Origin of the sequence: Vibrio sp. S457-15 (genome assembly GCF_000960545.1) — a bacterium.
Lineage (GTDB): Bacteria > Pseudomonadota > Gammaproteobacteria > Enterobacterales > Vibrionaceae > Vibrio > Vibrio parahaemolyticus.
Window position 1 is genome coordinate 115343 of the sequence record NZ_JYOQ01000045.1, and the last position, 57671, is coordinate 173013.

A 57671-nucleotide genomic window follows, 5' to 3' on the forward strand; every position below is an offset into this window, starting at 1 on the left:
GGGAGACTCATTGGAGGTATGCCAAAACCTATGACTGAAAGAAGTAAATTTGAGTCTATCGCGGCGGCTGTGGTTATGTATTCTCTTCTGGCCTTAACTGTGGTGTTGCCTTTGTCTGGCATCGCGGTTTCTGTAGGAGAAGGGTACGGCCTGAGCCTGTTTGGTTTTGAATTAGTGAGTTCTGGCAGAGAAATACACATGCTGAAAGAGCTGGGCGAGGGGATCCACGAGTTTAGTGGTGAAGCGTTGTTGCCATTCCTATTGGTTTTGCACCTTGGTGCCAGCTTTATGCATCACTTTATTAAGCAGGACGGAACGTTGCTGAGAATGTTGGGCAAAGCTTGATAAGACAAAACAAGAATGTGCTTCGAAGGTTTCTGAGCAACAAAATGGCAGGTAAGTGATACCTGCCATTTTAATATAAGCGAAAGGATGCCTAATTGTTAAATTAGGCTTCGCTTTGGATGACATCAAAATCGGTCGGCGTTCATCACTTTGGTCCACGCGGCGACAAAGTCTTCAACGAATTTTCCTGCGTTGTCATCTTGTGCATACAGCTCGGCATAGGCTCTGAGTATTGAGTTTGAGCCGAAGACAAGATCGACGCGGGTCGCTGTCCATTTTACATCTTTGGAGCGACGGCTGCGGATTTCGTAAAGGTTTTCGCCAACGGGTTCCCACGTGTAGTTCATGTCGGTTAGGTTAACGAAAAAATCGTTGGTAAGTTGGCCGACTCGGTCTGTGAACACACCGTGTTTGCTACCGCCATGATTTGTGCCAAGAACGCGCATCCCTCCGACGAGCACCGTCATTTCAGCGGCAGTTAACCCCATCAACTGGGTGCGATCCAACAGCATTTCTTCCGGTGTTACAACGTAGTTTTGTTTGAGCCAGTTTCGATATCCATCGTGCAACGGTTCTAACACCTCGAAAGACTCAACATCCGTCATATCCTGTGTTGCGTCGCCACGTCCTGGAAGGAACGGCACAGTGACGTTAACACCCGCCGCGCTGGCGGCTTGCTCAATACCGACGTTACCTGCTAATACGATCACATCAGCGACGCTGGCTCCCGTATCTTTCGCGATGCTTTCCAACACCGGTAATACTCGGGCTAGCCGCTCTGGCTCGTTACCTTGCCAGTCTTTTTGTGGTGCTAAGCGAATACGAGCGCCGTTTGCGCCACCACGTTTGTCAGACTGACGGAACGTGCGTGCACTGTCCCAAGCGGTTGTGACCATGTCACTAACCGATAACCCACTGGCGGCGATTTTGGCTTTTACCGCGTCTACATCGTAGTTTGCATTGCCGTGAGGAACCGGATCTTGCCAGATGAGGTCTTCTTGCGGGACATCAGGGCCGATGTAGCGAGCCTTAGGCCCCATGTCTCTGTGCGTTAATTTAAACCAAGCCCGAGCAAAGGTGTCGGCGAAATAGGCCGGGTCGCTATGGAAGCGTTCTGAGATTTTGCGATACTCCGGATCCATCTTCATCGCCATATCGGCGTCGGTCATGATTGGGTTATGCCGAACGTTAGGGTTTTCAGGATCGACCGGTTTGTCTTCCTCTTTAATGTCGATAGGTTCCCATTGCCATGCGCCGGCTGGGCTTTTTTTCAGTTCCCAATCGTAATTTAACAGCAGATGAAAATAGCCGTTATCCCATTGCGTTGGCTGGCTTGTCCATGCGCCTTCAATCCCACTGGTGACCGCGTTGTTGCCTACGCCGCGGGTTGTCTTGTTTAACCAACCTAATCCTTGGTCGTGAATGTCGGCACCTTCTGGCTCTGGGCCTAAATTGGCTGCATCACCGTTACCATGCGCTTTACCTACGGTGTGGCCACCAGCGGTTAGGGCAACGGTTTCTTCATCATTCATTGCCATTCGAGCGAACGTAACTCGTACGTCGTGCGCGGTTTTGAGTGGATCCGGCTGTCCATCGACGCCTTCTGGGTTGACATAAATTAAGCCCATCATCACAGCGGCGAGTGGATTCTCTAAATCCCGTTCACCTGAATAGCGGCTGTTAGGGTTGTTGGTAGGTGCCAGCCATTCTTTTTCTGAGCCCCAATAAATGTCCTTTTCTGGGTGCCAGATGTCTTCGCGCCCGAATCCGAAGCCGAACGTTTTCAACCCCATGGATTCATAAGCCATCGTACCGGCATACGCAATGAGATCGGCCCAGCTCAATTGGTTACCATATTTTTTCTTAATCGGCCAAAGGATACGTCTTGCTTTGTCGAGATTAGCGTTATCTGGCCATGAATTTAGCGGGGCGAAACGTAAATTACCGGTGCCCGCACCGCCGCGACCATCTGCGATTCGATAAGTCCCTGCCGCATGCCATGACATACGAATCATCAAGCCGCCATAATGTCCCCAGTCAGCAGGCCACCATTCTTGGCTATCGGTCATTAGTGCGATGAGGTCTTGTTTGAGTGCAGCGAAATCGAGTTTTTTGACTTCTTCTTGGTAATCAAAATCACTCGGCATTGGATTCGTTTTAGCGTCGTGTTGATGCAAAATATCGAGGTTGAGCGACTTCGGCCACCAGTTCTTTTCTGTTCTGTCATTGGTGGTCATGGAGCCATGCATTACGGGGCATTTGCCTTCGGAATGCGCATTTTGTTGTGTCATGTTAATTCTCCCATTCTTGCGTTTTGCGAGTGCTAGTCGTTACAACTGGTGAACAAACACGGGCATCCGTTATTAATTACTGATGTTTTAATACAGAGCATTATCCTTAGGTCGTTTCGCTCGGCGTTATTTCTGCAGCGATCGTAACATCCATGCTGTTTTTTCATGGATGCGCATTCTGTCCGACACCAACGCCACGCTAGATTCGTCATCCGCTTGTTGGGCTAGCTTTAACACTTTACGCGCGGTCTTTACGACTTGTTCGTGATTGTGTGTGAGTATGTCGACCATTTCCGTCGCGCTTGGAACGCCTTCAACCTCTTCAATTACACTGAGTTTGGCGAACTCTTTAAACGTGCCGGGAGCGGGAAAGTCCATTGTGCGTATGCGCTCGGCAATCTCGTCTACAGCCGTCGCAAGTTCGGTGTAGTGTTCTTCGAACATGAGATGCAGTTCTCTAAAGTTTGGGCCTTCCACATTCCAGTGGAAGTTGTGCGTTTGCAGATAGAGCGTGTAAGAATCTGCCAAGAGCTGCTTCAAGCCCTCTGCGGTGCTTAATCGGTGCTCTCTATCAATGCCGATATCGATGTGCGTCATGCTAGCTTCCTTCATTCCATCTGGTTTCACGACTTTTTGTAAGCCGTCAGCAAACAACTAAAAAAAGTATTGGATAGATGTTCTGATTTGTAAAAATGATAAAAATGAATGTAACGTTCGGAAATTTTGATTACTGAATGGAAGGCGTTGTCTATAGCAAATACCAACGCCCACAAAGCACACCGAGGTAACGGCGCGCTGCTGGGTTTAAACGATTTTGATTTCGAGACTATTTGAGAGATTGCTTCGCGATACGGGAAAGTGCTTCGAGACTGGAAACGTCCACATAGTTTGGGCGAAACGCGAGGGCTATTCTGCGGTGGGGGCCGGGCTCGTTTAAATGCACTGCTGATAATACTGGGTAATGCGTGACGAGTTGTTCCAGTGCCATTTCCGGGATCAAGGTTGTGCCCATTCCACTCATTACCATTTGAATTAACGTGTTTAGGCTGGTGGCACGGTATTCCTGATTGGCGGTTTGTTCAGAGAGGCGGCAGGCATCCAAAATATGATCTTTGAGGCAGTGGCCTTCTTTAAGCAGCATGAGGTTGGTTTTTTGGAGTTCTTCGGACGTAATGCTGCTTTTGTCTGTGTGCATTTGCCCATCGAGCGCGACCCAGTAAAAGTCTTCTTGCCAAAACTCTAACGTTAACAAGCCGTCACAAGGATAGGGGATGGCAAGCACGGCCGCGTCAATCTCACCGCTGTGAACCATGTCGACAAGGACATGCGACTGTTCTTCGACGATGTCTATTTTCGCGTTCGGGTACTGCTCTTTTAAGGTGAGTAACAACTTTGGCAGAAGATAAGGTGCAATGGTCGGGATCATGCCAATGGACAACGGAAAGCAAAAAGGTTCGCCGCAACTGTGGTCGAGGTGTGCCATGTCTTCCAGTTGAAGCATAATGTTGCTGGCTTTGTCTAAAACCTCACGACCAAGTGGCGTGACGAGCACTTTTTTATTGTCCCGCTCAAAAATCTTAATGCCTAGTTGACGCTCCAGTTCACTGACGCCTGTGCTCAACGTTGATTGGCGAACATGACACAAATCTGCTGCTTTACGAAAATGCAGCGTTTTTGAGACAGCCAAGGCATAAGATAATTGTTTTATCGATAGCATAGCGTTTATCCATCCGTTGAGTATTCTCGCCGTTCAAACTTCTCGTTCTAATGATCAAGCTTAGAAGATGGTTTTTTGTTGTTCGAATTTCCCTAACGCTGTACCTGCCTTTATTTACCATCCTTTCGCTCGGCATTGCCGTTCGATTCTGAGCGCGACTTGCTGTACTTGGTGATCAAGATAATCGGTCGAGCTCACCATTTGTCGCATGTCTTCAACAAAATGAGCGGGGCGAATCATCCGCAAAGTGTTTTCGTTTTTGCAAATAAAGTCGACACGTGGAATGCCAAACTCGTCCTCATATTCAACGATGTAAGTGGCGGCGGTTTGGTGATTAAGTTGTGTGTTGAGCTCGAACATCCAATTTAGATATTGCTCTTCAATCCAACTTGAATAGTGCTGCTGGAAATAGTTTTTAAGTGATTGATAGTTAGCACTATTGAAATGGTGATATGTACTTCGTACTGCCGATTGCGGCTCACTTGTCGTTGGTATGTACAGTTCTATGGGTAATTGATAGGGGTAGCGATCGTGGCTCCAATCTTCGATCACCGATTTAACGTGATTCAAAATGTAGTGCAGGGCGCTGAACAATCTCGCATAAACGAGGCGAGACCCGTAGAACAGGCGTAAATGTTCACCATTGTATTGATTGATGTAATTGAGCGGAATTTTATAATTCACGCTCAAGTCGTCTTCGTTAGTTGGAGTGACTGGGTCATTACTTTGCAATAACCAGTGTTGGTGCTTGCGCCAAAAGGCAATGTCGGCCGATAGCATGTCCGGCCAAGCGGTGATCGGGAGGTGCGAACGATTGGGGTCACTAAACGATATGAGGTCGTTCCCCTCACCGTGCAGTTTTTGTAATTCGCTATTGAGCTGATAAATCGTGTTAGGGTCAGCTTGCTGCCATAGGCGCTGCTTTTCTTCTTCACTATTACTTTCTAAGTACCCAGGCAGATAACGTTCATAAAGTCGTTCTTCTAACATAACTACTCTCTGAAAAGGCATCTGTTGATAGAAAGTATATACGCAGAAATGGGAAGCACAGTTCTTTACGATGTCTCATGAAGCCGATGAAAGCTCTGGATGAGATCGTGACGAATGCGCCTCCTAAGTGCTTGATGAGCAACGTTATGCTTATCTCGATTATGATAAATGAGCTTGTAGTCAATAAGTTGGTTGTTTATCGGGCAGAGCAATGTTTTCAGCTTGAGGGCGTCTAGTAATCAACGCGTAAAGTCGTTCAAGCTGCCGTTGTTACCACCACAAACCGCTCATCTTGTCCCCATCTTGGTTCCGCATTCATTAAATTGAGCTCCAACGCCGTTTGGTATGGGTCAACGTCAAAATGGTTGCTTATTAAACCCCAGAGCATCCAGTTGATTGCGGTTTCATTCTCGGTAAGCTCTTCGAGTGGCGCTCGGAGGAAAAAGTATTCATCCAAGCCATCGTCACCAAGCCTGTCATAGATAATGTTACGTAGCTCTCGATCCAAATCATGTTGGAGATTGATTGAGTCGTACAGTTGTTCTTCTGTTGGGCCATTCTCATGGCGATAAACATTGCGTTTTGACTCTTTGCATAAAGTACCAGAGCCTTTTTCAATACTTACGTTTTTTTGCGAGTGTTGTTCCAGTGCTTGGATAATTTCATTCTCTAATTGGGCGAGTTTACTCAGCAAAATTTGATCATCGGTGTTGTGCTCGTGAGTAGTCATTTTTTGAAAAGCCTTTACTCTCTCATAGACTGAATTCCCGTGAGTAAGCGCTGCAAAGCACTGCTCTCTGAGTGTTTCATTGGCTTGCCAAATGCCTGAGTAGAGCCCGTAGTCATATCGATACGGTGGAAGATCTTCAGTATCTTCGCCTAATATTTCTCTCCAGTGCCTTTGCCACTTTTCATTTTTTTCTTGTTTTACACTTGCGTATTGGCTAACCCAATGGTTACGAAGTGTTATGCCTACAATGGCAAGAGGCCATGGAGCGAGCAAGTAAAAATAATAGTGAGAAGAGTTATCCCAAAAGTAACCGTAAATATAAATACTAAATGCAATCACCCAAGTTCCCATAGTGCAAACAATAATCCCTGACATTATCGATGATTGGCGTTTTGTTTCTCTTAATGTATTACCTTCCGCACATAACCAAAAAATGCCGCCAAAAACAAAGGCAAACGTCATTAATAAGTAAGCAAGCCCCGCTCCTAAAAATCCCCAAAGTGACATGGTTTCTGATCCTTTTAAGTCCCACTTCTTTCTGGTGTGATGGAAGGGGATATGTAGTCCTAGTTCAGTGCCGTGATTTGCTCGATGCAGGTTTTACTCTCATTGATATTACGTTTCGACAAAAAAGGATGATGTCATTATGCAATAGAGTATTAGGCACGACGTGTGGCGAGAATTTACCATCATCTATTGCTTTCAGATATGTGTTTTGATGCTTATTTGGTTCATGTCTCATAATGAAAACTCGTTTTCAATGGTTCTCAGTTGAGCTAATAACTAACTTTTTGGTCTGGTGCGATAAATTTCATTTTATGAGTCACTTTTGACTCATATTGACTTATTTAGAAAAAGGTAAATTAATGTTTTTATTAATAATTATTGAATCTTCCTGTGTGGGATTGGTCCCATTAAATTAGAGTAATAAGTCTATTTTTGGGATCGATTTCATAAATTTTATGATACTGATTTCACTGTTTGAGCTGTAAGGAATATAAACCCCACTCAATTTATTTTTATAATCAATGAGTGTTGTTATGTCTCATATCCGTTTTTTCCCGCGTCATCGTTTGGCGCTTGCTTGCATGCTAGCGAGTGTTTCTAGCTTCTCTTTTGCCCAAAATCAGTGTGCTGTTGCTGATTTACAACAATCGCGTGATTTGGCCGCTGCCGTTTCTGGCGCTGAATATGATTGCTACCACGCTTGGTTCTCTGCGCCTTCAGCAACGCTGAATGATATTTATAGCGAAGCAAGTTTAAGCCGTATTCAAGTCGCGTTGGATCAAGAAATTGCACGCTATCGTGGTGAAGCAGAACAAGCTCGTGTTCTAGAAAATCTAGGCGAATTTATTCGTGCGGCGTATTACGTTCGTTACAACGCTGGTACTGGTACGCCTGAGTTTTCAGAAGCATTGAGTCAGCGTTTTGCTCAGTCAACGAACCTGTTCCTCAACAACCCTCATGCTTTGGAGCAAGGTCGCGAGCAAGTTGGCGCAATGAAGAGCCTGACTTTGATGGTTGATAACGTGAAGCAGTTGCCGCTGACCATGGATAGCATGATGGCCGCGTTGATGCACTTTAACCGTGACACCGCGAAAGACACCCAATGGGTTGATGGCCTGAACAACTTGTTCCGCTCTATGGCAGGTCACGCGGCGAACGATGTGTTCTACCGCTACATGGCAAACAACACTCACCATATTGATACGTTAGCGCGATTCGCTTCTGACAATGCATGGGCGTTAGATACAGATGCAAACTTTATCGTTTTCAATGCATTACGTGAAACTGGTCGTCTACTTGCGAGCCCAGATCAAGAAACCAAACGCAAAGCATTGGCTGTTATGCAGCAAGTGATGCAGCGTTACCCATTGGGTAGTGAGCACGACAAACTGTGGCTTGCCGCCGTTGAGATGATGAGTTACTACGCGCCTGAGGGTTTGAATGGTCTAAACCTAGAGCAAGCGAAGCAAGATCTAGCAGCACGCGTGATGCCAAATCGTTTCGAATGTCAGGGACCTGCCATCATTCGCTCTGAAGATCTCACCGATGCTCAAGCTGCGAAAGCGTGTGAAGTGCTTGCTGCGAAAGAAGCAGACTTCCATCAAGTTGCGAATACTGGCAATCAACCAGTGGCGGATGACTTGAACGATCGTGTTGAAGTCGCGGTGTTTGCAAGCAACGACAGCTACGTTGATTACTCTTCATTCCTGTTTGGCAATACAACGGATAACGGTGGTCAGTACTTAGAGGGGACCCCGTCAAGAGCCGATAATACGGCGCGTTTCGTGGCTTATCGCTACGCGAGTGGCGAAGATCTATCTATTTTGAACCTTGAGCACGAGTACACTCACTACTTGGATGCACGTTTCAACCAATACGGTTCATTCAGCGACAACTTAGCTCATGGTCATATTGTTTGGTGGCTGGAAGGTTTTGCGGAATACATGCATTACAAACAAGGTTACAAGGCCGCGATCGATCTGATCCCAAGTGGCAAACTGAGCCTTTCAACCGTGTTTGACACCACATACTCGCACGATAGCAACCGCATTTACCGTTGGGGCTACTTGGCGGTTCGCTTCATGCTAGAAAACCACCCTCAAGATGTAGAGAGCTTGTTGGCGTTGTCTCGTTCAGGTCAGTTTGCACAATGGGCGCAGCAGGTTACTGTGCTTGGTCAACAATACGATGCGGAATTTGAGCGTTGGTTGGATACGTTAGAAGCGGTAGTTGAACCGGAGCAACCAGGAACGGACCCAGAAGAGCCAAGCGAACCAACAGAACCTGAAGTGCAAGTGACGGAGCTGGCGGCGAACCAAAGCCTTCAACTGAGTGGCGAAGCATATAGCGAAAAACTGTTCTACGTTGACGTGCCTGCTAACACCGTTCGCTTTAGTGTCTCTATTGAAGGGGCGGGTGATGCCGACCTTTACATGAGCTACAACAAAGTGGCGCATTACTACGACTTCGAAATGAGCCAATACGCGGACGGTAGCAATGAAGAGATTCAATTTGCGCCAGAGCAAAATGGTTACGTTAAAGCTGGCCGTTACTACATCAGTTTAACAGGGCGTGATAGCTACGACTCAGTAAACCTTGTGGCAGCTTTAGAAGTTGAAGCGCAAACGCCACCAACACAAGTGCAAGACGATTTAGCTCCTGTGGTTTTGGAATCAGGAGAAGCGAAAGTGCTAACGGTTCATCAGCAGCGTTATGCCGCTGTTTATGTGCCTGAAGGCGTGAAAGAAGTACGCGTTTGGATGTCGAGCCAATCAAATGTGAACGACCCTTACGGCGCAGGTAATGTGGACTTGTACGCAAGCCGCGAACACTGGCCGACAGCAGAGCAACACGAGTACGCGTCCAACTACGCGGGTAGCAACGAATATCTTGCTATCCCAGTGACTGAAGCGGGCTATGTGCACTTTTCTCTTCAAGCCCCTCAACAAGGTGATGATGTAGAAATGCTGGTTTATTTCTTCTAATCGACGTTAAGTTAGTTTCGTAACACAAAAAAACACGCCGCCATTTTTGGCGGCGTGTTCGTTTTTCCTGCTTTTGGTTGTATTCAAACAGTGTTAAATGCCAAACGTTTGCATGATTTCGAGATGTATCTGTCAATTTTTGTCGAAAGCGTCTCAATTTTGTGTTGGCATATCCTTCTCACATAATCTTTTTTAGCGCCGCGTTCTGTGACCTAGCTTCTGATTTGTGGTTTCTAAACGGATACAATATATATGCACCCCGTGCAATAAAATTAAAGGGAATGACATGAAAACGCTTATTTATGACACGTTGATTAGCCTTGCAAGCCAAGAACCAGAACAACATGCACGTATCCGACAAAACCTATATGAACAGTTGGATCTGCCGTTCGATAAGCAACTGGCTTTGTACTCTTGTGCCCTTGGGCCTGCGAGTTCAGGTAAGCTTGAGAGCAGTCAAGGTATCAACAACGCTGTGGATTGCGCCGTTAAACTTCTGGAAACACCAGAGCGCTAATCTACTTCGTTGTCTTTATCACGGCCCAATACCCCAAGGGCCGTTTTTGTTTCTGCGTTTCCTCAACACACTTTTCGACGCTAATTCCTTCTCACCAAACGTGATCTAGTTGCCAGTTTGCTTTTCTTAACTATTTGTTACGTCAACGCATTTTATAACCTACTCATTTACAGCGAGTGGGTTAGGGCGTACATAAGGATTTGTTGCTTGGAATTTGTTTTTGGATTTTATGTAAATAAAAACAATGGCTTAGTTGTATTTAGTTTGCGGATGGCAAGAGCTGTCATCGACTGGAGGTGATTCACAGACTCTCATTGTGCTAGGCAGGGCGTATCTACGCCTCGATTTTCAGCCTTGAGTTAAGCGCAAAAGGGTGAGGGCGTATCGCGAATAGCTTTTATAATTTCGACTATTGAGTTCATTCACACAAAACAACCAAACAAGTAATCGTGAGTGGAAACGAGTAGGAGAACAACATGAGTGGCTTACAGGAAACGCAATCAGCAGGTGCAAACGTGATTTTGCACGCCTTTGATTGGAAGTACGCTGACATTGCCCAACGAGCAAATGAAATCCACGAGCTAGGTTATGGCTCGGTGTTGGTTTCGCCACCAATGAAAAGCGCCCACGATGAACGTTGGTGGCAGCGCTATCAACCACAAGATTACCGTGTTATCGACAACGCGCTCGGTGACACCCAAGACTTCATCTACATGGTTCGCGAGCTCGAACGCGTAGGCGTTTTGGTGTACGCCGATGTGGTGTTTAACCACATGGCTAACGAAGCACATTTACGCCGTGATCTGCAATATCCTCGTCAGGACGTGTTAGATCAATACCGACAAGATGAACAGAAATACCTGCCTCTAAAGCTTTTCGGCGATTTATCCAAACCGCTATTTAGCGAAGAAGATTTTGTTGAAGCGTTTGGTATCAAAGACTGGAAAGATAAATGGCAGGTCCAAAATGGCCGAATTACAGGTGGGCCAACCGATCCTGGTTTACCAACCCTTCGCGTTTGTGAACATGTTGTCGAGCAGCAGCGAGCTTACCTAAAAGCATTGAAAGCGATAGGTGTGAAAGGCTTCCGTATTGATGCCGCGAAGCACATGACGCTTGAACACCTAAAACGCGTATGGACAGACGACATAACCCAAGATGTGCATATTTTTGGGGAAATCATTACCGATGGCGGTGCAACAGAGGAAGAGTATCAACTGTTTCTTGAGCCGTATTTACAAGAAACCCGTTTAGGTGCGTATGATTTCCCGCTGTTTTCGACCATCTTTAAAGCATTTTCAAAAAAAGGCAGTTTCAAGTCTCTGATTGACCCTTACTGTTTTGGCCAAGCGCTTTCAAACGGTCGAGCCATTACTTTTGTGGTGACGCATGATATTCCCAACAACGACGTCTTTCTCGACTTGATAATGGATGAAGAGGACGAGTGGATCGCTTATGCCTACATTCTTGGTCGCGATGGCGGCGTGCCTTTGGTTTATACCGATTTGGATACCAGCGGCATTAAGAACAAAAACGGAAAGCCAAGATGGAAAGACGCTTGGAATGATCCTCGTATGGCGAAGATGATCGCGTTCCACAATGTGACTCATGGTGAGTCAATGACGGTACTGGAAGGGAATGACGATATGCTAGTGCTAAAACGCGGAGAGAAAGGCATTGTAGTGCTAAACAAATCCACGCGCGCACAATCGCTATCGCTAAAGACAGAGTGTGATTGGTTCGATTTGATGTCAGATCAAAGCGTTAAAGCCGGGATAGAACTGAAGGTTCCGGCAAAGTCGTTCATGTTATTGGTGCAAAAATAAAAGCGGCGGCAGAAGACAATAAAAATGAGCTCAATAGGAGCTCGTTTTTATTTGAATCGTCAAAGCCGTTATTGGCATTCATTCACGCAACATTCGGCACGAAGAAAGTCGATGACATCGTCCAAACATTCGTATTCAGCAACACAAAAAAGAATACGGCCTTCACGGCGCTGAGTAATGAGTCCTGCAGAGGCTAAACTGGAAATATGATGAGAAAGTGTGGATGCAGGAATACCGAGTTTTTCTTGCACACCGCCTACCGCAATGCCTTTGTAGCCCGCTTTAACGACTTCTTTATAAATGCATAGACGGGTAGGGTGCCCTAATTCTTTTAATGCTTTAGCGACGGCTTCTAGCTCCATACTGACCTCTAAACTGACCAACGTTAAATGTGTTTCGATAATAGGGAAACTCGCCTTGAATGCCAACTTTTCTGGTTTGACTCTGTGTGATTTCAGGCGAGTTTCATACCGACTCATACTGTGATGACAAAAATTGTCTCCTCCAATGAGACAGATCAATCTTCATTATTATTTCACCCCACGTTTAAACTTCCTCTCCTACACTCTTTGATGAGTTGTCAGTTGGCAGAACAAGGAGGCGGCCATGATTGCAGTTCATCGAGATTATTGTTTGTCTAGCAGTTCAGAGTTACACGCGCACGTTAAAGTAAACCCTGTTGGAAGATTGGAAGTTGAAATTATCGAACTTGAAGAGTGTCATACGACCGAGTTTGATGATTTATCTTTTGAAAGTCGTGGGTGTGAAACTCGAATTTGTGGTAAAGAAGACGCAACCCCGTGGCAGTTCAATCTTGCAGTTACCGACGCGTTAGAGCTTTCTCATTTAGTTGAAGAAGCGAATGAAGAGTATGAGATTTTGATGAATGACCTCATGTAACTTTCATTATGGGTGAAAGTCACTGTGGTGATTTAGGGCGGCGTGCTGACGTACAACCGACAAAAAAACCTCCCAATGGTGGGAGGTTTTTGTATTTCTGTTTTGGCGTTAAATCGCTTCTTCTTTTGGTGGCGTAATATCTTGCACGTTTTCACCATCAAAGTTTTCAGCGTAACCTTTTGGCGGTGGCGTCCAGCCACGTTCAGAACGCGATAACTTATCGTGACGATCTTTGCGCATCTCTTCCGCCATTTTCTCTTCGAGCTGGATGAATAGCTCACGGAAGTTGTTGTCGAAGCGCTCACCTTCCGAATCGTCTTCCCACGCTTGATATAACATTTCAGATTTACGAGCTTCTACGCGCTTGTAAGTGTCTTTTTGCTGTTCAACAAAGAATGGGTGAATGCCCAACGCTTTCATGGCATGTCCACCCATTTCCAGTGCCGAGTGATAAGTTTCCGATTCGATCACATCGGCGCCAGCTTGACGCAGCAAGTAACCATGACCGCGGTCGAAAGCGCGTGCGATGATTTTCACTTTCGGGTACGTGTGCTTCACGTATTTCACCAGTTCCACACTCGATTCTTGGTTATCAACCGCGACGACCAACGCAGCCGCATGCTCGATACCTGCCGTGTGCAGCATATCTGGTCGGGTTGCGTCACCAAAATAGGCACGAGTGCCAATCTGGCGCATGTTATCGACTTGGTTGGCTTGATGGTCAAGCACTACCGTTGTTACGCCGTTCGATACTAATAGGCGATTCACAATCTGACCAAAGCGGCCAATACCAGCAATGATGACTGTGCCTGTTTCTTCAATCGTATCGCTTTCGCGTTCATTCGATTGGGTTTCAAAGCGAGGCAAAATCACCCGGTCAAACAGAATGAACAAGCCTGGGGTCAGGAACATTGAAATCGCAACCACCAGTGCAAGAGTTTGCGAGAGTTCAAACGGAATGACGTGGTTTTGCACAGAGAAGCTTAGCAACACAAAACCAAATTCACCCGCTTGAGCCAAGCTTAGGGTAAACAGCCAGCGGTTGCTGCCTTTCACTCTAAATATCAGTGCGAGAATAAACAGCACCAAGGCTTTCAATACCATCACGCCAATGGTCAGCGCCATGATCAGCCAGAAATCACCAAATAGAACCGAGAAGTTGATTCCCGCGCCAACGGTAATAAAGAACAGACCCAGCAATAAACCTTTAAATGGTTCGATGTTGGACTCTAACTCGTGGCGGAATTCACTGTTTGCCAATACTACGCCAGCCAAGAAGGTTCCAAGCGCAGGAGACAAGCCCACTAAACTCATCAGCGCAGCGATGCCAATCACCAGCATGAGCGCGGTTGCCGTAAAGATTTCGCGCAAACCAGAGCTCGCCACGTACTTAAGTAACGGGCGGCTTAAAAAGTGCCCGCCAACCACAACAATTGCAATCGATGCAGTGATGACAATTCCGTATGCCCAGCCCGGCAAATCGGCCACGAGGTTTAAATCGTCATGATGCTGCGCAGCAGTTTGAACGGCATTTTGTGCTTGTTCGACTAACTCCGGCAGGGCCAACAATGGAATAAAGGCCAACATCGGGATAACGGCGATATCTTGAAAGAGCAGAACAGAAAATGCGTTTTTACCACCTTCTGTTTTGGTTAGCCCTTTTTCGCTAAAGGTTTGCAGCACAATGGCGGTTGATGACAGCGCGAAAATTAGGCCAATCGCTAGAGCAATCGTCCAAGGCTGCTCAAAGTACAAGGCGATACCCATAATCGCGGCGACAGTGCCGCCAACTTGCAAGCCACCTAACCCCATCAAGCGATTACGCATCGCCCACAGCATTTTAGGTTCGAGTTCTAAACCAACAAGGAACAGCATCATTACAACGCCAAACTCCGCAAAATGTTGGATGGTTGTGGTCTCTTCACCTACGAGGCCGATGATTGGGCCAATCACCACGCCGGCAATTAAGTAGCCCAACACAGAGCCTAAACCTAAGCGTTTTGCTAACGGAACCGCGATAACGGCGGCTACAAGGTACACAAAGGCTTGTAAGAATATTCCTGTCATGACGCCTCCTTGATGAGCTCCGGCAATGCACTGTTAAGTTTAATGAGCGAAGCGGCGGCCTCGACATCCAATCGGTCTTCGACCAGCGCCGTTAAGAGCTTTTTATAGCGTTCAATATGACGCGGGATACGACCTTCTTCGGCTGCGGTACGCGAACCAAACAAAGCAAGAGGCGCAATATAGTGCATACCCGTGAGTGCGGACATTTGCTCAATAGGAGCGAGCAGTTCCCGAATCGTAAAATGGTTGTAGCCTTCGGCTTTGTAGGCTTCTTCTTTGCCGCCGGCAGAAAGCACGCACAGCATGGTTTTGCCTTGCAGTTCGGTTCCTTCGGTGCCGTATGCAAAGCCGTATTCCAACACCAAATCTTGCCATTCTTTCAAAATCGCTGGTGTTGAGTACCAGTAAAGCGGGAATTGGAAAATCACCACATCATGTTCACGAAGGCGTTGTTGTTCTCGGTCGATATTGATGTTGAAACGAGGGTACTCACCGTACAAGTCAACGCATGTCACGCCTTCGATTTTTTGAGCTTCTTTGAAAAGTGGAGTATTCACTTCTGAACGATGCTGGGAAGGATGAGCAAAGAGAATCAGTACTTTTTTATTTGTCATAGGGATCCTTGCTTTCAGCATGGCCTTATCCGAATGGAGAAGGTGGGTGAAGAGACTGACGCGCTATGTCTGTCTCGGTCAGTTACAAAATGTAACGCATAAACGTTAACCTATCTACCATGTAGGAATAGATAAACTGATGAAGTATTAATAAAAAACCACCAAACAAGTTGGTGGTTTTATAAAATGAGACAATATCTCTGAGCCCTTGAGGCTATTTCATGATCACGCCAATTTATTCGTGAATAGGCACCACTAAAATATCAACGGGTGATTTGTTGATTAGGTGTCTTGAGTAAGAAATTATCTTGCTCCAGAAATCTTGGTGGTGACCACAAATCAGCAGATCCACTTCTTGCTCTTTAATGGTGACTTCCAATTTATCAGCCAAATCACCCGTACCTACAAAGAAGTGTTTAAGTGGGTAGTCCATGTAATCACTGAATGTTCTTAAACATTCCATTGAATGCTCATTCAACGGCCTTTGATCCGGGTTCTCTTTAATGTCTACAAGCTCGCGATAGATTTCTCCGTGCGTACCATCAATATGGATAAAGGAGATATCGGAGTCGAGATAGTTTGCCATTGATACCGCTCTGTCGATAAGCACGGTGCTTTCATCTGACAGTTCGAGTGCAACAAGGATATGTTTGTATTTCATAACCACGCCCTTATGTGGATTATCTTTACCCTAAGCATAGTATGGCTTGGGCAAAAATTGTGTTGATAAGATCTCGAAATTGTTCAAAGTTTTGTTAAAAAGTTAATACGATATAACAACTTGCTGTGAAATTTTCTCTTTGTACTCATTTGGTTAGAAAGCTTGCTTTTTGAACAAAAAAGCCGCTACACTCTGCGCATCATTTCTCTAGGAGATTACGCCAACATGAAGAACTAAACCTGTCATCCATATTTTTACTTATTTTTTGGATCTGCAGGGTTAGTAGGCGTAGCTCACTTTCCGATATTTCTTTGCAACAAGACAAATTTTTTATTTGACGTTTATCGTCGAGCTTTACATAAAGCTTAATGCGTTTGTGCACGCGTTTTGTTGCAATCTCAAATCATAGCTACGGCTGTTGTCCCTGTCATACAGGAGGCAAATTATGCCAGTTTTACAAGCTTTTAATGTTAGCCATCAGTTTGATAATGGCGAGACGCTATTCCAGTCTATTTCTTGTTCCATGACTAAACGACGTGTTGGTTTGGTTGGGCGCAATGGCATCGGTAAGTCGCTTTTTGCTTCCATTTTGGCGGGCGAAACTCAGCCTGCCAGCGGTGTTGTGACTTCTCCCTCTTCTTTCATGATGTATCGCCAGCAGCCGTCTGATTTGCTTTCAGGTCAGCAATCGATCGCCCAGTTTCTGGGAACAGACTCGGTCTTGCATGCTTTAAAGCAGATTGAACAAGGTGATGTTTCTGAGCATTGGTTCGAACTGGTTGGCGAACAGTGGGATATTGAACAGAAACTCAAACAGCAGCTTGCTGCGATGGGCTTGCCGCAAGACCCTGATTTCTCTTGTGCTCGGCTCAGTGGTGGTCAGTTGGCGCGTTTGCAGTTATGGCAGTTGTTTGAAAACGAAACGGAACTTTTGATTCTCGATGAGCCATCCAATCACCTCGATACCGAGGCGAAACAATGGCTGATAGAGTCTATGACGCATTTCGGCGGCGCGATTTTACTCATCAGTCACGATCGTGAGCTGCTGCGAGCAATGGAGGAAATTTGGGAACTCTCGGGCCTAGGCTTACAGGTTTTTGGTGGAAATTACGATGTGTATGCCGAGCAAAAACGCACTGAGCTACAAGCGGTCGAAAGGCAGTTAGCGCAGGTCGATAAACAGAAAAAACGGTTAGCTGAGCAAGCCCAGAAAAATCGGGAAAAAGCAGACCAACGCGCCGCGCAAGGGAACAAACTGCGCAAAGACGGCAGTCAGCCCAAAATTTTGCTTGATGGCAAAAAGGATAGCGCGACCGCCAGCGCCTCAAATCGCAATAAGAATGAGCAACTCAGACAAGTGCATTTACAAGCCAAAGAGCGGGCGTTGCAATCGCGACATGAGCAGCTCAAAGCGCAAAAGCTTTATCTTGCAGATAATCCGAACCGTTCGAGAAAAGTGTTGTCGATACAAGAAGGTATATTGCCTTTTGGGGATTCTACTCCTATCACTTTGCAGATTTTTGCGAACGACAAAGTCCATCTCAAAGGGAAAAATGGCTGCGGAAAGTCAACCTTGTTAAAGACGTTGCTTGGCGAGTTGTCGTTTCTGAGAGGTGAGCTGCAAGTGAATACTCCCTTGTATTATCTCGATCAACACTTTGGCGCAGTGAATCCAAATCTTTCGTTACTTGAGAACGTAATGGAGACCTGCCAAGAGATGACGGAAAGTGAAGCGAGAACCTTATTGGCGGGGATCGGTTTTCGTCGAGACACTGTGTTTCGGTTGGGATGCGTACTAAGCGGTGGCGAGAAGATGAAGCTCGCAATGCTGATCGTCAGCCATCAACACTCCCAGCCTTTACTGCTGCTTGATGAGCCAGATAATCATCTCGATCTCGAGTCAAAAATAATGCTTAGTCAGGCGTTAAATGTATACAAAGGTGGATTTGTTCTGATTAGTCACGACCAAGATTTCGCTTCTGAGTCTGGGGCTTTGCGCCAAATCGAGCTGACTTAGACGAAAGAGAGTAAACGCCATCGTAGCTCTTAAGTATTGCTCCCAAGCTCTACACCGCCACTTACCGGTATGTAGAATTGGCAGGAAATGAGGGAGTTAGGATGGCTTTCACAACTCGTTTAATGAAATTAGATTCATTTTGTCGATATATAGTAGAGTTCTGATGTATTGCACAAAAAGACAACAGAAAAATAAAAAGGAATTTCATGAAAAAGAACACCCTAGCGTTCGCAACGGCTCTCGCACTCGGAAGTGTGTTGTCTGTGGCGCATGCAAATGAAGCGGCGCAGTCGTCGGTTGAACAAGTAACCCCGAAAGCCATCACGTATCCAATCACACAAAAAGTGGATGTTGTCGATGACTACTTTGGTACAAAAGTGAGTGATCCTTATCGCTGGTTGGAAGACGATCTCAGCCCAGAAACCGCAGAATGGGTGAAGGCACAAAATGCAGTGACGTTTGATTATCTGTCGAAAATCCCTTACCGCGAGCAGATTGAAGAGCGCATCACTAAGCTCATGGACTACGAAAAGCAAAGCCAACCGTTCAAAGAGGGTAAGTTCACTTATTTCTACAAAAATGACGGGTTACAAAACCAAGATGTGCTTTATCGGCAGTTAGGTGATGGTGAAGCAGAAATTTTTCTCGATCCAAATACTTTTAGTGAGGATGGCACCACATCGTTAGCGGGAGTGAGTTTTTCACGAGACGGTTCGTTGGTTGCATACAGCATTTCGGAAGGCGGTAGCGATTGGCGCAAAGTCATTGTGTTAGACACAGAAACCAAAAAGCCCGTCGGTGAAACGCTGGTGGATATTAAGTTCAGCGGCATCAGTTGGCTCGGCAATCAAGGTTTCTATTACTCGAGTTATGACAAGCCACAGGGGAGTGAACTCTCCGCGAAGACAGATCAACACAAGCTCTACTTTCATAAGCTTGGGACGAAACAAAGTGAAGACCAGCTGATTTTCGGCGGGTTTGAGGAAGAGAAATACCGTTATGTTGGCGGCTATACGTCGGATGATGAACGCTACTTGTTTATCTCAGCCAGCGTATCGACATCGGGTAACAAACTGTTCTTTAAAGATCTGAGTAAGCCAAACAGTCCGCTTAAAACCATTTTAGATAACACCAGTTCTGATACTTGGGTGATAGACAACCAAGGCACGAAGCTGTACTTGGTTACGAACCTTAACGCGCCGAACAAACGCGTCGTGACGGTGGATGCGAGTCAGCCGCAGCCCAAAAACTGGAAAGATTTGATCCCTGAAACAAAGAATGTGTTACGTGTTTCTACCGCGGGTGGCAATTTGTTTGCGAGTTATATTGTTGATGCGATCTCGATGGTGAAGCAATACGACATGAACGGCAAACTCATCCGAGAAATCAAATTGCCTGATATTGGCAGCGCATACGGTTTCTCGGGTAAAAAAGAAGAAACCGAAGTCTACTATTCTTTCACCAACTACAAGATGCCAAGCACTACGTATCGTCTGAACATCAAAGATGGTGATAGCGAGGTGTACTACAAATCTAAAGCGCCATTTGATCCAGCTTTGTATGACTCTCGCCAAGTGTTTTACACCTCAAAAGACGGAACAAAAGTGCCGATGATCATCACCTATAAAAAAGGGACACCGATGGACGGCAGTGCACCAACCATCCTATATGGTTATGGTGGTTTCAACATCAGCCTCACACCATCTTTTAGCCCGACACGTGCGGCTTGGCTGGAGCTTGGTGGTGTTTACGCGGTAGCGAACATTCGTGGCGGTGGAGAGTATGGTAAAGAGTGGCACAACGCTGGCATTCAAATGCAAAAGCAAAATGTGTTTGATGACTTTATTGCAGCGGCTGAATTCCTAATCGATGAAAAGGTAACGTCATCAAACAAGTTAGGCATTAACGGTGGATCGAATGGTGGCTTGTTAGTGGGGGCTGTTATGACGCAACGTCCAGAGCTGTTTAAAGTGGCGCTGCCAGCAGTCGGCGTACTGGACATGCTGCGTTATCATACTTTTACCGCAGGTGCTGGTTGGGCGTATGACTACGGTACGGCAGAGCAAAGTAAAGAGATGTTCCAATATCTGAAAGGTTATTCGCCAGTGCACAATGTAAAAGCGGGGGTGGAATACCCAGCAACATTGATTACAACGGGTGATCATGATGATCGTGTTGTTCCTGCTCACTCTTACAAATTTGCTGCTGAGTTGCAGTCAAAACAGGCGGGTTCAAATCCGACCTTGATTCGCATCGAAACCAATGCAGGGCATGGTGCTGGCACACCAACGCGTAAAATAATTGAGACAAATGCAGATATTTATAGCTTTGCACTGTTCAATATGGGGATAGAGAAACTGCAATAGTGCGAATCGTTTGCGTTTTTAGTTAACGAAAAGTATTGGTGCTTTTGCACTCGAAAATAAAAGGGAATCACAGAGTGTGATTTCCTTTCAATTTATTGTGGAGTAACTATTCTAAATTGACCGCAAGGCTAATTAAATTAAGGTATTTGCAATTTATTACAACTCTCTTCTTTACCTGAAGAGTAATATACGATACAAATAAAACTTGATCGCGATCACCTAACACCATTGCACTCCTTATTTATATGGTAAATTTAATTAATCATTTGTTCTAATGATAATTGAATTTTCATAAGTTTTAATATTCCCTTCTTCGTAAAGCTTACCAAATTTCAAGTTATATAAGATATAAGTAGCAGTGATTGAACTTTTACGACGCTTTATTTTATTTTAATTAAAGCGTCTAATGTTTCGTCATTATTAAATTTGCTTTGATAATTTATATTATCCAAAGCGAGTTGTATTGCTTGCTATTTATGATGACCTTATGACGTGAATAATTTTATAATCATTAAAATGGATACAGTTTTATGAATTTAGTGAAACCGTCTGTTGTTATCATGGCAGCAGCCCTTCAACTCGCGTCTTCTGCTTATGCTCAGACAAATAATGACGAAGAACTACAAGATATGTCTGACCCACTTGCGGTTTACACCCAAGCGGGCTTTGGTATTACTGATAAAGGCGCGAACATCAAAATCGGTCAAACTTACCAATCTAGCCAGCCTGGCACCATGGCGATGAACATCATCGAAATGAAAGGCATTGGTGGTGAGCTATTTGGCATCCGCGACAATGACGATCCAATGTATGCCAATGTTGATGACAGCATTGACTCTTTCCGACTACGTAACTTCCAAGTAGAAGTCGCAAAAGGTCTAGGCCGTCAATTGGATGTAAACTACGATGTTGATAACGATAAATTAGATGCATCTTATAGCTTTATTCAAGGCCTACCTAAGTTTGGCATGTTGCAGTTATTTCCTTTGGCTGGTGCGGGTGTCACTATTGCTAATGATTTTAGTGGTGATGACAAAGGTTATGAAATTCCAGGTACTTTCACCGTTGTCGGTATGTACTCAAAAATTGAATTAACCGATAAAATCTGGATTAACTACAACCCAATGTATATGCATACATTGTCAGGGTCTAGTCAATATAAAGATACTTATTACGCAGGTGAAGATAATATCTTAACTCACGAGTTTGCGTTGTCTTATCAAATTAATCCTCGCACAAATATTCGTTACTTTGCAAACTGGAATGAGCACGTTAATTTCGGTGATGGTGATCACCGTATCGAATTTAACTACCAATTCTAACTCCCTCGTTTATTTCCAGAATAGAAAGTGTGTTTATCCATATATTTAAATATTTAGGCTAGGGCACTTTCTACATAAAGTAGGTTTGTCATGAAAGCCAAATATAAATTTGCGTTGGTATCTATTGCTATATCTTCTGCATTACTATCAGGATGCAAAACTGGCGATATCGCAACGAAAACTGCCCAAGCACCCTCTGTTGAAACCGTTACCCTAACCGAAACAAAAATCACTCCTTATCATACTTTTATCGGTCGAACTGAAGCGGTAAATGACGTTGATATTATGCCTCGAGTCGGTGGCGAATTAACCGCGATTCATTTTAAAGATGGCGATATGGTCGAAAAAGGCCAATTGCTGTTTGAAATCGACGACCGTCCTTACAAAGCGGCACTGGCGTATGCAAAAGCATCGTTGCAAAAAGCAAAAGCACAACTCGTTCAAACTACGCGTGATGCAGAACGTGTAAAGAAACTCATCAAAGATAAAAGCATCAGTGAGCAGCAATACGATGACGCCATTGCTGCGCACGCCGCAGCGATTGCTTCGGTAGAAGAGGCGAAAGCGACGCTGGTTTCAGCAAGGCTCGATCTTGAATTTAGCTCTGTGCGTGCTCCTTTCTCTGGCCGCGTGGGTTTCAGCAACTTCCGAGTGGGTGACCGTATTTCGAAAATTCAACTCGTTCCTCTTGTTTCGATTACTCAAATCGACCCAATTCGCTTTGGCTTTGATGTGGATGAGAAGCTCTACCGCCGAGTAAGAAGTGCCATTGATGTGGCTCATCGTAACGATGACAAACTGGATGTTGATTTAACACTGACGCTTTCAGACGGTTCATTGTACCCGCTTGATGGCAAGATCTACGCCGTTGGCAACAAGATCGATTTAGAAACAGGCTCAATTCGAGCAGAAGCACAATTCGATAATCCAACTTACGCGCTTATGCCGGGTGAATATGGCAACTTGACCATCAAGCTGCGCAACAAAACCATTGATGGTTTGCTTATCCCATCGGCGGCTGTTCAGCAAGACCAAGCGGGTGACTACGTCATGGTGGTTGGTGATGATCACGTGGTGTCTCGTCGTAACGTTGAACTCGGTCAGACCTACGGTGTGAAACGTGCTGTGCTGACTGGCTTGGCGGCTAACGAAAAAGTCATCGTGAATGGTCTACAAAAAGTGCGTCCGGGTGCAACGGTGAAAGACGTTGAACTGCAGAGTGAACAAGGCTGAGTGAGTACTGATGTTAAGTAAATTTTTCATTCACCGGCCGAAGTTTGCTTTGGTGATCTCACTGGCGATGACATTGATGGGTATGATCGCCCTGAAAGTCTTGCCAATTTCTGAGTATCCTCAAATCTCTCCAACGGTAATTACGGTGAGCACCATGTATCCGGGTGCAAACGCGGACGTGGTTAAAAAGACGGTAGCACAACCGATAGAAGCCAAAGTCAACGGCGTTGAAGACATGATTTACATGTCTTCTGTGATTGGTAACGATGGCTCATACACATTGCGTATTTACTTCCGAGTGGGCGCAGATGGCGATATGGCACAGGTTCGTGTGAACAACTTGGTAGCACAGGCGACGTCGTCTCTACCACAAGAAGTAAACCAAATCGGTGTGACGGTTAAGAAGAAATCTTCCGACATGCTGGGCGTTATCACACTGCGTTCTCCGAAACAGTCTTACGACAGTATCTACCTTTCTAACTACGCGGATCTCAATATCGTTGAGCGTCTAAAACGTATCGAAGGTATGAGTGACATTACGCTGCTGGGTAAGAAAGACTACTCAATGCGTATTTGGTTAAACCCAAATAAACTGGCCACCTTGAAGCTTTCTGCTAGCGATGTTATTGGCGCAATTAAAACGCAAAACATCCAAGTGGCGGCGGGTAAGATCGGTGGTATGCCAGCTCCGGGTGACCAGCAATATCAATATGTTTTGCAAACCAAAGGTCGCCTTACTTCTGCGGAAGAGTTCGAGAACATCATCATTCGCGCGAGCAAGAAAGGTTCTTTGATTCGCTTGAAAGATGTGGCTCGTGTGGAAGTTGGCGCACAAGGTTACGAAGCTGATGGTCGTATGAATAACGAACCAGCCGCCGTTCTGGCCTTGTACCAGTTGCCGACAGCGAACGCGCTAGACGTGATGGAACGCGTGAAAGAGGCCATGAAAGAGTACGAGAAATCGTTCCCAGATGATTTGGTCTACGACATCGCTTATGACTCTACCGAATACGTAGAGACATCGATTGATGAAGTGTACGAGACGCTGGTGATTGCGGTACTTCTTGTAACCTTCGTTGTGTACGTTTTCTTGCAGAACTGGCGAGCGACCATCATTCCAACCTTAGCGATTCCGGTTTCCATCATTGCGACGTTCGCAATCATGGGCGTGATGGGCATGACCATCAACACCATTTCGTTGTTTGGCTTGATCCTCGCCATCGGTATCGTGGTGGACGATGCGATCATCGTGGTAGAGAACGTGGAACGGGTTATCCATGAAGAGCATTTAGACCCGATTCCGGCCACTATCCAAGCTATGAAAGAAGTGACGGGGCCAGTATTGGCAACAACGCTTATTTTGTTGGCGGTATTCGTACCGGTTGCGCTATTGCCGGGTATTTCTGGTCGAATGTTCAACCAGTTCGCGGTCACCATCTGTGTATCGGTGCTGATCTCTGCGATCAACGCATTGACGTTAACGCCAGCGCTTTGTGCGTTGATGTTGAAATCTACTCACTCGCAACCTATTGCGCCTTTGCGTGCGTTTAACCGAGGTTTTGAAGCAATAACGCGCAAATACCAAGGTTTAGTTGGCTTCTTGAGCCGTCGTATTGTGCTGAGTATCGGTGTTTATGGCGCGCTTATTGCGGTGCTGGCGTTTGCGTTCATGACCGTACCTTCTTCTTTCGTACCGAACGAAGATAAAGGCGTGTTCATGGTCGAAATGCGTTTGCCAGATGCAGCAGCATTGCAGCGTACTGCACCATTAATGAAGAAGTACGTTGATGAACTAAAACAGATGGAAGGTGTGGAGAACGTGGTTTCGGTTGCGGGCTTCTCGGTAATTAACATGGCGTCGATTCCAAACTCGGGCATGTTGATCATCAAACTGGATAACTGGAGCAAACGTAAAGACCCTGAGCTACACCAACGCGCATTGATGAATAAAGTTAACCAAATGCTGAACTCAACGCCAGATGCCGCTTCGTTCGTTTTCGCGACGCCGGCAATCAAAGGTATGGGTGCGGTAGATGGTTTCAACCTTGTGCTGCAAGACAACTTGGGCCGTTCTCCACAAGAGTTGGCAAAAACAACCGCTGATTTTGTTGCCCAAATCAACCAACTGCCTGAAGTGGCGCGTGCGTTCTCGATTTTCCGTGCGAACATTCCGCAACGTTACATCGATATTGACCGCGATAAAGCGATTTCGATGGGCGTACCGTTGAATGAAATCTTCAGCACACTGCAAGCGCAGTTGGGCGGTGCCTACATTTCTGACTTCAACTTGTTTGGTCGTTCGTACCAAGTGAAAGTGCAAGCAGAAGAGCAATATCGTGACAACATCGACGACATCGACCATCTGTTTGTTCGTTCTAGCTCTGGAAAAATGGTGTCACTGGCAACGATAGTGAAAGTGAAGCCGATCTTCGGCCCAGATACCTTGTCGAACTACAACATGTTCAGTTCTGCAACCGTGAACGGTGCGCCAGCGCCAGGTTACAGCTCGGGTGATGTTGTAAAAGCCATTGAAAAACTGGCTGCAGAGTCTTTGCCAAGTGGTTATTCGTACGAGTGGTCAGGCATGACTTACCAAGAGATGAAAGCAGGCAACATGGCGCCAATCGCGTTCGCATTGTCTTTGCTGTTCACCTACTTGTTCTTGGTGGCTCAGTACGAAAGTTGGACTATTCCTGCTGCGGTAATGATGGCGGTTCCAGTCGCGATTCTCGGCGCAATGGGCACGCTACTGCTGGTGGGACAACCGTTCGATTTGTACGTGCAGATTGGTGTGGTCATCTTGATCGGTATGTCCGCCAAAGTGGCGATTCTTATCGTGGAATTTGCCAAAGTTCTGCGAGAAGAAAAGGGCTTATCAATCATTGATGCTGCCAAAGAAGCTGCTCGAATCCGTTTCCGTGCAGTACAGATGACTGCGTTCGCCTTCATCTGGGGGGTATTCCCGTTGGTGATTGCATCGGGTGCTGGTGCGGCATCTCGTCACTCACTGGGCTTTGCGGTATTCGGCGGCATGATTCTCTCTACGTTTGTAGGCACGTTACTGACGCCAGTGTTCTTCGTGATGATGCAATCTCTGCGCGAGAAGTTTAAGCGAAAGAAACCCACTGAACTTGAGGTGAGCGAGCAATAACGCTGATTTCAACTGACTCCACAACACCCCCACGCTGTGTGCGATTGGCCAATGCCTTTCATTGATATACAACCACCGTCGCAGCGTGGGTTCCCCTAACAATAATAGGTTTTAGCATGAAAAATCTTTCAAAAATCGTCGTAGCGAGCTCTCTACTGACGTGTGCTGCTGCGCAAGCGGGTGGGTTATACCTTTACGAAACTACAGCATCGGATATTGGTTTGGCATCCGCTGGTATGGCGGCTCGTGCGCAAGATGCCTCAGTAATGGCAGCAAACCCGGCTGGTCTGGCGAATGTTTCTGGTAAATCTTTCTCTGGTAACCTGATTGGCCTTTACGGTGACGCGCAACTAGACACGATGACTGGCGATGCGGGCAACGTGATTGGTTTTGTTCCTATGGCGTCGGCATTTTACAGCCAACAAGTAAACGACAAATGGACGCTGGGTATTGGTCTGTATGGCAACTACGGTCTTGGCCTCGAGTACGAAGGTCTTTTGAATAATCATTTAGATATTCCTACAGCAACGACGCAAGCCTTAACCATTCAACCTTCCGCTTCTTACCGCATCAATGATCACTGGTCTGTGGGTGCGGCGCTTGGCATTCAGTACGGTATGTATGAAGTGGAAACGAAGGGAGCCTTGAACTTCAATGACGAAGACCAAGATACTCAGCTCAACGGCCGAGTAGGTGTGCTTTATGAGGCAACACCAGGCACTCGTCTTGGTCTGTCTTACTCTTCTGAAACCGAATTTGAATTCGACAAGAGTAACTCCATTGCTCCGCAACAACTGATCTTCAGTGCTTACCACGAAGTGAATGATGACCTAGCGGTGATGTGGAACGTTAACTGGCAAGACTGGAGCGAATACACAACCACGCTTAAGGCTGCAGATTTGGTCGATGTAGAGACACAAGACACTTACCAAATCGCATTGGGTACTCAGTACAAACTGAATGAAAAAATGATGTGGAATGCAGGCTTTGCATTCGATACCAGCATGTATGAAAGCCAATCAAACGGTGACATTTCCGTTCCTACTGGCAAGGCGTACCGCATTGGTACAGGCATTGATTACAAATTGGACTCAGAAAACTCAATTGGTTTCGCGTTTGAAGCGGTCTTGATGGAATCGTCAGAAACGCCACGCTTACAAGCTGGCTTTGATGAGCCTGCTCTTTACTTCATGAGCATGAGCTACAACTGGAAAAACTAATCATTCCTAATCGCTAAAACGCCTTCCTTACAGGCCATTCTACCTTAACTACCTGCACTGGATGCTGTCACGCCATCTAAGGTAGTTAGGGCGCTTCTGTTATATCCAGTGAGTGATGATTCAAAAAGTATCTGCGCAGCTAAGTGCGGGTATTCAACATCTCAAAGGACTAAAAAATGAAAAACAAACTAGCGTTAGTGTGTACGACTTTGTTGGTCAGTACGCTGGCTCATAGTGCCGAGCATCGAGTAAAAGACAATAAAAACAAGTTGGCGGATGACCCAACAAAAGTCATCACGAAATTTGGCGCGTCGTACGCAAACAACTACGATTTTGATGATCAAAATATCTCATTCTCGGGCTCACTTGCGCTTGACCAAGCGCGCAAAATCAACCTGCGTATCAATGATGATGCGAGCGAGTGGCGTATTGGTGGCTCGTGGTTGTTTCCGGTCGGTATCGTGAACTTCAACTTTGGTAAAAATGAATACGTAAACGGCGCGGATCAAACCAACTACAGCGTTGGTACCTTTATGCCGCTAAGTTATTTCGGGATTGAGCCAGCAGGCTTCCAAATTTTCCCAATGGCAGGCTATACGTACAACACTGGTGATGTTCCTGTTTGTGACGGTGCAAAAAGTAGCCACTGTAGCGGGCCTAACTTTACGGGCACTCCAAGTGCAGAGAATGGCTTCAATATGATGAGCTCTTCAGGCAGCAGCGGTTACGTTGGTGCATTTGCGCTGAAATCATTTACCAAAGAGCTGACGTTAATCAGCTTCGCAGCGGGCACTTACGGCTCAGAAAACAGTGAAGGAGAGAACTACAAAGGCTTCTTTGGTGGTATCGGCCTTGGTTACCTTGTGAACAAACGCCACTCATTTAACGTAATGACGTTTGTCATGGACAACAACACCTATCTGGATGAAGCAGACAAGCGTGTTGCGGTATCGTACCAATATCAATTTGAATAATGGAAACACAGCGCTAATGCGTTTGTGACGTCCAGTCCGTCAACACAAGCTAGCCTGTGATTCGAGCGTGTCACTGACATTATTTCAGCCCTTGCTCAGCGATGAATACTGAGGAAATTCTCAAGCAGCAATGCGAGAGATAGCACAGCATGAATTAACGCCAGTGATAACGTTCAATCGACTTACGCTTGTTCTTCAATACTCTTCTGGTATTGATGTTTCAAAACGTACATGCGCTTCACGTCACGATAGCTGCCATTAATGAAGTACTCTTCGATCAGATGGCCTTCCTCAATAAAGCCGCACTTTTTATACAGATGGATGGCAACTTCGTTCTCAACCGCAACCAATAGGTAGATTTTGCGTAAGTTAAGGATGGAGAAAGAGTAATCCAATGCGCGATGAATCATTTCCATCGCATAACCACGGCCTTGATGGTCTGGCGCGATGATGATTTGAAATTCCGCACTGCGGTGGATGTAGTTGATTTCAATCAGCTCCACCAAACCAATCAAAATGCCGTCAGCGTCTTCAACGACAAAGCGTCGTTCTGCGTCATCGTGAATGTGTTTGCGGTAAAGTTCCTCGAGCTCGTCATAGGACTCGTAAGGTTCTTCAAACCAGTAGGCCATGATATTGCGATTGTTGTTGAGTTCGTGGATAAAACGCAAATCAGAGCGTTCTAATGCACGCATTTTTAGGCCTTTTTTCATCCTGCTTCTCCAATGAGTGGGAGGGGAAATCCTCCCCGGTTGATGCTAGAAAATCTTAACGTATCTCAGGGAAAACACCTCGCATATTTTCATCAACTTTGTCATTTGTATCAACGGATATTTGACCTGTGTCAAACTTTGTAAGTTGCTAAAATCACTAATAATACTCGTTAATCCAGACGATAAAAAAGCTGATTAGTAAGGGAGGCTGATTTCATATTAAATACCGCGCAACGACTTCGTGTCTTAATCTAAACAAACAAGGTATTCAATATGTTTTCAATCGGTGACGTAGTAGTAGCGACTAAAGGTGTCGAGCAAGGCGAAATGGTTGTTACAGGTTTAAGCAGCGGCGGTTTTTACGCTCACGTTAAAGCTGGCGAAAAGACGCTAACTTACCCTGCTAAAGATCTTAAGAAAGCATAATTCAATTTGCTGACTTCTTAATCCCAAGTCAGCGCAAGGTGATTCACTCCTCATCTTGAATGTACTTGGGAATTGCAAAGGTAGCGCATCAGTCGCTACCTTTTTTATTGTTGATTCATCATCTCACTCATTGCTCATTCGATACGCCTTGATGCTCGCTGTGGTTGATTTCTACGCGATTTCTCCCGGTTTCTTTCGCTTTGTATAACGCTAAATCAGCACGTTTCACTAACGGCTCAAAAGAATCATCTAAGCCACACACTTGAGTTACCCCAATACTGGCGGTGAATGTCATATCACGCCCTGAATATCGAATCGTCGTGGTTTCTAAGGCATTTCGGATGGTTTCTAACGTATCCATTGCTTCTTGAGAAGAGCGGCTTCTCAGGACGATAGCAAACTCTTCACCACCGACACGAGCAAGCAGGTCGCATTCTCGTAAATGCCCTTTAATGGTATTGGCAGCATGGATGAGAGATTTGTCGCCAGCGTCGTGTCCGAACTTGTCATTCAGTTTTTTAAAGTTATCTAAATCCAAAATCGCGACGTGGAATTTGATCCCTTGAGTGCGAAATTCAGAAAGACGATGCTCAATTTGACGCATGAATTCTCTGCGGTTTGGAATGCCAGTAAGATCGTCTGTGGTGGCGAGGTGCTCCATTTTCATGATCTGAATATGCAGCGCAATGTTTAATGCTATCCAGTTGGCAATGCACTGTAATTGTGCGGCTTGTTCCTTGGTGTAAAAATGGGTTTGATGATGCGCGACGTTAAGCGTGCCCAAGCACATTTGACCATGCATCAGCGGCGCATCCATACACGTGCCCATACCGCTGGAGGTCAACATGACGCAATCTAGCTCGTCGGATTGAGAAACATCGTCACAAATGATCAGTTGTTGGTTTTTGAACACACGCCCGACGAAGGCTTGATCAATCGGCACGAGAAAATCGGCAGGAATCGCTTTGTTGCCGGAAAAAGAGTAGACCTTGAGGTAGTCACTGTTTTCGTACAGCGTAATGCTGGTGCGGTCAGATTCAAAAATCCGATTGATCCATTCTGCGACAGTATCGAGCACCTGCTGTAACGTCTGTGATTGAGCCAAAAAGTGAACAAAGCCGATCGGTAAACATATTGGGCGTTCCATGTTTTGCGTCGACAAGTCATTTGGATCAAAAGTTCTTTCAAGTCTCAATAGCCATCTCCCTAGACATTCCTCTAAATGTAAACAATAAGTAACACGCAGCTATTTTCAAGAAAAATACGTTCCTTTAACAGAGTATGGTTTATTTCTCGCCACTTGTGAGTATCAGGTTGCTTAATGTGAGCTTGAACTCATGTCTAAACCGATAATTTTTATGCCTAATTAGCAAGAGGTGACCATTCGGTAAAGCGTAGTGAAGACAGCAAGAATAAGAGAGATTTGTTAAGCATTTGAGAGCGCAGGTAAGAAAAAGCCCCGCTGAATGAGAAGGGCTTGGTTGCTCGAGTCCGAGCTTAACTTTCTTTGTAGTGCTCTAAAATCAGTTGGCTGATTTGCGCGATCAGTTGATCGCGAGCTTGAAGCGAAAGGTCAGTGTCTGTGACGTAAATACTGATGTAAACCGGCTTGTAGTTGTCTTTCCAGATCATCGCGCTAATGCCGCGTGAACCGTAGTTACCTGCGCCAGAGCGGTCTGCAATCGACCAGCCTTTTGGCAGAACAGAGCGCATGAGCGAATCCGATACTTTGTTGTCTTGCATCCAGATTTTCAGCTGTGTGCGTGACTCGTAAGATAGGGCGTTATCTTCCATCAAGGTGTGTAGGGTGTTTACCATGGCGTTAGGCGTTGTGGTGTCTCGCTTGTCGCCCGGTTTTGCTTCGTTCAAACGGGGCTCCAATCGGTCAAGTCGCGTTGCTTTGTCGCCAATAGAGCGCAAAAACAGCGTGACCGCTTTAGGACCACCAATTTCATTTAGCACTAAGTTTGCGGCGGTGTTGTCGCTCATCAACATGGCGGCTTCACAAGCGTGTTCGATACGCGTGCTTTGTCCAGCCAGTTTATCCATCACCGGAGACCAAACCACAATATTGCGTTCATCGATTCTCGCTGTGGCATTTTTGTTGAGTTTGCCGCTGTCCATGTCGCTTAGCATGGTGGCACACGCTAACGTTTTGAATGTGCTCATTAATGGGAAACGTTCGTCTCCGCGATAATCCCAACGCTCGTCCGTTTGTGTATCCCAGACTGACACTCCAATTCGCCCAGATGTTTGTTTCTCGATGAGGGAGATGTCTTCGTTTAATTTGGAGGCGTAACTAACAGTTGAGCAAACCATCAGCCCAACCAATAGGAATAACTTTTTCATGCGTGTGTTCTTCGTTCTTTTGGTTTTGATTCGCACTTTGGCGATGTTAAGCAAACTATAACGAGTGAATACTCTAACCACTGTTAAATCCCTGTCGATTTTCTGTAGGATTCTGCGCAATACCTCCAAGTTTGTTATTGACCTTAGGTATATTGTGGGTTTGCTCAACTTTACGAATATTGACGTTGCATTACGCTAGAAAAACTAAACTAGAGTTGTCGTCAATTTGAGAGTGATGTTCATGAAAACTGTACGAAATTTTGTATGGATGATAATTGCCGCCGTGTCTGTGTTGTGGTGGATGAGTGAGCCGCAACTGCTGTCCTCGACCCAATTCTTCCAATGGCGCTCCGCGCTTATTCAATATTCTGGTGTTTTGTCGTTAGCTTTGATGTCTATTGCGATGGTGCTGGCGCTGCGCTTACCTGTGATCGAGCAATGGGTTCACGGGATGGATAAGGCCTATCGTGTGCATAAATGGCTCGGTATTACGGGGGTTAGCCTCGGAGTCGTGCATTGGTTGACGTATAAAGTGCCAAAATGGCTAGTGTCGGCAGGAGTGCTCGAAAAACCAATCAAACACACCGGGGTTGGGCCTTCTGGGAACAACTTTGTCGGTTTAGAACTCTGGGTCAAAGAGCTGCGCGATGTGGGGCTTGGTTTGGGGGAGTGGGGTTTTTACCTGCTCTTAGCATTGCTCGTGGTGTCACTGTGGACGGTTGTTAAATACAAGCCATTTAAGTTGTCGCATCGTTTAATGGCGGCAGTGTATTTGATGATTGCTGTTCACTCCGTTTTGCTGATCAAGCACGCGTACTGGGGTGAGCCAATTCATTTCGTTGCCTTGGGCTTTGCCTTGATGGGCTCTGCAGCTGCCGTTTATAGCTTGCTTGGTTTTGTCGGACGAGCGAATCGTCATCCCGCCAAAGTGGTGTCGACTCGCTACTTCCCACAAGCGCGAGTGATGGAGCTGGTTTTGGCGCCAAGTAATAACGGCCAAGGAAAACCTTGGCAAGGACACAAAGCTGGGCAGTTTGCTTATGTTCGTTTTGGTAATGAAGATCCGCATCCGTTTACGATTGTTTCAGGTGAGCATGAAGCAGAGGTACGCTTTTTGATCAAAGAGTTGGGTGATTTCACCACGGATTTGTACCACAGGGTTAAAATTGGTGAAGAAGTGATGGTTGAAGGCCCTTACGGACGCTTGGCGTTTGACGTCAATAAGCCGCAGATTTGGATTGCGGGTGGTGTTGGGGTCGCGTCGTTCTTTGCCATCTTAGCGTCACTCAAATCGCTAAAAACGCATCCTCCTGTGCATTTGTTTTACTGCACGCGAGGTTTGGATAGCCATTTAGTGGACGAGTTGTGGAAAATGGCACGTCTTGCGCGAGTGAAGCTGAACGTGATTGATACGGCGGTGTCTCCTCGACTTAACGTAGAGCGTATCGCGAGCGAATGTGGCGATTTAGCGCGTTATGAGTTCTATTTCTGCGGGCCTGAAGCTTTTTCGCAAACACTGAAAAAAGAGTTGAATGCTTATCGCGTCGATACCGAACGTCATTACCATGAAGAGCTGTTCGTCATGCGATAGTGGCAGGGATGAACGAAACAAAAAGGAGCTGAGTACAGCTCCTTTTGTCTTGTTGTATTCATGTCTAACGTATTGTCATCGTTAGATTATCTAGTTTAAGCTAAAGCCTACTTATAACCTTACAACTTCACTTTTTTGACCATGCCAGCTTCTGCGTGGCCTGGAATGTTACAAGCAAACTCTACGTTGTTGTCTCCGTGGAAGTGCCACAAAATCTGTTTTGCTTTACCCGGTTCTACGGTGACAGCATTGCCAGAGTCGTGCATGTGATTACCTGACATGTTTTTCATCATCTCACGGTGCTCAAGTTGTTCTGCTGCTGAACCGATGGTGAACTCATGATCGATTTTGCCCGTGTTCATCACCACGAACTGCACGACGTCGTTCGGCTCGATTTTTACGTCTTTCTTGAAGGTGATTTTCATGTCATCGCTCAAAATCACATGGACGACTTTATCCGGTTTCGCCCCATTCGCTGGCATACCCACTGCTGACATTCCTGCTATGCCTTGCATGTTGGAGTGATCCATTTTTGAATGATCCATCGGCATCTCGTCCATGTTCATGTTATCCATCGACATCGAACCATGGTCCATTTTGCCGTGATCCATGTTGTCGTGGTTCATGTTCGAGCTATCCATTTGCGCGAATGCGCCTGCTGATACCATAGTTAGAGCAAGAGTGATAAGTGTCTTTTTCATGTTGATTTCCTTTACTGTCAATGAGGTAGTGCGCCATTGCAGTTTGTACAATGGCGCTTGTTGTTTATTTCTCTGGGTTTTGAGTTTTGTTGATTTCTCGCTGCTTCCACAGCTTGAAGATGGCTGGTAACACCAGCAGAGTCAGTAGTAGGGCAGAGGCCATGCCGCCAATCATTGGTGCAGCAATGCGCTGCATCACTTGAGAGCCAGTACCTGAGCCATACATGATAGGGATAAGGCCAATGATGACCGTGAGAACCGTCATCATGACCGGACGCACACGCAGCCCCGCGCCTTCTCGAATGGCATCGGTTAAATCTCCAATTTGCAGAGCTTGTTGGTTTTCTTCTGCGTGAAGTTTTTTGTGGTGCCACGCTTGGTTGAGATACACAAGCATAATGACGCCTATTTCCACCGCAACGCCGGCGAGGGCGATAAATCCGACCCCAACGGCGATGGAGAAGTTGTAGTTGAGGTAGTGCATCAACCACAAGCCACCAACCATTGCTAAAGGCAGAGTCAGCATGATGATTAACACTTCACCCACACGGCGGAAGCTGAAGTAAAGCAACATCATGATGATAACCAAGGTGATCGGTACGACCACACTCAAGCGGTCTTTAGCGCGTTCCATGTATTCGTATTGACCAGACCAAGCGAGCGAATATCCAGCAGGGAGCACCAGTTGGTCAGCCACTGCTTGCTGCGCTTCTACCACGTAAGAACCAAGGTCGCGGCCATCGATATCCACAAACACCCAGCCGTTAGGACGAGCGTTTTCGGTTTTGATCATCGGCGGACCGTCTTCGTAACGAATGTCAGCGACATCAGCGAGTGCGATACGCGCTCCATTTGGTGTCACTAGCGGTAAGTTTTGCAGCTTAACCACAGAGTCACGGTAGTCTTGCGGGTAGCGAACGTTAATCGGGTAGCGTTCCAAGCCTTCGATGGTTTCTCCAACATTCATACCACCGACAGCGGTTGAGATGACTTGCTGAACGTCTTTGATGCTCAATCCATATCTCGCAGCAGCGCGGCGTTTAATGTCGATTGTTACGTAACGGCCACCAGCTACACGCTCGGCATAAACCGATGAAGTGCCGCGAACGTTGTTCAAGATAGGTTCTAACTGCGCGCCAATCTTTTCGATTTCTTTCAGGTCTGGGCCTGCGATTTTGATCCCGATTGGCGTCTTAATGCCCGTCGCAAGCATGTCGATACGCGTTTTGATCGGCATTACCCATGCGTTGGTTAGCCCCGGGAACTGCACGAGATTGTCGAACTCTTTGCGCAATGACTCTGTGGTCACGCCTTCACGCCATTGGTCATGAGGTTTGAGCTGAATTACCGTTTCAATCATGGTGAGTGGTGCAGGGTCGGTGGCGGTTTCTGCACGGCCAATCTTGCCCCAAACCGTTTTAACTTCCGGTACGGTTTTGATCAGCTTGTTCGTTTGCTGAACCAACTCACGTGCTTTACCGATGGAAATGCCCGGGTAGGTGGTCGGCATGTACATCAAATCGCCTTCATCCAATGGTGGGATGAATTCGCTGCCTAGTTGGCTAGTTGGGTAGTACGCCGATGCCAATAGGCCGAGCGCCAGTACGATCATCGCTTTCGGATATTTCAAGCTCAGATTAAGCAACGGACGATACAGCGCAACCAGACCACGGTTAACAGGGTTCTTATGTTCTGGCAGTATTTTACCGCGAATAAAGTAACCCATTAGAACTGGCACGAGCGTGATCGCAAGTGCTGCCGCTGATGCCATGGCATACGTCTTGGTAAAGGCGAGAGGAGAGAACATCTTGCCTTCTTGACCTTCCAGTGCAAACACTGGAACAAAGCTTAACGTGATGATAAGCAGCGAGAAGAATAGGGGCGCACCCACTTCTTCAGCGGCTTTGCCAATCACTTGCCAGCGGTTCTTATCCGTGAGTGGCGTTCGCTCAATGTGCTTGTGGACGTTTTCTATCATCACGATGGCACCATCCACCATTGCACCGATGGCGATGGCAATCCCCCCGAGCGACATGATGTTGGCATTAATGCCTTGAGAATACATCACGATGAACGCTGCAAGAATGCCTACAGGCAAGCTCAGGGCGATAACCAATGAAGAGCGAATGTGGAACAAGAACAGTGCACAGACGATGGCTACGACGATGAACTCTTCCGCTAATTTCTTCCAAAGGTTATCGACAGCTGCATTGATCAGCGTAGAACGGTCGTAGGTGGTGACGATTTCAACGCCATCCGGCAAGCTACGCTGTAAATCTTCCAGCTTGTCTTTAACTTTGCTGATCACCTCACTCGCATTTTCGCCATAGCGCATCACGATCACGCCACCAACCGCTTCACCTTCGCCGTTAAGCTCAGAGATACCGCGACGCATTTGCGGACCTAAGTTGATGTCGGCAATGTCGCCCAATAAGAGCGGTGTTCCTTTGTCGGTCACTTTAAGCGGCAGCGATTTAATGTCTTCGATGCTGGTCAAGTAACCGGTGGTGCGAACCATGTGCTCAGCTTCAGCAACTTCCACTACGGATGCCCCCGTTTCTTGGTTGCCGTTTTGAATCGCCATGTTTACTTGTTGCAGCGTTAAGTTGTAAGCACGCAGCTTCGCCGGATCAATCTGGACTTGATACTGCTTAACCATACCGCCTACGGTTGCGACTTCAGAAACGCCATCGACGGTTTGCAGTTCGTATTTTAAGAACCAATCTTGCAAACTGCGCAGCTCGGCAAGGTCATGTTGACCCGTTTTGTCTTGCAATACATAGCTGTAGACCCAGCCCACACCCGTAGCATCTGGGCCTAAGGTTGGTTTTGCACTTGGTGGTAATTTAGGTGCAACTTGGCTTAGGTATTCCAAAACGCGTGAACGTGCCCAGTACATGTCGGTATCGTCGTTGAAAATGATGTAAACGTACGAATCCCCGAAGAACGAATACCCACGAACGGTTTCTGCACCCGGTACGGCGAGCATCGCGGTGGTTAGCGGATAAGTGACTTGATCTTCCACCACTTGCGGTGCTTGACCCGGGTAGCTGGTTTTGATGATCACCTGAACATCAGAAAGATCCGGAATTGCGTCAACAGGCGTATTCTTTACACTGTAAAGTCCTGCTAAAACAAGCATTAAGGTCGCGATCAAAACCATAAAGCGGTTATTGAGTGACCAACGGATAATTGCTCCAATCATAGTTAGCCCTCGATCGCTTCAATTTGTTTCAAAACGTAGTCAGAACCTTGTTTTTCAACTAGAAATCGGACTTTCTGACCTTCCTTGAAACCGGATAAATCCACTTCATCACCCACAGAGAAGTTCATTTCACCGGCATCCCAGTTCCATTCTGAAACCGGAAGGTGATTGAGCGTGATCATGCCAAAATCCGCCATTAGCATGCTGATGTCTCCCGTTACCCAAACGTCAGTCGCGAGAACGGTGTCATCGGCTTTGTAATCGACGATTTCGTATTGACCCGATGCGGCTTTTTGAATTTCGAACTCAATAGCTTGGCCTTTTTGCAGCGAGCCCATATCGACGCCGTCAGCGAGGGTAAAGTTCATAACCATCCCCGGCCAATCCCACTCTGGTACGGGCTGGTGGTTGATGGTCAACATGCGATGGTCTTTCATCACATCAGTGATTTCGCCCTTCGTCCAAGCCGTTTGCGAAGTGGCTTCGGTCGGTGATGAAATGCGCGATAGATCAGCCGTTTGGCTCGATTCTGAATCCAACATAAAGTGAGCTGAGGTTACGATGCGATCGTCTTGAGTCAGGCCTTGTAGTACCTCGATTTTGTCGTCAGCTTCACGACCGACTTCGATGCGCGTTGAGCGGTATTTGCCGTCTCCCTCAGACAGCACGACGCGAGTCATACCCCCCGAGCGGATAACGGAAGACTTTGGAATGGTTAACACCGCGTTGTCGCTGACAGGCTGTAAGGCAATATTGGCGAACATGTTCGGTTTCAGCTCGCCATTGGGATTAGAGAATTTAAGACGAACACGAAGCGTGCGCGTTTTAGGATCCAAAATTGGATACACATAATCGACGCTGCCTTGCCACTCTTTACCCGGAATCGCATCCAACGTCATAGTGGCGTCGCTGCCTGCTTTCATCCAGTGAGCTTGGCGCTCAAACACTTCGGCATCCACCCATACGTTTTCAAGTGGGCCCGCGCTGATCACCGCTTGAGCAGGGGATAGGTAACCACCTTCACGAACGTTCAAACTCGCGATGACGCCATCTTCCGGAGCTTTAATTTCAATAGTTTGCGATGCTTTCCCACGTTGAGTGATGGCTCTGATTTGAGAACGATCAACACCCAGTGTCACCAAACGTTCTGTCGCGCCTTTCACCAGGCCACTACGTCCAGTTCGGTAGGCGTTCAGCAGCTCTTCTTGTGCTTTGACTAGCTCAGGAGAATACAGCGTGAACAGCACATCGCCTTTGTTGACCTTTTCACCCACGGCATTGATGTAAAGCTTTTCGACCCAGCCCGCCACGCGAACGTTGGTTTGCCACAAATGGCTTTCGTCAAACGCGATGTAGCCGACAGTTTCAATTCGAGGTGAAAGTTGCTCTAAAGAGACTTGAGCGGTTTTTACACCTAAGTTGTTTTCAACCGATGGGTCAATTTTTACCGTGCCGGGTTTGTCTTGTTCACCCGCGAGATCTTCGGCGTACACTGGGATCAAGTCCATGCCCATTGGCGATTTGCCCGGTTTGTCGCGCTTGTAATTTGGATCCATTGGCGCAACCCAATAGAGTGGCTCGTTTGAGCTGTTCGCAGCGCTACCGCTTGTGCCGCTCATGTCGTGGTTTGCACCAGATAGGTACTGATTAACGCCAAACCCTAGTGCCCCGCCAACAAGCAGAGCGATGGTTGCTATCTTGATTGAATTTGAACTCATTCCTAATTCCTTATTTTCCCCATGAGGCATGACAGCGATGTTGATTGTTTATTGGTGTGCATTCGCCATCGTCCCCAAACTTGGGTTCTTTCATGTTTTTGTTTTAGTTCGCGCTTGCTTCAGGCGTGATGTTGGGTGTGGATACTTGATATTCGAAACCACCCAATAAAGCTGCTAAGTTGCTGTTTACGATGTTTAAATCGGTAATAAGACGTTGCTGTTCGAGCTTTAGCGCCAGCTCGTCTGTGCTTGCCATGATCACGTCGTTAAACTGTGCGGTATTGTTTTGATAACCCCTTTCTACCGCGTGAATACGAGCTTGAACTTGGGGAAGTAAGGTGGATTGATAACGCTCTAAACGCTGACTCAAGTTAGCGCGATCAACCAGCAATGTGTTGACCTTCGCGTTCATCTGAGTCAATAACGTATCTTTTTGTGAGCGAGCTGCGCCCACTTGATACTGCGCGGCGGCTAAGTTGCGGTCTTGGCGATTGCCAGTGAACAGGGGAATGTCCATTGTTAGATACGCGCTCACCAAATCCGATGCAGGTTCGCCTTTCATATTGTTGGCTTGACGATAGGCGTACATCACTTCCACACCGAATTGAGGCGTGTAAGCTTGCTCTGCAATGTCCACTTGAGTTTCATTGGCAGAAATACTTACGTCTGCCATTTTCACCATCGGGTGATCACTCAACTGTTGGTAGTGCTTGGTCGTTTCGCTATTTTCAGACAACTTTTGGTTCAATGACGCCCAAGTCAGTGTGTTGCTGGCTTGGAGTGTTGAGCGTCCGTTTTGGGTATAGGTATTGAGCCAGTCAGAGCCCAACCATTCTGAGAGTTGCGAGACCAAACGGCGCTGCATTTGTGCGTTGGCTTGCAGCTTTTCATCCAACTTACTCACTTGAAGCTGTGCATTCAGTAAATCTTGCGCTTCGCTTTTGCCGATTGAGTAATTGGTTTGAATGAAGTTTTCCATTTCCGTCATGAGCCGACGGTTTTCTAGCAAAATTTGCTCTGCTTTCTGCTGATAACCCAGCTCCAACCAAAGCTGAGTCATGCTATTTGCCACTTCAAGCTCCCGTGCGTGAACTTGCAACGACAAACCATCGGCTTGTTGATTGGCTTTCTTTTGTTGAAGATCGAGCGTCGAGCCACGTTCGAACTGTTGCATCAAACCGACGGAGATATTGGTCATCGGATCTTCGTCAAATTTGAAGCTATCGACAGGCAAACCACCAAAACCGACTTTCAGTTTCGGGTCCATCAAGGTTGCGCTGGCTACGCCTGTTTCACGCATCGCTTCCGATTGAGCATAGAATTGCTTGCGGTTGCCATCGTTGCTCAACGCGATGCTAATGAGGTTTGCTAGCTCATTGGTTGATTGGGCTTGGATTGATTGAGCTTGCGCTTCTTGTTGTGCTTTCGTATTGGTTGGCGATTGCGCCACCACATTGAAAGCTGGTAGGGCAACCAGAGCCAGTGAGCATACTGGTGCCACTAAGCGATTTGGGTTGAATTCCATAATTTACATCCAAATTGATACCAAGCTCTTTTGCGTTTCGGGAACGATTGAACCGAGCGGGAGAGCGTTGGTATTTGCCAAACGGATGACGCACTTTTTTATCGCTAAATAGCAGGTAACAAATGGAGTTACGAGCGAATAGCTGAGGTGAGCACGCTATCAGTTGGGCGCAAAGAAACTGCCTGCAAAGGGATGCAGGGTCGAATGCTTTGTATGGATTAAACTATCGGAGGCCGATACAAATCATGGGTGACTTGTACCACTGGTGCGGTGATTTCTGAGGCAATGGATGCGCGATAAGCCAGTGGGGATAGCTGGCTGACAGGGGCTGGTAACGGGACGAAAACGAATGAACAAGATGCTGTGCAGCAATTGTGGATCATGCCGGAGCCATCAACACAGCTCATGGTCATTTCTGTAGAGTCGGAGCTCAACGATGAGGCCATCTCCATGCTCATGCTCGAGGAGCTACAGTGATCGTTCGCGCTTGCCATTTCTGTCATGTGTTCAGGCATCATAGCGCCACTCGACATCATTTTGATACTCATTAAAGGCGCGCTGTTAACCACGCTAGATACCAGCAGTATCAGCGTTGTACATAACGTTAGCCAAATTGTATGCAGTGATTTAAGGCGCATACGGAGTCCAGTCAAAATGAGTGTAAATAACGAGTAACCGCTTAATAATAAAGGTTACCCTAGGGGGAAAGTCAAGCATTCACCCCCAAGTAAACGTGAGATATTTGGTGCATCTTGGGAGAGGTTCGACATATTAATCGCCAATAAATATCTCTTTATTGAGTTTTTTGTCACACGAACTTTCCATGGTAGGGGTTATCCTTATAGAATGTAAGGTTTAACGTGCCTGCTTCGGGGGTTGTATGATAGAAATTGTCATCGATGGAAAATATAGAATTGTAGAAGAGGGGCTAACCCTTCTGGAAGCAGCCAAAGTGTGTGGGGTCGAAATCCCTTCACTGTGCGGAATGAACAAAAGTAACGAGAAAATTCCGTGTGATTTGTGTGTTGTCGAAGTGGAAAGTGGCGGAACTAAGCGTGCCTGTGATCTCAAAGTGTACCGCGGTCTCAATGTCGTCACACAATCAGAACAACTGAGCGAGCACCGCAGAAAAGCGCTCAACCGAATCATGACGGACCACTACGCCGACTGTGAAGCTCCATGCAAAACGGCGTGTCCTGCTGGGGTAGACATCCAATCTTACCTCTACCATATCTCGCAAAACGATCATCAAAAAGCGATTGAAGTTATTAAACGCACACTGCCAATGCCGTTGTCGATTGGCCGCGTGTGTCCGGCATTCTGCGAAAGTGAGTGTCGCCGTTCTTTGGTGGATGAGCCGATTGCCATTCGCCAACTCAAACGCCATGCCGCAGACGCAGATCTAGCGGCGCATGAAGCGTATGTCCCGGAGAAAAAACCAGCGAAGCATCGCAAGATCGCCGTTGTTGGTAGTGGCCCCGGTGGCTTAACAGCAGGTTATTACTTGTCGAATGAAGGTTATGACGTCACCGTATTTGAGTCCATGCCAAAAGCAGGCGGTTGGCTACGCTATGGCATTCCTGAATATCGCCTACCCAAAGACATTCTAGACAAAGAAATCGAACTGATGTGCCGCAACGGCATGCAAGTTGAAACCAACAAAAAGCTTGGGGTTGATTTCACGCTGTCTCAATTGAGTGAAGACTACGATGCTGTCTGTTTGGCAGTGGGGGCGTCTCAAGCGGTAGAAATGAATTATTCTGGTAGCGACTTGGACGGTTGTTATCTCGGTGTTGATTACCTGAAAGATTACGTTACAGAACAAAACTACGTTACGGGCAAAAAAGTTGCCGTGATTGGTGGTGGTAACACTGCGATCGACTGTGCGCGTACGGCGCGTCGTGCGGGTGCCGATACCACTTTGATCTATCGTCGAACTCGCGACGAAATGCCAGCCGAAGACTACGAAATCGTCGAAGCTGAACATGAGGGCGTGAAGTTCCATTTCTTGACGAATCCGGCGGAAAACATCGCGGATGAAAACGGCCGCGTGAAGGCAATTCGATTAGAGCGAATGGCGTTAGGTGAGCCAGATGCGTCTGGTCGTCGTAGCCCGAAACCAACGGGTGAGTTCTTTACTGAAGCATTTGATACCGTGATTGCAGCGGTATCGCAAAAGCCGGATCTCAGCTTCTTAGAAAACGATGATTTGTCTATTCCACTAACACGTTGGAACACATCTGAGTCCGACTCGCAAACCATGCACACGGGTACGGGAAATATCTTCAGTATCGGTGATTTTCGTCGTGGTCCTGCGACAGCGGTTGAAGCGGTGGGAGATGGGCGAGTTGCGGCAAAAGCGATTGATCTCTTCCTCAATGGCGATATGGCGGATATGCCGAAACCTGCGTTCAACTCTCGTAAAGAGAAAAAACTGGCGCAGGTTGACCCACTTCATTTTGAAAACATCCAAAAAGTTGCTCGTTCAATCATGCCGGAGTTGACTCCAGCGCAGCGTGAGCAGAGTTTTGCTGAAGTGGAACTGGGCTTTGATAACGAAGAGGCCATGAAAGAAGCGGCGCGCTGCTTAGAGTGTGGTTGCCAAGCGAATACCGACTGTGCCTTGCGAGATTACTCAACGGAATATCATGCCGAGCAACATTTCGATGTTTCCGTGGACGTTTCCTCTGCTAGCGTGATTGGTCATCAAGATTGGCTCGATTTGCGAGCGAAAGATCTTCGTCACAAATACGAAGTAGACCGCAGTTCTGAGTTCATTGAATTTGATGCTAACCGTTGCATCAGTTGTGGTCAGTGTATTCAAGCATGCCGTGAGCAAGCGGTACATGGTGTGTTGAGTTTTGTGTCGGATAAAAATGGCCGACCAGCTTTACGCCCAGATGATCGCCCACGATTCCGCTCCGATGAAAAAGGCGTAGGTTGCAGCGGTTTGACGCTCATGGGCGATTCAAAATGCGTGCAATGTGGGGCGTGTGTTCAGGCATGTCCAACGGGCGCGATGGTGGACAGCCGTGACCGCTCTCAAGGCAGAACCGAACAGCTAAAAGCCGTCGATACCATTTGTACCTATTGTGGTGTGGGTTGTAAGTTGACCATGTTTGTCGATGAGCGACAAAACAAAATCCGCTATGTAAAAGGGGCGGATTCGCCGGTTAACCAAGGTATGCTGTGCGTGAAAGGCCGTTTTGGTTTTGACTTCATTAGCAGCGAAGAGCGTTTAACGACACCACTGATTCGTAAAGATGGTTGGTTGCAGCCAGCAACTTGGGACGAAGCGATTCAGCTAGTGGCTTCGAAGCTTTCGACCATCAAGCAAGATTTTGGTAACAACGCACTGGCCGGATTCTCTTCAGCGAAAACCACTAACGAAGATAACTACGCGTTTCAAAAATTCATCCGTCGTGAACTTGGGACGAACAACGTTGATCACTGCGCACGTTTGTGTCACGCATCAAGTGTGACAGGGCTTGAAGCATCGTTGGGGAGTGGCGCGATGACCAACGACATTCCGAGCATTAAGCATTCCGATGTGATCTTTATTATCGGTTCTGACACCACATCTGCGCACCCGATCATCGCTTCGCACATCAAGCAGGCGATTCGTCATCACGGGGCACGCTTGATTGTGGCAGACCCGAAACGAGTGGACATGGCCGAACATGCAGAGCTGTACTTAGCGCATCGTCCGGGCACGGATGTTATGTTGCTCAACGGCGTGATGCAGCAAATCATCAAAAATGGTTGGTACGATCAAGAATACATCGAAGAGCGCGTCGACGGCTTTGATACTTTGCTTCAAGAGGTAATGTCGCCAGCGTACAACCTCGACAAAGTTGAGTTAGTGACGGGCGTAAAAGCGGACGATATTTTCGCGATGGCGCGAATGATCGGTACGGCAAAACGCACGGCGGTGTATTACTCCATGGGCATTACCCAACATACGACGGGTCACGACAACGTTCGTTCGATTGCTAACCTGCAATTGTTGTGTGGCAACATCGGTATTGAGGGTGGTGGCATTAACCCGTTGCGCGGTCAGTCAAACGTGCAAGGTGCGTGTGATATGGGCGCATTGCCGAACTGTTATCCGGGATATCAAAAAGTGTATAACCCGATTGTTCGTCAGAAATTCGCGATTGAGTGGGATGCGCCGAACTTACCTTCTGAGCAAGGGCTTACCCTAACGGAAATCATCGATGCGGCGTGCAAACGAGAAGTTCGCGGGATGTACATCATGGGCGAAAACCCAGTACTGAGCGATCCAAACCAAGCACACGTGATTGAAGGGTTGGAAGCACTCGACTTCTTGGTCGTGCAAGACATCTTCCTCACCGAGACGGCGCAGTACGCCGATGTGGTATTGCCTTCTTGTTCATTTGCGGAAAAATCCGGTCACTTCACCAATACTGAGCGACGCGTGCAGCGCGTTAATGCGGCAGTGAAAGCGCCGGGTGAGGCGAAAGAAGATTGGTGGATCATTCAAGCGATCGCAAACGCGATGGGTAGCGATTGGCATTACCAGTGCGTTTCTGAAATCACTAGCGAGATCGCGCGTGTAACGCCGCAATATGCAGGGTTGCGTTGGGACGCGATCACGCCGAACGGTGTTCAATGGCCAAGTAACAAGAACAATCCAAACGGTACTCGTATTATGCATCAAACCCAATTTACCCGAGGGAAAGGGCAAATGGTGGGCGTGCCGTTCCGTTATGCAGCCGAGTTGCCTGATGAAGAGTATCCTTTGGTGCTTACAACAGGGCGTGTGCTAGAACAGTTCCATACCGGTACGATGACACGCAAAACGAAAGGGTTGGATAACCTTGCTGGGCCAAGAGCGATGATCAGTGTTGAAGATGCCGAAGCAATTGGTATCCATAATGGTCAGCGCCTAAAAGTGTCGACTCGTCGTGGCAGCATCGAAATTGATGCGTTTGTGACCAAGCGAATGCAAAAAGGCGTCGTGTTTATTCCTTTCCATTTCGTTGAGTCGCCAGTTAACCGCTTGACGACCACGGCAACGGACCCGCATGCGAAAATTCCTGAATTCAAAGTCGCAGCGGTTAAGATTGAAATCAGTGAAACGGCCGCTCAACCAGAGCCTGTCGAGGAGGCGGTACACCACGTCTAACATCAACGCTTCACGCACTGGCGAGTTGAGAAATTGCATTTAAGCTTATGATATGTAATAGCGAAACGAGCAGTGCGTGTGTCGAGCGTTTTTAAGTGGATCCTATTGCTTCTACCCGCTCTTATTTGGCTGGCGGTCAGGCAAATTGAACATATTTGGTGGGCGGAGAATCTTACCTCGATTCCCGCCCTCATTGTGTTCACTTACGTTGTTTTAGCCTCGGCGTTTTTTATTGCTCGCCGATGGTTGCAAAGTGCATTTTCTGCCTTTGTCGCTATTTTGTTTGTCTTGTTACTTGTTCCGCCGCAGCGCAGCCATGTGGCGTCTTGCTCGCAGTCTTTGAGCGTCATTCAATTCAATCTTTTTTACGAAAATTCAGACATCAATCAGTTCATCAACTATCTATTGAGGCATCCTGCTGATTTGGTGGTGATGCAAGAGCTGACGCCGCGAGTTGGCAGCCTTTTGCACATGTTGGATGATGTCTATCCGCATTATTATGGTGGCCAACGTGACGTAGGGTACCCTTCAAATTTGATGATTCTTAGCCGACACCCCATCACGGAGGTTTCGGTTTATCGTGCGCCAAATGGACAAGAAGTCATCAGAGCGGTTTGGTTGCCTAAAGATCAAGCACCGATCACTTTGTTTGCGGCTCATCCGCCATCACCAAGAACCAGCGAGCTTTGGCATCAAAGAAATGCGCTGGTGCGAACCATAGAAACTCTGACCGCGCTTTATCCCGAGCCAGAGGTGTTGGTTGTGGGGGATTTCAATCTCTCCTCGGTTAGCCCTCGTTTTTCTGCGCTGTTCCCGAGTTTTCAAACCGCGCCAGTGACGAGCTGGCCAACTAACATCAAAGGCATAAACGTGCCAGAGCCGATGATGATAGGTATTGATCACTTGTGGCTAAAATCTGAGCAAGGACAGCGAATCATTTGCTTTCGTGAATCCTCTGCTTTTCCACAAGGCTCAGATCACCGCATGGTGACAACCCAGATCGGTGTGCATATTCCATAGTTCAAGCTCTTAGAATTTGTCATGTTTCATAAGTAAAACCTGTGCTGAGCTTGTCATAGAATTGACTGTCTCTGACGATCCTCTGTTATTTGAGCAAGTTCTATAACCTAAACTTTGCTCGCTTCCTATACTGAATTAACGAAGCAGAGTTTTTATAACAACAAGAGGCAGCTTGCATGACAAGAACAACCTCATTTGCACTCGTTCTATTACTGATGTGCGCATACTTTGGTTACAACCGTTATTACGTGTATCCGCAGCAGTTGGAAACACAGGCCAAATCCATGTTGATACAAATGGCAAATCGCGAAGAGTGGATGGATGTGTTTGAAATGATGAACCGCGTAGAAGCTCACAAAGGGCATTTAGAGCTTGCCGCGCATGTTAAATCCTCTGATGGCAAACGTGCTTACAGTGAAGGGTTCATCACCTATACCGACCGAGACGGGATGGTATGTAAGGAAGTGGTTTTTAACTTCAAAATTAACTCGTTGAAGAATTACAGCATTTCTGACTTACGCGATTGTTCTTTTGGTGAATATTACTAAACCGAATCGTGCCATTGAGCATTGCCTGCAAGACATTCAAATTTCCAAACAAAAATAGCCTCATTGTCGAGGCTATTTTTGTTTCTACGGAAGAGAAAAATGGGCAACTTTAATCGAGCGATTTCTTAAACCTTAGTGATGCGACGACCAATCCAAATACGGTAAACCCGAGCAGCCAAAGGGTATCTCGCCATAAGTCCATCAGATCCGCTCCTCGCAACACTATGCCTCGAATCATGCGCATAAAGTGAGTGGCGGGCAGGGCTTCTGAAATCCACTGTGCTGCGACTGGCATGCCCTCGTAAGGGAACATAAATCCAGACAGCAGAATCGAAGGCAGAAGAATGAACACCGTCATTTGCATGGCTTGAAGCTGTGTTGTGGCGATGGTGGATATGACCAATCCTAAAGTTAAGCTGGCGGCGATAAACAACAAGGTTCCAAACAGAATTTGGCTGATTGCACCGTTAATCGGTACGCCGAAAATCCAATGTCCCAACCCTAGAATGATGAAAACCTGAATTAAGCCGACAAAGATATATGGCACGATTTTCGCCACCATTAGCTCTATCGAGTGGATGGGCGTGGTGATCAATAGCTCCAAATTTCCCCGTTCACGTTCTCGTACAATCGCGGCACTGGTGAACAAAATCATCGTCATGGTGAGAATCACACCGAGTAAGCCGGGTACGATATTGACCGCAGAACGCCGACTTGGGTTGTAGTAGAGTGCGACTTCGAATGTTTTGCTTGGCGCTGGGCGAATCTCGAAATCAAAATCGGTCAATGGCATGGTTTGCAACGACAATATTGCCGAGCTGATCATGGTATCTGACCCATCCACAATCCATTGGCCAAGCTCTCGACCTTGCATCATGCGTTGTGTGAGATCGCTTGGCAAAATCAGCACGGCGCGCACAATACCATCTTGAATCGCTTGTTCGGCCTCTTGCGCGGTGGCATAGGTTTCTTTGATATCCACCACTTGAGTGACTTTTACGGACTGGGTAATGATCCGCCCGGCGGTGCTGCCACTTTGGTCGACAACACCTACCGGAATGTTGCGAATGTCCGTATTGATTGCGAAACCGAACAGCAAAAGCTGGATAAGTGGGATCATCACCACCATGCCAAATGTGATTCGGTCACGGGAAAGTTGGCGAATCTCTTTGATCATGACGGCTTTCATGCGAGCGATAGGTTTCATCATTGGCGGCCTTTCCCTGTCACGCTGACAAAAACATCTTCTAAGCTTGGGCGAGCGTAGTTCATTTCAGCGTTTTGAAGTTCGGGAAACGTCTGCTTTAACCATTCAATCGGCTGCTCGACATGCTGGTGGATAAGGATGCGTAAACGAATCCCCAACTGCGCCGCAGAGCGAACTTCGTCACGTTGAATCAGCTTTTCTTTGAGTTCACGAAGTTTGTCGGCTTTCACCTCAATGATATTAACGCCCATCTGTTCCATTAACTGTTCGGGTTCGCCATCGGCACGAATTTCGCCAGATTCCATGATCGCCAGACGGTGGCAGCGTTCCGCTTCGTCCATGTAATGCGTGGTGACCAAAATCGTCGTACCTTGATCGCACAAGTCGAACAACTGCTCCCAAAAATCGCGTCGATTTTCGGGGTCAACGGCGGATGTCGGCTCATCCAAAAATAGCAGTTCGGGTTTGTGCATGGTCGCCGCGGCGAGTGAAAGGCGCTGCTTTTGACCGCCACTCATGCCGCTTACGCGCTGTTTGCGCAATTGATCCAACCCGTAAGTGGTGAGTTGCTCTTCTATCCGCTCTTTCAGCGACTTGCTGCTTAAACCAAAAATTTGCCCAATAAATTCAAGGTTCTCTTGAACGGATAGGTCATCGTACAACGAGAACTTTTGTGTCATGTAACCAATTTTGAGCCGCAGTTGTTCTGATTGTTTTGGGATGTCTAATCCAAGCACATCCACACTGCCTCCGCTTGGGCTGAGAAGGCCGGTGAGCACACGAATGGTGGTCGACTTACCACAACCATTTGGCCCCAAAAATCCGTAAATACTGCCTTTGGGCACGTTGAGTGTGATGTTATTGATAGCAGTAAAGTCGCCGAATTTTTTGACCACATTTTGAGCTTGAATTGCATACTCGGTCATTGGCTTACTCCACCAAATTTACTTGGGCAGGCACACCTGACGGCAACGTTTTTGCAGACTCAGGTAAATCAACTTCTGCTAGATACATCAATCGTGAACGTTCTTCTTCGGTTAGTGCGAAGTAGGGCGTGAATGAAGGCTCACTAGCCACCCAACGAACGGTGCCTTGTAATGGATTCTCAAGGCCATCGACATTTACCGTCACGGTTTTCCCAGGAATAAACCCGATTCGATAATCGGCAGGAACATACACTCGCGCATACGGCACGCGGTTGGCTTGAATCACGGCAACCACACCGTTCACTGGTACGCGTTCGCCAAGATTGTAAGGCAAATTATCGAGCGTACCGTCACGCGTAGCCGTGATGGTGAGTTCTGCCAGTTTTTGCTCTTGCAACGCTACTTCGGCTTTTGCCGCCATTAAAGCGGCTTTAGCTTGTTCGATGTCTTCGAGGCGAGAACCTGCGGTGAGCTTACTGAACTCTTCTTTTGCTGAGTCTAATTCGGCTCTCGCCGAGTCCCTTGCCGCAAGAGCGGAATCTTTTTCGGATTGGCTGATGAGTTTTTTACGCACCAGTTCTGCTTTGCGTTGATAGTTTTTCTGCGCTTCGGTGAGCTGCGCTTCCGCTCGGGCTACGCGTGCCGATGCGGCAGCAATGTCTTCTGGGCGTTCACCATTGGTCAGTTTAAGCAAATACGCTCCCGCTTTGGCTTGCTCGGCAACGGCGTGTGCAAGAACTGCTTGTTGATTCTTAGTATCGAGCTGAACCAACACTTCCCCTTCACTGACCAAGCTGCCTTCTTTGACTGGAAGGGCTCTAATTATCTCATTAGATGTGGCAGTAAACGTTACGCGGTCACGCTCTAGGGTGCCAAGCGCTTGGTGCGTGTTATCTTTTGAACAGGCGCTTAAAAGGGCAATAACCAATGTGCCAAAAATGATTCGCTTCATAGTGCGGTGCTTCCTTTGAAGAAGTAATGCATGAATAGATAACTTGCGAACGGGAGCGTGTTGATTGAGCCCGCCAACCCGTCGCTAACCGCCATCCATAACGATTTCTTTTTAGAGCTTAGCATTTTATCTACAAGCGATTCTTTTTAAATAGAGAGGCTTAGCGTTGGAAGTGGGCTCTGAAGGCCTCAATTTAAAGAACCTTGACCAAGCTCCGGTTTTTATCGGCAAATGACATTAAAAAAGCCCAACGATGAGCGCTGGGCTTGAATAGATAAGATTGACGTGAGTGACTATGCCGTTTTGAATTGGCCGACGATCTCTTGTAGACCTACCGCCAACTCACTTAAATCGCGACATGCAATTGCTGTTTGGCGTGAACCTGTCGCCACTTCGCTAGAGAACTGGTTGATGTGTTCCACGTTGCGATGCAGCTCTTCTGTTACCGAGCTTTGCTCGCTGCAAGCACTCGCAATTTGAATGCTCATTTCAGCAATGTTATCTGCGCCTTTTTCGATTTGGTCGATGGTTGCACCGGCTTTTTGTGCTTGCTCAACGCACTCTTGAATCAAATCGCTGCTGTTATTTGTTGCTGAAACGGCACTCTTCGAACAATTTTGCAGTTTAGAGATGATCGTGATGATCTCTTCGGTTGAAGCTTGAGTGCGGCTTGCTAGCGTTCTCACTTCATCCGCTACGACGGCAAAACCACGGCCTTGTTCACCAGCGCGCGCAGCTTCAATGGCAGCGTTAAGCGCAAGCAAGTTGGTTTGTTCCGCGATGTCTTGGATAACGTCAACCACAACACTGATGTTAGACGCATCTTGTTCCAGTTCTGTCACCATGTTGCCAACCGATTGAATCGCCAATGATGCTTCGTGGATTTGGTTAATACATTCTTGAACGACACCGCGGCCTTCTTTCGCATCGTGAGAAGCACTGTTTGCCGTTTCTGACGCGGCTTCGGTGTTGCTGGCGACTTCATTTACTGTCGCTTGCATCTCGTTCATTGCTGTTGCGATAAGGTTTAGCTGAACTTGTTGTTCATCCATGCCGGTTGAAGTTTGTTCGGAAATCGCGCTCACTTCTTCAATAGCGGTGCCTACTTGAGCTGTGGTTGACGAGATACTGTCGACCAAAGTAAGCAACTTCGCTTGCATATCAACGCAGGCATCTGCCAAGGTGCCAAGCTCATCATGGCCAATTTTGTTACGTGGAAGCTGGTAAGTTAGGTCGCCTGACGCGATTTTCGACGCCATGTTTACCACGTAATTTAGTGGTGTGCAGATCTGTTTGGTTAGGAATAGGCCTAGCGTAAAACTCAATGCCAATAGCGCGACGATAGCAATAATGCTGTAGGTGATTGCGCTGCGCACTGCTTCATGAGCGCTAGCAATATCTTCTTGTACGTAGGTTTGGTTTAGTTCCACTAAATCACGAATCGCATCGGATAATTGTGTGAATGTAGAAAATCCGTTTAACAATGTTTCATTTGCTTCGTCGATTTTATTATTCAATAGCAATTTCGCGTATTCATTGTTAAACGCACTGTATTTAACCCAGGCACTTTTTACTTTATTGAAAGCGTCTCGGTCGCGTTGATCCCACAGTCCTTTCTCATATTGGTCTAGATATTTATCAATTTTCTGTTCAGATTTTTCTAATCCGGCTACCCATTCCATGAATTGAGGGTGATTCACATTGGTTAATAAAGAGAATTCATCCTTTCTTAAAATTCCGAGTTCAATTTCGGTATTTTTTACGAGCAATACGCTAGGTACGGTGGTTTCAGAAAATACGGTAAGTTTTCCTTCTATCATCTTGATTTCAGATGTAAAGAAAACGGAGAGAGCGATAACAGATAACGAAATGATCAAAATCAGCGCACTGATTTTATACTTGATACTTAAATTAGAAAGTTTCATAGACTCACTGATAATGGGGGTTTGAAAGGCTCGGAGTCTATTACTGAGATTTGAAATATAGTGTGATTAATGTCTCAAATAAATTTATCGTGAATAAAATTAAGTCGTAATCTAAATGTTCATAATTAAAATAAATCCTTGTTATTTATAAAATTAATTATAATTTATAAATAAATGGAAATTAATAATGTGTTTCAATTTGGTGTTTATAGGAAAATTAACTGTTACATGATTATTATTTATTTTATCTCGATTTTTGTTTCTTATTATAGCGTTTGCTAATGAAACTTAGATCTTGAACATAAAATACATTCTTCGTCTTTAATATAACACTTGAAAGTAACCGTAAGTCGAGGCTTTCATACTCAAGGCGGACATACTGTTTAAAACGCCAAACCACTTTAACTGCAAACGGCGATGTCGTTGCGGTTTTAAATGAGCAATTGCTTCACATTTTAAGTGGCTGATTCGTAAAATGGATTGCGGTCTGCCATGACAATAGGCAAGGTGTTGAGTAATACGAATCACTCATATAAGGCCATCCATGACAACATCTGGTCACGTGCATTTTTATATTGGCACTTACACCAACCCACCGAGTACGAGCACGGGCATTGCGCGTGTATCGCTGAACACTGAAACGGGTGAACTGACTCGGCTTGACGATGTTGTAGTTCAACGTAATCCGTCCTATCTCACGACCACCGAACACGGGCTGTATACGTTTAGCGAAATGGATAGAAATGAAGGTGCAGAGCTCGCGTTTTTTCGCGGTAGTGAATCCGTCTCTTTGCCGATTAATGGCGATTATCCGTGTCATTTGGATATCAAAGAACCGTTGTTGGCGGTTGCTAATTATGGCTCTGGAAATGTTAGCGTATTTCAATTGGATCGCGATGGTAAACCGCTAGGTTTATTGGCGGATTTATACGTTGATGGATGCGGGCCGAATTTAGAACGCCAAACTTCTCCTCATGCTCATCAAGTCACGTTTTTAAAGCACAGTGATCAATTGGTTGTCGTAGACTTAGGCAGCGATAGCGTCCTTATTTATGATTACGATGCCCAGTCGCCGGATTTTTCACTGTCGCAAGTGATTCATTTACCCGCAGGTTCGGGACCGCGCCATCTGGTGTTTAACCAACAAGAGTCGACAGCGTATGTGGTTTGCGAACTGTCAGAAACCTTGATTGTACTGGTGAAGCACCAAGATAAATGGCTTATCTCGAATCAAATAGAATTATTAGAAGGGGAAGAGAATCAGCAAGCGGCAGCGGCCATTCGTCTTTCGCAAGATGAAACGTTTTTGTATGTCTCTTGCCGAGCTCAGAACAAAATCAGTGTGTTTGATGTGTCTGGCGATACGCCAAAAAGGCGAGCAGCCATTCACTGTGAAGGGGCTTTTCCACGAGATTTTGTGTTGTCTCATGATCAAAAGTGGTTGCTGGTTGCCAATCAACATTCCAACAATGTGGTGAGCTTTCGTCGCAATCCTCAAACCGGTGAAATTACCCCAACGGGTTATGACTGTGAGATAGGCTCTCCAGTGTGTATTGTCGAACAACCTTTGTAACGATTAACGCTGAAACAACAGGAAATAGAAAAGCCTAGCGGGCGGCTAGGCTCTCAAGGATAAAAACAGTTAACGCCAATCTTCAACGTACAGTTAGACGTAAATTTTGCCTTTCATATACAACACACCATCACCAGATACATTGACGCAATCCTCCTTGACTTCGCAGTACAGAACGCCACCACGCGCTGATGCTTGATACGCCACTAAAGATGCTTTGCCGAGCTCTTGCGCCCAATATGGTGCTAAGCCTGCGTGGATTGATCCTGTGACAGGGTCTTCATCTCCGCCGTTCGCTGGCCAAAAGTAGCGAGATACAAAGTCGTATTGACTACCTTTTGATGTGACGACGACATCGTAAGGGGCGAGTTGTTTCAGTTGGTCGGATCGATATTGAACATCGAAAACGGTTTGCTCATCTTCCACGATGACGAAGTAAGCTTGTGGGCTAAGCAGTACGTGTGTTATTTCGCAGTTTAATCCCTCAATTAATTGCGTAGGAATGGCGTTGACGGGCTGCGCTGCTCTTGTCGGAAATGTCATTTCAATCTTGCCAAGTGCGTTCTTAATTACGGTTAAGGTACCCACTTTTAATGTGTGAAACTCAATACATCCTGTAACGCCGAGTTGGTCGAACAACACCATGGAAGCGGCGAGCGTTGCGTGTCCACAAAAGTCGATTTCTGTAAGTGGTGAAAACCAGCGTATTTCATATTGATTCGTTCCAATCGCTTTAACAAACGCGGTTTCAGAGAGGTTGTTTTCCGCTGCAATGTTTTGCATTAGCTCTGGTTCAAACCATTCTTGCAAAGGTACGACTGCTGCTGAGTTGCCTTTAAATTGCGTGTCTGTAAATGCGTCAACGACGTAGATATCCAGTTCCATTTTGTCTTCCTTGTTCTTTGAGCAATTAGTTAGCATAAACCAGATGCAACTCAGAGAATAAGAAATTTATGCTTGAATCTTAAAGTGTCAAAATGGACGATGATTTTATATTTTGTGATACTTATTGATGTATCTTGGCCTGTGTTGATGAATAGACTTGAATTGAACTCATTGAAAGGAATAAACACATGAAAGCGATTCACAAGTCTGTTTTGGCCCTTAGCGTTTTGGTTATCGGCCCTGCCCATGCTTTTGAACTAACGAGCAAAGATATTCAAGAAGGTCATCCAATGGCGAAGACATTTGAATATTCAGGTTGGGGATGTGATGGTGCGAACCAGTCTCCACAACTGATGTGGAAAGACGTTCCAAAGGGTACAAAAAGTTTTGCGATTACCGCGTACGATCCTGATGCACCAACAGGCAGTGGTTTTTGGCATTGGATAGCGTTTGATATTCCAGCCTCAGTTAATGAATTGCCTCGTGGCGTTGATATTAGCAAGCTCGGCGGTAAGGAGTCTCGTATCGATTACGGTATTACTGGTTTTGGCGGCGCATGTCCTCCAGAAAAAGATGGTATGCACCGCTACCAGTTTACCGTTTGGGCCTTGCCAAGTGACAAGTTGAATTTGGATGAGAACACGCCAGCGGCGGTTGTGGGATTCACGTTGAATAGTGTCGCATTGGACAAAGCGAAGTTAACCGCCACTTACACACGATAATTGAATAAGAAAGGGGAGAAGATGAGCCACCAATATCAAGTCACGTTATTTCGTGCGGAGCAGCAGCAAAAGCTGCGTAATGTTCGGATTCACTCCCCAAGTATTATCCAGATCATTAAAGGGAGTAAGCGTCTGTTTTGGAAAGACGAAGCGTTCGATATTCTTCATCCTAATATCATGCTTTGTGAAGCAAACGCTTCGCTGAATTTTGAAAACCTTCCTCAGCAAGGGCGTTTTCTCTCTCGAATGTTCAGCTTTCACTGCGTGCCGAGTGATGACATGCTGGAGCTGAGTATGAGCAATGCGCTTGGCGAAAATGTACCCGCGGTGGAGACAGATAAAGCATTGCAAGCGACGCTGAATGCGCTGTTTTCTTTTGAGCAAGAAAGCTTGAGTGAAGCGACACAACGTTATTGGGTTTTGGGGTTGTATCAGCAGTTAGCGGAAAGGGGATTGTTGCATCGACTTTTTACCAGCTCGAACACCTCTTTTAGCGAAAAACTCAGTCGCTATTTGTCACGCTCTCCGGGCGATGAGCATCCTTTGGAACGGGTAGCTGAGCGCTTTGCTATGAGCCGAGCAACGTTGATACGCAAGCTCAAGCAAGAGGGTACTCAGTATCGGGAAGTGCTGGCAGAAGTGCGCTTAAATCACGCACTCTACCTGATGCAAAATGGTTCATACAACGTTGCGTTGCTCGCGCAGTTGTGTGGCTATCAATCGGAAGGGCGTTTTAGCCAACGCTTTAAAGGCAAGTTTGGTTTAACGCCCAGCGAGTACATCAAAACCGTTGCCAGTTAGTACCTAACACTGCTATTTTGCTCGGTCTCAATGTTTCCCATTTTAGCTTTGGTATTTGGTTTTCATCCGCAGTGCGACGTTAACCAAAGCAATCAGAACCGGAACCTCGATCAACGGGCCAATTACGCCAGCGAATGCTTGATCGGAATTCAGACCAAATACAGCAATGGAAACCGCAATTGCCAACTCAAAGTTGTTACCCGTTGCCGTAAATGCGATGGAGGCATTTTTATCGTAGGGGATGCCCATTCTCTTCCCGATAAAGAAGCTGGCAAAAAACATCAATACGAAGTAGATCGCTAGTGGGACTGCCACGCGGAACACATCCATTGGCAGTTGTAAAATCATCTCTCCTTTGAGGCTGAACATCAGCACGATGGTGGCGAGCAAAGCGATCAAAGTAATGGGTGAAATTCGAGGAATAAACACATCGTTGTACCACTTCTCACCCTTTGCAGCGACTAACCACTTACGACTGAGAAAACCAGCAAGGAAAGGAATTCCTAGGTAAATCAATACGCTTTCTGCAATGTCACCCATGGAAATATCAACCACAAAACCTTCGTAACCAAAGAATGGTGGAAGTACCGTGATGAATAGCCAAGCCATAACGCTGTAAGTCAGAATTTGAAATGCGCTATTTAATGCCACTAAGGCCGCGCCATATTCTTTGTTGCCGCCGCCAATATCATTCCACACTAAAACCATAGCGATGCAGCGTGCAAGGCCAATCAAAATAATGCCAACCATGTAACCCGGATGATCACCAAGAAAGGTTAAGGCAAGAACGAACATCAGGATTGGACCGACGATCCAGTTCATAACCAGAGACAGTGTGATGGCCTTTTTATCTCTCGTTACCGTTCCCAATAGACCGTAGTTCACCTTGGCGAGTGGTGGGTACATCATCAAAATCAAACCAATGGCGAGCGGTACGTTCGTACTACCAACGGACATTGCTTCGTTCCATTCTGCTACTTGCGGGTAGACTGCGCCTATCCCCACGCCGATGGCCATTGCGACAAAAATCCAGACCGTTAAGTAGCGGTCAAGAAAGCTCATTTTTTCACTGGCACTATTTAAAACTTCAGTCGTCATAGTGGTCTCTATTCGTTTATCGTCGAAAGGCGATGTATTAAGTTATAGTTTATCTTTGCGCGCGTGGAAAGCGCGCAACGTGTCTTAGCTAAATAAACCGGAAAACTGAGCGTTAAACGCGTTCAGTTTTTCACGTTGAATACGGTAACAAACCTTTGGCGGGTTGGGTTCTGCACTGATAAACCCGGCCTGTTTTAGAATGCGT

Annotated in this window: 44 protein-coding genes (2 of these 44 running past the window's edge); 20 read left to right on the forward strand and 24 right to left on the reverse strand. The window is 46.6% G+C overall.

Annotated elements, in window-relative coordinates:
* A protein-coding gene (locus UF05_RS06535; RefSeq protein WP_005479211.1) for a cytochrome b crosses the window boundary here: on the forward strand, positions 1-345 show its 3' portion. Its footprint begins 186 nt before the window's first position; the window shows 345 of its 531 coding nt (coding positions 187-531); its start codon lies beyond the left edge, outside the window; its stop codon occupies positions 343-345.
* Between the two features lie 125 nt (positions 346-470).
* Here UF05_RS06535 and katG read toward each other — a convergent pair whose 3' ends face one another.
* The 5 genes from katG to UF05_RS06560 all read right to left on the reverse strand — a co-directional run bounded on the left by katG (position 471) and on the right by UF05_RS06560 (position 6580).
* Positions 471-2636, reverse strand: coding sequence for a catalase/peroxidase HPI (gene katG / locus UF05_RS06540; protein ID WP_045545857.1), 2166 nt, complete (start codon positions 2634-2636; stop codon positions 471-473).
* A 126-nt stretch (positions 2637-2762) separates the two neighbouring features.
* Positions 2763-3233 carry a Dps family protein gene (locus UF05_RS06545; RefSeq protein WP_045545856.1) on the reverse strand — a complete coding sequence of 157 codons (471 nt, stop codon included), beginning with the start codon at positions 3231-3233 and terminating at the stop codon, positions 2763-2765.
* Between the two features lie 229 nt (positions 3234-3462).
* Positions 3463-4353 (reverse strand): hydrogen peroxide-inducible genes activator, encoded by an 891-nt coding sequence (locus tag UF05_RS06550; protein ID WP_045545855.1) that lies wholly within the window; start codon positions 4351-4353, stop codon positions 3463-3465.
* Between the two features lie 114 nt (positions 4354-4467).
* Positions 4468-5343 (reverse strand): hypothetical protein, encoded by an 876-nt coding sequence (locus UF05_RS06555; RefSeq protein ID WP_025632846.1) that lies wholly within the window; start codon positions 5341-5343, stop codon positions 4468-4470.
* A gap of 256 nt (positions 5344-5599) precedes the next feature.
* Positions 5600-6580 (reverse strand): hypothetical protein, encoded by a 981-nt coding sequence (locus UF05_RS06560; protein WP_045545854.1) that lies wholly within the window; start codon positions 6578-6580, stop codon positions 5600-5602.
* Positions 6581-7113: 533 nt separating this feature from the next.
* Between UF05_RS06560 and UF05_RS06565 the strand changes: the two genes are divergently transcribed.
* The 3 genes from UF05_RS06565 (at position 7114) to UF05_RS06575 (ending at position 11907) form a co-directional block, all read left to right on the forward strand.
* On the forward strand, positions 7114-9564 hold the full coding sequence (locus UF05_RS06565; protein ID WP_045545853.1) for a M9 family metallopeptidase: 2451 nt from the start codon (positions 7114-7116) through the stop codon (positions 9562-9564).
* Positions 9565-9850: 286 nt separating this feature from the next.
* Positions 9851-10081, forward strand: coding sequence for a PAS factor family protein (locus UF05_RS06570; RefSeq protein ID WP_005479230.1), 231 nt, complete (start codon positions 9851-9853; stop codon positions 10079-10081).
* A 476-nt stretch (positions 10082-10557) separates the two neighbouring features.
* The gene (locus tag UF05_RS06575) at positions 10558-11907 is read left to right on the forward strand and encodes an alpha-amylase family protein (RefSeq protein ID WP_015312980.1); all 1350 of its coding nucleotides are present in this window, start codon (positions 10558-10560) and stop codon (positions 11905-11907) included.
* A 68-nt stretch (positions 11908-11975) separates the two neighbouring features.
* Here UF05_RS06575 and UF05_RS26290 read toward each other — a convergent pair whose 3' ends face one another.
* Positions 11976-12269 carry an ArsR/SmtB family transcription factor gene (locus UF05_RS26290; protein WP_005459687.1) on the reverse strand — a complete coding sequence of 98 codons (294 nt, stop codon included), beginning with the start codon at positions 12267-12269 and terminating at the stop codon, positions 11976-11978.
* 244 nt (positions 12270-12513) lie between these two features.
* Between UF05_RS26290 and UF05_RS06585 the strand changes: the two genes are divergently transcribed.
* Positions 12514-12807, forward strand: a complete 294-nt coding sequence (locus UF05_RS06585) for a hypothetical protein (RefSeq protein WP_025546926.1) — start codon at positions 12514-12516, stop codon at positions 12805-12807.
* 108 nt (positions 12808-12915) lie between these two features.
* Here the strand turns inward: UF05_RS06585 and UF05_RS06590 are convergent, their stop codons facing one another.
* The 3 genes from UF05_RS06590 to UF05_RS06600 all read right to left on the reverse strand — a co-directional run bounded on the left by UF05_RS06590 (position 12916) and on the right by UF05_RS06600 (position 16149).
* On the reverse strand, positions 12916-14874 hold the full coding sequence (locus UF05_RS06590) for a monovalent cation:proton antiporter-2 (CPA2) family protein (protein ID WP_045545852.1): 1959 nt from the start codon (positions 14872-14874) through the stop codon (positions 12916-12918).
* Complete coding sequence (locus UF05_RS06595; protein WP_005459699.1) at positions 14871-15488, reverse strand: NAD(P)H-dependent oxidoreductase; 618 nt, start codon at positions 15486-15488, stop codon at positions 14871-14873. Before UF05_RS06595 ends, UF05_RS06590 begins: the two co-directional genes overlap by 4 nt.
* 235 nt (positions 15489-15723) lie before the next feature.
* Positions 15724-16149, reverse strand: coding sequence for a universal stress protein (locus tag UF05_RS06600; RefSeq protein ID WP_005459700.1), 426 nt, complete (start codon positions 16147-16149; stop codon positions 15724-15726).
* 445 nt (positions 16150-16594) lie between these two features.
* On the opposite strand from UF05_RS06600, the gene UF05_RS06605 reads away from it, so the two are divergent.
* From UF05_RS06605 to UF05_RS06635, 7 genes are all read left to right on the forward strand, one after another.
* Positions 16595-18166: an ATP-binding cassette domain-containing protein gene (locus UF05_RS06605; RefSeq protein ID WP_045545851.1), complete on the forward strand. Its 1572-nt coding sequence runs from the start codon at positions 16595-16597 to the stop codon at positions 18164-18166.
* Between the two features lie 206 nt (positions 18167-18372).
* A complete protein-coding gene (locus UF05_RS06610; RefSeq protein WP_045545850.1) occupies positions 18373-20532 on the forward strand; it encodes a prolyl oligopeptidase family serine peptidase in 2160 nt (719 codons plus the stop codon).
* Positions 20533-21062: 530 nt separating this feature from the next.
* Positions 21063-21854, forward strand: coding sequence for a hypothetical protein (locus UF05_RS06615; RefSeq protein ID WP_025793868.1), 792 nt, complete (start codon positions 21063-21065; stop codon positions 21852-21854).
* A gap of 90 nt (positions 21855-21944) precedes the next feature.
* Positions 21945-23087, forward strand: a complete 1143-nt coding sequence (gene vmeP / locus UF05_RS06620; protein WP_005391278.1) for an efflux RND transporter periplasmic adaptor subunit VmeP — start codon at positions 21945-21947, stop codon at positions 23085-23087.
* 10 nt (positions 23088-23097) lie between these two features.
* Positions 23098-26238, forward strand: coding sequence for an efflux RND transporter permease subunit VmeQ (vmeQ, locus tag UF05_RS06625; RefSeq protein WP_045545849.1), 3141 nt, complete (start codon positions 23098-23100; stop codon positions 26236-26238).
* A gap of 116 nt (positions 26239-26354) precedes the next feature.
* A complete protein-coding gene (locus UF05_RS06630; protein WP_045545848.1) occupies positions 26355-27458 on the forward strand; it encodes an OmpP1/FadL family transporter in 1104 nt (367 codons plus the stop codon).
* Positions 27459-27634: 176 nt separating this feature from the next.
* Positions 27635-28432: a hypothetical protein gene (locus tag UF05_RS06635; protein ID WP_020842347.1), complete on the forward strand. Its 798-nt coding sequence runs from the start codon at positions 27635-27637 to the stop codon at positions 28430-28432.
* Between the two features lie 182 nt (positions 28433-28614).
* On the opposite strand, the gene speG is transcribed toward UF05_RS06635, so the two are convergent.
* Positions 28615-29145, reverse strand: coding sequence for a spermidine N1-acetyltransferase (speG, locus tag UF05_RS06640; RefSeq protein ID WP_005459711.1), 531 nt, complete (start codon positions 29143-29145; stop codon positions 28615-28617).
* Between the two features lie 273 nt (positions 29146-29418).
* Here speG and UF05_RS24175 point away from each other — a divergent pair, with 273 nt between their 5' ends.
* The gene (locus UF05_RS24175; RefSeq protein WP_005459713.1) at positions 29419-29571 is read left to right on the forward strand and encodes a hypothetical protein; all 153 of its coding nucleotides are present in this window, start codon (positions 29419-29421) and stop codon (positions 29569-29571) included.
* Positions 29572-29698: 127 nt separating this feature from the next.
* On the opposite strand, the gene UF05_RS06645 is transcribed toward UF05_RS24175, so the two are convergent.
* Both UF05_RS06645 and UF05_RS06650 read right to left on the reverse strand, forming a co-directional pair.
* Entirely contained in the window at positions 29699-30766 is a 1068-nt protein-coding gene (locus tag UF05_RS06645) for a sensor domain-containing diguanylate cyclase (RefSeq protein WP_025546313.1), read from the reverse strand.
* A 302-nt stretch (positions 30767-31068) separates the two neighbouring features.
* A complete protein-coding gene (locus UF05_RS06650) occupies positions 31069-31920 on the reverse strand; it encodes a carbenicillin-hydrolyzing class A beta-lactamase CARB-20 (RefSeq protein WP_020835015.1) in 852 nt (283 codons plus the stop codon).
* A gap of 241 nt (positions 31921-32161) precedes the next feature.
* Here UF05_RS06650 and UF05_RS06655 point away from each other — a divergent pair, with 241 nt between their 5' ends.
* Positions 32162-33511, forward strand: coding sequence for a ferredoxin reductase family protein (locus tag UF05_RS06655; protein WP_045545893.1), 1350 nt, complete (start codon positions 32162-32164; stop codon positions 33509-33511).
* 119 nt (positions 33512-33630) lie between these two features.
* On the opposite strand, the gene copI is transcribed toward UF05_RS06655, so the two are convergent.
* From copI to UF05_RS06680, 5 genes are all read right to left on the reverse strand, one after another.
* A complete protein-coding gene (gene copI, locus UF05_RS06660; RefSeq protein WP_045545847.1) occupies positions 33631-34212 on the reverse strand; it encodes a copper-resistant cuproprotein CopI in 582 nt (193 codons plus the stop codon).
* Positions 34213-34276: 64 nt separating this feature from the next.
* On the reverse strand, positions 34277-37417 hold the full coding sequence (locus tag UF05_RS06665; protein WP_045545846.1) for an efflux RND transporter permease subunit: 3141 nt from the start codon (positions 37415-37417) through the stop codon (positions 34277-34279).
* Positions 37418-37419: 2 nt separating this feature from the next.
* Positions 37420-39135 carry an efflux RND transporter periplasmic adaptor subunit gene (locus UF05_RS06670; protein WP_045545845.1) on the reverse strand — a complete coding sequence of 572 codons (1716 nt, stop codon included), beginning with the start codon at positions 39133-39135 and terminating at the stop codon, positions 37420-37422.
* Between the two features lie 103 nt (positions 39136-39238).
* Positions 39239-40660 carry a TolC family protein gene (locus UF05_RS06675; RefSeq protein ID WP_045545844.1) on the reverse strand — a complete coding sequence of 474 codons (1422 nt, stop codon included), beginning with the start codon at positions 40658-40660 and terminating at the stop codon, positions 39239-39241.
* A 218-nt stretch (positions 40661-40878) separates the two neighbouring features.
* Positions 40879-41298: a hypothetical protein gene (locus UF05_RS06680; protein WP_045545843.1), complete on the reverse strand. Its 420-nt coding sequence runs from the start codon at positions 41296-41298 to the stop codon at positions 40879-40881.
* Between the two features lie 242 nt (positions 41299-41540).
* On the opposite strand from UF05_RS06680, the gene fdhF reads away from it, so the two are divergent.
* The 3 genes from fdhF (at position 41541) to UF05_RS06695 (ending at position 47377) form a co-directional block, all read left to right on the forward strand.
* On the forward strand, positions 41541-45809 hold the full coding sequence (gene fdhF, locus UF05_RS06685) for a formate dehydrogenase subunit alpha (protein WP_045545842.1): 4269 nt from the start codon (positions 41541-41543) through the stop codon (positions 45807-45809).
* Between the two features lie 72 nt (positions 45810-45881).
* Positions 45882-46829, forward strand: coding sequence for an endonuclease/exonuclease/phosphatase family protein (locus tag UF05_RS06690; protein WP_045545841.1), 948 nt, complete (start codon positions 45882-45884; stop codon positions 46827-46829).
* A gap of 176 nt (positions 46830-47005) precedes the next feature.
* A complete protein-coding gene (locus UF05_RS06695) occupies positions 47006-47377 on the forward strand; it encodes a hypothetical protein (protein ID WP_005487881.1) in 372 nt (123 codons plus the stop codon).
* Between the two features lie 109 nt (positions 47378-47486).
* Here the strand turns inward: UF05_RS06695 and UF05_RS06700 are convergent, their stop codons facing one another.
* The 4 genes from UF05_RS06700 to UF05_RS06715 form a co-directional block, all read right to left on the reverse strand.
* On the reverse strand, positions 47487-48584 hold the full coding sequence (locus tag UF05_RS06700) for an ABC transporter permease (RefSeq protein ID WP_005498311.1): 1098 nt from the start codon (positions 48582-48584) through the stop codon (positions 47487-47489).
* The gene (locus UF05_RS06705; protein ID WP_045545840.1) at positions 48584-49510 is read right to left on the reverse strand and encodes an ABC transporter ATP-binding protein; all 927 of its coding nucleotides are present in this window, start codon (positions 49508-49510) and stop codon (positions 48584-48586) included. Before UF05_RS06705 ends, UF05_RS06700 begins: the two co-directional genes overlap by 1 nt.
* 4 nt (positions 49511-49514) lie before the next feature.
* On the reverse strand, positions 49515-50462 hold the full coding sequence (locus UF05_RS06710) for an HlyD family secretion protein (protein WP_045545839.1): 948 nt from the start codon (positions 50460-50462) through the stop codon (positions 49515-49517).
* A 293-nt stretch (positions 50463-50755) separates the two neighbouring features.
* Positions 50756-52387 (reverse strand): methyl-accepting chemotaxis protein, encoded by a 1632-nt coding sequence (locus tag UF05_RS06715; RefSeq protein ID WP_015312995.1) that lies wholly within the window; start codon positions 52385-52387, stop codon positions 50756-50758.
* Positions 52388-52931: 544 nt separating this feature from the next.
* Here UF05_RS06715 and UF05_RS06720 point away from each other — a divergent pair.
* Positions 52932-53960 (forward strand): lactonase family protein, encoded by a 1029-nt coding sequence (locus UF05_RS06720; protein WP_045545838.1) that lies wholly within the window; start codon positions 52932-52934, stop codon positions 53958-53960.
* Positions 53961-54053: 93 nt separating this feature from the next.
* On the opposite strand, the gene UF05_RS06725 is transcribed toward UF05_RS06720, so the two are convergent.
* The gene (locus UF05_RS06725) at positions 54054-54845 is read right to left on the reverse strand and encodes a PhzF family phenazine biosynthesis protein (protein WP_045545837.1); all 792 of its coding nucleotides are present in this window, start codon (positions 54843-54845) and stop codon (positions 54054-54056) included.
* Positions 54846-55033: 188 nt separating this feature from the next.
* Here UF05_RS06725 and UF05_RS06730 point away from each other — a divergent pair, with 188 nt between their 5' ends.
* Together UF05_RS06730 and UF05_RS06735 are read left to right on the forward strand one after the other, a co-directional pair.
* Positions 55034-55567, forward strand: a complete 534-nt coding sequence (locus tag UF05_RS06730; protein WP_045545836.1) for a YbhB/YbcL family Raf kinase inhibitor-like protein — start codon at positions 55034-55036, stop codon at positions 55565-55567.
* 21 nt (positions 55568-55588) lie between these two features.
* A complete protein-coding gene (locus tag UF05_RS06735) occupies positions 55589-56368 on the forward strand; it encodes a helix-turn-helix transcriptional regulator (RefSeq protein ID WP_021487069.1) in 780 nt (259 codons plus the stop codon).
* Between the two features lie 42 nt (positions 56369-56410).
* On the opposite strand, the gene arsB is transcribed toward UF05_RS06735, so the two are convergent.
* Positions 56411-57466 carry an ACR3 family arsenite efflux transporter gene (gene arsB, locus UF05_RS06740; RefSeq protein WP_005462079.1) on the reverse strand — a complete coding sequence of 352 codons (1056 nt, stop codon included), beginning with the start codon at positions 57464-57466 and terminating at the stop codon, positions 56411-56413.
* 84 nt (positions 57467-57550) lie between these two features.
* Positions 57551-57671, reverse strand: partial view of an ArsR/SmtB family transcription factor gene (locus UF05_RS06745; RefSeq protein ID WP_024703322.1) — the 3' end only. 221 nt of this gene lie beyond the right edge of the window; only the last 121 of its 342 coding nucleotides appear in the window; its start codon lies off the right edge, out of view; it ends in the stop codon at positions 57551-57553.

Coding starts and splice junctions, on each gene's coding strand:
- katG (WP_045545857.1), bottom strand. CDS start 2,636: ATGACACAACAAAATGCGCATTCCGAAGGCAAATGCCCCGTAATGCAT.
- UF05_RS06545 (WP_045545856.1), bottom strand. CDS start 3,233: ATGACGCACATCGATATCGGCATTGATAGAGAGCACCGATTAAGCACC.
- UF05_RS06550 (WP_045545855.1), bottom strand. CDS start 4,353: ATGCTATCGATAAAACAATTATCTTATGCCTTGGCTGTCTCAAAAACG.
- UF05_RS06555 (WP_025632846.1), bottom strand. CDS start 5,343: ATGTTAGAAGAACGACTTTATGAACGTTATCTGCCTGGGTACTTAGAA.
- UF05_RS06560 (WP_045545854.1), bottom strand. CDS start 6,580: ATGTCACTTTGGGGATTTTTAGGAGCGGGGCTTGCTTACTTATTAATG.
- UF05_RS06565 (WP_045545853.1), top strand. CDS start 7,114: ATGTCTCATATCCGTTTTTTCCCGCGTCATCGTTTGGCGCTTGCTTGC.
- UF05_RS06570 (WP_005479230.1), top strand. CDS start 9,851: ATGAAAACGCTTATTTATGACACGTTGATTAGCCTTGCAAGCCAAGAA.
- UF05_RS06575 (WP_015312980.1), top strand. CDS start 10,558: ATGAGTGGCTTACAGGAAACGCAATCAGCAGGTGCAAACGTGATTTTG.
- UF05_RS26290 (WP_005459687.1), bottom strand. CDS start 12,269: ATGGAGCTAGAAGCCGTCGCTAAAGCATTAAAAGAATTAGGGCACCCT.
- UF05_RS06585 (WP_025546926.1), top strand. CDS start 12,514: ATGATTGCAGTTCATCGAGATTATTGTTTGTCTAGCAGTTCAGAGTTA.
- UF05_RS06590 (WP_045545852.1), bottom strand. CDS start 14,874: ATGACAGGAATATTCTTACAAGCCTTTGTGTACCTTGTAGCCGCCGTT.
- UF05_RS06595 (WP_005459699.1), bottom strand. CDS start 15,488: ATGACAAATAAAAAAGTACTGATTCTCTTTGCTCATCCTTCCCAGCAT.
- UF05_RS06600 (WP_005459700.1), bottom strand. CDS start 16,149: ATGAAATACAAACATATCCTTGTTGCACTCGAACTGTCAGATGAAAGC.
- UF05_RS06605 (WP_045545851.1), top strand. CDS start 16,595: ATGCCAGTTTTACAAGCTTTTAATGTTAGCCATCAGTTTGATAATGGC.
- UF05_RS06610 (WP_045545850.1), top strand. CDS start 18,373: ATGAAAAAGAACACCCTAGCGTTCGCAACGGCTCTCGCACTCGGAAGT.
- UF05_RS06615 (WP_025793868.1), top strand. CDS start 21,063: ATGAATTTAGTGAAACCGTCTGTTGTTATCATGGCAGCAGCCCTTCAA.
- vmeP (WP_005391278.1), top strand. CDS start 21,945: ATGAAAGCCAAATATAAATTTGCGTTGGTATCTATTGCTATATCTTCT.
- vmeQ (WP_045545849.1), top strand. CDS start 23,098: ATGTTAAGTAAATTTTTCATTCACCGGCCGAAGTTTGCTTTGGTGATC.
- UF05_RS06630 (WP_045545848.1), top strand. CDS start 26,355: ATGAAAAATCTTTCAAAAATCGTCGTAGCGAGCTCTCTACTGACGTGT.
- UF05_RS06635 (WP_020842347.1), top strand. CDS start 27,635: ATGAAAAACAAACTAGCGTTAGTGTGTACGACTTTGTTGGTCAGTACG.
- speG (WP_005459711.1), bottom strand. CDS start 29,145: ATGAAAAAAGGCCTAAAAATGCGTGCATTAGAACGCTCTGATTTGCGT.
- UF05_RS24175 (WP_005459713.1), top strand. CDS start 29,419: ATGTTTTCAATCGGTGACGTAGTAGTAGCGACTAAAGGTGTCGAGCAA.
- UF05_RS06650 (WP_020835015.1), bottom strand. CDS start 31,920: ATGAAAAAGTTATTCCTATTGGTTGGGCTGATGGTTTGCTCAACTGTT.
- UF05_RS06655 (WP_045545893.1), top strand. CDS start 32,162: ATGAAAACTGTACGAAATTTTGTATGGATGATAATTGCCGCCGTGTCT.
- copI (WP_045545847.1), bottom strand. CDS start 34,212: ATGAAAAAGACACTTATCACTCTTGCTCTAACTATGGTATCAGCAGGC.
- UF05_RS06665 (WP_045545846.1), bottom strand. CDS start 37,417: ATGATTGGAGCAATTATCCGTTGGTCACTCAATAACCGCTTTATGGTT.
- UF05_RS06670 (WP_045545845.1), bottom strand. CDS start 39,135: ATGAGTTCAAATTCAATCAAGATAGCAACCATCGCTCTGCTTGTTGGC.
- UF05_RS06675 (WP_045545844.1), bottom strand. CDS start 40,660: ATGGAATTCAACCCAAATCGCTTAGTGGCACCAGTATGCTCACTGGCT.
- UF05_RS06680 (WP_045545843.1), bottom strand. CDS start 41,298: ATGCGCCTTAAATCACTGCATACAATTTGGCTAACGTTATGTACAACG.
- fdhF (WP_045545842.1), top strand. CDS start 41,541: ATGATAGAAATTGTCATCGATGGAAAATATAGAATTGTAGAAGAGGGG.
- UF05_RS06695 (WP_005487881.1), top strand. CDS start 47,006: ATGACAAGAACAACCTCATTTGCACTCGTTCTATTACTGATGTGCGCA.
- UF05_RS06700 (WP_005498311.1), bottom strand. CDS start 48,584: ATGAAACCTATCGCTCGCATGAAAGCCGTCATGATCAAAGAGATTCGC.
- UF05_RS06705 (WP_045545840.1), bottom strand. CDS start 49,510: ATGACCGAGTATGCAATTCAAGCTCAAAATGTGGTCAAAAAATTCGGC.
- UF05_RS06710 (WP_045545839.1), bottom strand. CDS start 50,462: ATGAAGCGAATCATTTTTGGCACATTGGTTATTGCCCTTTTAAGCGCC.
- UF05_RS06715 (WP_015312995.1), bottom strand. CDS start 52,387: ATGAAACTTTCTAATTTAAGTATCAAGTATAAAATCAGTGCGCTGATT.
- UF05_RS06720 (WP_045545838.1), top strand. CDS start 52,932: ATGACAACATCTGGTCACGTGCATTTTTATATTGGCACTTACACCAAC.
- UF05_RS06725 (WP_045545837.1), bottom strand. CDS start 54,845: ATGGAACTGGATATCTACGTCGTTGACGCATTTACAGACACGCAATTT.
- UF05_RS06730 (WP_045545836.1), top strand. CDS start 55,034: ATGAAAGCGATTCACAAGTCTGTTTTGGCCCTTAGCGTTTTGGTTATC.
- UF05_RS06735 (WP_021487069.1), top strand. CDS start 55,589: ATGAGCCACCAATATCAAGTCACGTTATTTCGTGCGGAGCAGCAGCAA.
- arsB (WP_005462079.1), bottom strand. CDS start 57,466: ATGACGACTGAAGTTTTAAATAGTGCCAGTGAAAAAATGAGCTTTCTT.